The 57422-nt window shown below is 62.8% G+C and carries 50 protein-coding genes, 1 other RNA gene and 2 pseudogenes (1 of these 53 only partly in view); 17 read left to right on the forward strand and 36 right to left on the reverse strand.

What is annotated here, in order from left to right:
- Positions 1-117: 117 nt before the first annotated feature.
- A complete protein-coding gene (locus X727_RS156755) occupies positions 118-414 on the reverse strand; it encodes an AzlD family protein (protein WP_023833901.1) in 297 nt (98 codons plus the stop codon).
- Complete coding sequence (locus X727_RS156750; protein ID WP_023712442.1) at positions 411-1139, reverse strand: AzlC family ABC transporter permease; 729 nt, start codon at positions 1137-1139, stop codon at positions 411-413. Before X727_RS156750 ends, X727_RS156755 begins: the two co-directional genes overlap by 4 nt.
- Positions 1140-1252: 113 nt before the next feature.
- On the opposite strand from X727_RS156750, the gene X727_RS156745 reads away from it, so the two are divergent.
- Positions 1253-2011, forward strand: coding sequence for an SDR family oxidoreductase (locus X727_RS156745; protein WP_023744609.1), 759 nt, complete (start codon positions 1253-1255; stop codon positions 2009-2011).
- Positions 2012-2033: 22 nt separating this feature from the next.
- On the opposite strand, the gene X727_RS156740 is transcribed toward X727_RS156745, so the two are convergent.
- From X727_RS156740 to mraZ, 21 genes and pseudogenes are all read right to left on the reverse strand, one after another.
- Positions 2034-2726: a TIGR02453 family protein gene (locus X727_RS156740; protein WP_023833902.1), complete on the reverse strand. Its 693-nt coding sequence runs from the start codon at positions 2724-2726 to the stop codon at positions 2034-2036.
- A pseudogene (gene ligA, locus X727_RS01000000164465) lies at positions 2726-5025 on the reverse strand (NAD-dependent DNA ligase LigA). The gene X727_RS156740 and the pseudogene ligA overlap by 1 nt, the downstream one beginning before the upstream one ends.
- Positions 5026-5136: 111 nt before the next feature.
- Entirely contained in the window at positions 5137-6810 is a 1674-nt protein-coding gene (gene recN, locus X727_RS156735; protein ID WP_023833903.1) for a DNA repair protein RecN, read from the reverse strand.
- 218 nt (positions 6811-7028) lie between these two features.
- Positions 7029-7898 carry an outer membrane protein assembly factor BamD gene (locus tag X727_RS156730; protein ID WP_023668284.1) on the reverse strand — a complete coding sequence of 290 codons (870 nt, stop codon included), beginning with the start codon at positions 7896-7898 and terminating at the stop codon, positions 7029-7031.
- 263 nt (positions 7899-8161) lie between these two features.
- The gene (gene lpxC, locus X727_RS156725) at positions 8162-9109 is read right to left on the reverse strand and encodes a UDP-3-O-acyl-N-acetylglucosamine deacetylase (protein ID WP_023668283.1); all 948 of its coding nucleotides are present in this window, start codon (positions 9107-9109) and stop codon (positions 8162-8164) included.
- A 271-nt stretch (positions 9110-9380) separates the two neighbouring features.
- The gene (gene ftsZ, locus X727_RS156720; protein WP_023833904.1) at positions 9381-11039 is read right to left on the reverse strand and encodes a cell division protein FtsZ; all 1659 of its coding nucleotides are present in this window, start codon (positions 11037-11039) and stop codon (positions 9381-9383) included.
- 66 nt (positions 11040-11105) lie between these two features.
- The gene (gene ftsA / locus X727_RS156715) at positions 11106-12413 is read right to left on the reverse strand and encodes a cell division protein FtsA (protein WP_023688034.1); all 1308 of its coding nucleotides are present in this window, start codon (positions 12411-12413) and stop codon (positions 11106-11108) included.
- Positions 12410-13351 carry a cell division protein FtsQ/DivIB gene (locus X727_RS156710; protein WP_023725356.1) on the reverse strand — a complete coding sequence of 314 codons (942 nt, stop codon included), beginning with the start codon at positions 13349-13351 and terminating at the stop codon, positions 12410-12412. Before X727_RS156710 ends, ftsA begins: the two co-directional genes overlap by 4 nt.
- Positions 13339-14265, reverse strand: a complete 927-nt coding sequence (locus X727_RS156705) for a D-alanine--D-alanine ligase (protein ID WP_023744604.1) — start codon at positions 14263-14265, stop codon at positions 13339-13341. Before X727_RS156705 ends, X727_RS156710 begins: the two co-directional genes overlap by 13 nt.
- A gap of 303 nt (positions 14266-14568) precedes the next feature.
- Entirely contained in the window at positions 14569-15534 is a 966-nt protein-coding gene (gene murB / locus X727_RS156700; RefSeq protein WP_027050618.1) for a UDP-N-acetylmuramate dehydrogenase, read from the reverse strand.
- On the reverse strand, positions 15531-16937 hold the full coding sequence (gene murC / locus X727_RS156695; protein WP_023668277.1) for a UDP-N-acetylmuramate--L-alanine ligase: 1407 nt from the start codon (positions 16935-16937) through the stop codon (positions 15531-15533). The genes murB and murC overlap by 4 nt, the downstream gene beginning before the upstream one ends.
- Positions 16937-18061, reverse strand: coding sequence for an undecaprenyldiphospho-muramoylpentapeptide beta-N-acetylglucosaminyltransferase (murG, locus tag X727_RS156690; protein WP_023833905.1), 1125 nt, complete (start codon positions 18059-18061; stop codon positions 16937-16939). The genes murC and murG overlap by 1 nt, the downstream gene beginning before the upstream one ends.
- Before the next feature lies 1 nt (position 18062).
- Complete coding sequence (gene ftsW / locus X727_RS156685) at positions 18063-19214, reverse strand: putative lipid II flippase FtsW (RefSeq protein ID WP_023668275.1); 1152 nt, start codon at positions 19212-19214, stop codon at positions 18063-18065.
- Positions 19214-20614 carry a UDP-N-acetylmuramoyl-L-alanine--D-glutamate ligase gene (murD, locus tag X727_RS156680; protein WP_023815572.1) on the reverse strand — a complete coding sequence of 467 codons (1401 nt, stop codon included), beginning with the start codon at positions 20612-20614 and terminating at the stop codon, positions 19214-19216. Before murD ends, ftsW begins: the two co-directional genes overlap by 1 nt.
- Positions 20615-20622: 8 nt before the next feature.
- Positions 20623-21705, reverse strand: coding sequence for a phospho-N-acetylmuramoyl-pentapeptide-transferase (gene mraY / locus X727_RS156675; protein WP_023668273.1), 1083 nt, complete (start codon positions 21703-21705; stop codon positions 20623-20625).
- Between the two features lie 18 nt (positions 21706-21723).
- Positions 21724-23157 (reverse strand): UDP-N-acetylmuramoylalanyl-D-glutamyl-2,6-diaminopimelate--D-alanyl-D-alanine ligase, encoded by a 1434-nt coding sequence (locus X727_RS156670; protein ID WP_023815573.1) that lies wholly within the window; start codon positions 23155-23157, stop codon positions 21724-21726.
- Positions 23154-24608, reverse strand: a complete 1455-nt coding sequence (locus tag X727_RS156665) for a UDP-N-acetylmuramoyl-L-alanyl-D-glutamate--2,6-diaminopimelate ligase (RefSeq protein WP_023815574.1) — start codon at positions 24606-24608, stop codon at positions 23154-23156. The genes X727_RS156670 and X727_RS156665 overlap by 4 nt, the downstream gene beginning before the upstream one ends.
- Positions 24609-24662: 54 nt before the next feature.
- Complete coding sequence (locus X727_RS156660) at positions 24663-26387, reverse strand: penicillin-binding protein 2 (protein WP_023833906.1); 1725 nt, start codon at positions 26385-26387, stop codon at positions 24663-24665.
- A 14-nt stretch (positions 26388-26401) separates the two neighbouring features.
- Positions 26402-26794 carry a hypothetical protein gene (locus tag X727_RS156655; protein WP_023682142.1) on the reverse strand — a complete coding sequence of 131 codons (393 nt, stop codon included), beginning with the start codon at positions 26792-26794 and terminating at the stop codon, positions 26402-26404.
- Between the two features lie 4 nt (positions 26795-26798).
- Complete coding sequence (gene rsmH / locus X727_RS156650; protein ID WP_023714771.1) at positions 26799-27815, reverse strand: 16S rRNA (cytosine(1402)-N(4))-methyltransferase RsmH; 1017 nt, start codon at positions 27813-27815, stop codon at positions 26799-26801.
- Positions 27812-28285, reverse strand: coding sequence for a division/cell wall cluster transcriptional repressor MraZ (gene mraZ / locus X727_RS156645; protein WP_023682144.1), 474 nt, complete (start codon positions 28283-28285; stop codon positions 27812-27814). The genes rsmH and mraZ overlap by 4 nt, the downstream gene beginning before the upstream one ends.
- Before the next feature lie 402 nt (positions 28286-28687).
- Between mraZ and X727_RS156640 the strand changes: the two genes are divergently transcribed.
- The gene (locus X727_RS156640; protein WP_023735971.1) at positions 28688-29803 is read left to right on the forward strand and encodes a cystathionine gamma-lyase; all 1116 of its coding nucleotides are present in this window, start codon (positions 28688-28690) and stop codon (positions 29801-29803) included.
- Between the two features lie 9 nt (positions 29804-29812).
- Here the strand turns inward: X727_RS156640 and X727_RS01000000164470 are convergent, their stop codons facing one another.
- The 7 genes from X727_RS01000000164470 to X727_RS156615 form a co-directional block, all read right to left on the reverse strand.
- The gene (locus X727_RS01000000164470) at positions 29813-29977 is read right to left on the reverse strand and encodes a type II toxin-antitoxin system RelE/ParE family toxin (RefSeq protein WP_245259999.1); all 165 of its coding nucleotides are present in this window, start codon (positions 29975-29977) and stop codon (positions 29813-29815) included.
- 125 nt (positions 29978-30102) lie between these two features.
- A complete protein-coding gene (locus X727_RS156635) occupies positions 30103-30387 on the reverse strand; it encodes a type II toxin-antitoxin system ParD family antitoxin (RefSeq protein ID WP_023735972.1) in 285 nt (94 codons plus the stop codon).
- A 180-nt stretch (positions 30388-30567) separates the two neighbouring features.
- Positions 30568-30965: RNase P RNA component class A (gene rnpB / locus X727_RS1000000165545), an RNA gene on the reverse strand.
- Between the two features lie 50 nt (positions 30966-31015).
- On the reverse strand, positions 31016-31720 hold the full coding sequence (locus X727_RS156630; RefSeq protein WP_023729353.1) for a transglycosylase SLT domain-containing protein: 705 nt from the start codon (positions 31718-31720) through the stop codon (positions 31016-31018).
- Between the two features lie 184 nt (positions 31721-31904).
- On the reverse strand, positions 31905-32672 hold the full coding sequence (locus tag X727_RS156625) for an N-acetylmuramoyl-L-alanine amidase (RefSeq protein WP_023833907.1): 768 nt from the start codon (positions 32670-32672) through the stop codon (positions 31905-31907).
- Positions 32669-33388: a DnaJ family molecular chaperone gene (locus X727_RS156620; protein ID WP_023744594.1), complete on the reverse strand. Its 720-nt coding sequence runs from the start codon at positions 33386-33388 to the stop codon at positions 32669-32671. The genes X727_RS156625 and X727_RS156620 overlap by 4 nt, the downstream gene beginning before the upstream one ends.
- 209 nt (positions 33389-33597) lie before the next feature.
- The gene (locus X727_RS156615) at positions 33598-33795 is read right to left on the reverse strand and encodes a hypothetical protein (protein WP_023668260.1); all 198 of its coding nucleotides are present in this window, start codon (positions 33793-33795) and stop codon (positions 33598-33600) included.
- Between the two features lie 177 nt (positions 33796-33972).
- On the opposite strand from X727_RS156615, the gene X727_RS21530 reads away from it, so the two are divergent.
- The 7 genes and pseudogenes from X727_RS21530 to X727_RS156590 all read left to right on the forward strand — a co-directional run bounded on the left by X727_RS21530 (position 33973) and on the right by X727_RS156590 (position 44243).
- Entirely contained in the window at positions 33973-37932 is a 3960-nt protein-coding gene (locus X727_RS21530; RefSeq protein WP_023833908.1) for a hydantoinase B/oxoprolinase family protein, read from the forward strand.
- Positions 37933-38272: 340 nt separating this feature from the next.
- Positions 38273-38506 (forward strand): hypothetical protein, encoded by a 234-nt coding sequence (locus X727_RS156610; RefSeq protein ID WP_155923539.1) that lies wholly within the window; start codon positions 38273-38275, stop codon positions 38504-38506.
- Positions 38506-39732, forward strand: a complete 1227-nt coding sequence (locus X727_RS156605) for a PIN-like domain-containing protein (RefSeq protein ID WP_023744590.1) — start codon at positions 38506-38508, stop codon at positions 39730-39732. Before X727_RS156610 ends, X727_RS156605 begins: the two co-directional genes overlap by 1 nt.
- Before the next feature lie 133 nt (positions 39733-39865).
- Positions 39866-39958: pseudogene (locus tag X727_RS1000000168905) on the forward strand (ATP-dependent DNA ligase); the annotation flags it as partial.
- 120 nt (positions 39959-40078) lie between these two features.
- Positions 40079-42061: an ATP-binding protein gene (locus tag X727_RS156600; RefSeq protein WP_196814977.1), complete on the forward strand. Its 1983-nt coding sequence runs from the start codon at positions 40079-40081 to the stop codon at positions 42059-42061.
- 122 nt (positions 42062-42183) lie between these two features.
- Positions 42184-43482, forward strand: a complete 1299-nt coding sequence (locus X727_RS156595; RefSeq protein WP_031204051.1) for a DUF3419 family protein — start codon at positions 42184-42186, stop codon at positions 43480-43482.
- Positions 43479-44243: a class I SAM-dependent methyltransferase gene (locus tag X727_RS156590; protein ID WP_023833910.1), complete on the forward strand. Its 765-nt coding sequence runs from the start codon at positions 43479-43481 to the stop codon at positions 44241-44243. The genes X727_RS156595 and X727_RS156590 overlap by 4 nt, the downstream gene beginning before the upstream one ends.
- Positions 44244-44249: 6 nt before the next feature.
- On the opposite strand, the gene X727_RS156585 is transcribed toward X727_RS156590, so the two are convergent.
- Positions 44250-45629: a serine hydrolase gene (locus X727_RS156585; RefSeq protein ID WP_023690860.1), complete on the reverse strand. Its 1380-nt coding sequence runs from the start codon at positions 45627-45629 to the stop codon at positions 44250-44252.
- A gap of 358 nt (positions 45630-45987) precedes the next feature.
- Here X727_RS156585 and X727_RS156580 point away from each other — a divergent pair, with 358 nt between their 5' ends.
- Both X727_RS156580 and X727_RS156575 read left to right on the forward strand, forming a co-directional pair.
- A complete protein-coding gene (locus tag X727_RS156580; protein WP_245274148.1) occupies positions 45988-46710 on the forward strand; it encodes a glycoside hydrolase family 25 protein in 723 nt (240 codons plus the stop codon).
- Positions 46711-46742: 32 nt separating this feature from the next.
- Positions 46743-47972: a lytic murein transglycosylase gene (locus X727_RS156575; protein WP_023682152.1), complete on the forward strand. Its 1230-nt coding sequence runs from the start codon at positions 46743-46745 to the stop codon at positions 47970-47972.
- Between the two features lie 25 nt (positions 47973-47997).
- Here X727_RS156575 and X727_RS156570 read toward each other — a convergent pair whose 3' ends face one another.
- Positions 47998-48897, reverse strand: a complete 900-nt coding sequence (locus X727_RS156570; RefSeq protein ID WP_023682153.1) for a LysR family transcriptional regulator — start codon at positions 48895-48897, stop codon at positions 47998-48000.
- A gap of 131 nt (positions 48898-49028) precedes the next feature.
- Here X727_RS156570 and X727_RS156565 point away from each other — a divergent pair, with 131 nt between their 5' ends.
- On the forward strand, positions 49029-49760 hold the full coding sequence (locus X727_RS156565; RefSeq protein WP_023682154.1) for an SDR family oxidoreductase: 732 nt from the start codon (positions 49029-49031) through the stop codon (positions 49758-49760).
- Here X727_RS156565 and X727_RS156560 read toward each other — a convergent pair.
- Positions 49757-50977 carry an alanine racemase gene (locus X727_RS156560; RefSeq protein WP_023668250.1) on the reverse strand — a complete coding sequence of 407 codons (1221 nt, stop codon included), beginning with the start codon at positions 50975-50977 and terminating at the stop codon, positions 49757-49759. The two genes, X727_RS156565 and X727_RS156560, sit on opposite strands and share 4 nt — an antisense overlap.
- 210 nt (positions 50978-51187) lie before the next feature.
- Between X727_RS156560 and X727_RS156555 the strand changes: the two genes are divergently transcribed.
- Positions 51188-52105, forward strand: a complete 918-nt coding sequence (locus X727_RS156555; RefSeq protein WP_023699616.1) for a DMT family transporter — start codon at positions 51188-51190, stop codon at positions 52103-52105.
- Positions 52106-52553: 448 nt separating this feature from the next.
- Here X727_RS156555 and metF read toward each other — a convergent pair whose 3' ends face one another.
- Together metF and X727_RS156545 are read right to left on the reverse strand one after the other, a co-directional pair.
- A complete protein-coding gene (metF, locus tag X727_RS156550) occupies positions 52554-53471 on the reverse strand; it encodes a methylenetetrahydrofolate reductase [NAD(P)H] (protein ID WP_023833912.1) in 918 nt (305 codons plus the stop codon).
- A complete protein-coding gene (locus tag X727_RS156545; protein WP_023833913.1) occupies positions 53471-54493 on the reverse strand; it encodes a metalloregulator ArsR/SmtB family transcription factor in 1023 nt (340 codons plus the stop codon). The genes metF and X727_RS156545 overlap by 1 nt, the downstream gene beginning before the upstream one ends.
- Before the next feature lie 167 nt (positions 54494-54660).
- On the opposite strand from X727_RS156545, the gene tsaA reads away from it, so the two are divergent.
- Together tsaA and X727_RS156535 are read left to right on the forward strand one after the other, a co-directional pair.
- Complete coding sequence (tsaA, locus tag X727_RS156540) at positions 54661-55167, forward strand: tRNA (N6-threonylcarbamoyladenosine(37)-N6)-methyltransferase TrmO (RefSeq protein WP_023714782.1); 507 nt, start codon at positions 54661-54663, stop codon at positions 55165-55167.
- Complete coding sequence (locus X727_RS156535) at positions 55164-55478, forward strand: DUF2293 domain-containing protein (RefSeq protein WP_023668245.1); 315 nt, start codon at positions 55164-55166, stop codon at positions 55476-55478. The genes tsaA and X727_RS156535 overlap by 4 nt, the downstream gene beginning before the upstream one ends.
- Before the next feature lie 6 nt (positions 55479-55484).
- Here X727_RS156535 and X727_RS156530 read toward each other — a convergent pair whose 3' ends face one another.
- Positions 55485-55991: a hypothetical protein gene (locus X727_RS156530; protein WP_023682159.1), complete on the reverse strand. Its 507-nt coding sequence runs from the start codon at positions 55989-55991 to the stop codon at positions 55485-55487.
- Between the two features lie 152 nt (positions 55992-56143).
- Here X727_RS156530 and X727_RS156525 point away from each other — a divergent pair, with 152 nt between their 5' ends.
- A complete protein-coding gene (locus X727_RS156525) occupies positions 56144-57106 on the forward strand; it encodes a D-amino acid aminotransferase (protein ID WP_023749907.1) in 963 nt (320 codons plus the stop codon).
- Positions 57107-57251: 145 nt separating this feature from the next.
- A protein-coding gene (locus X727_RS156520; protein ID WP_023833914.1) for an SDR family oxidoreductase crosses the window boundary here: on the forward strand, positions 57252-57422 show its 5' portion. It continues 672 nt past the right edge of the window; only the first 171 of its 843 coding nucleotides appear in the window; its start codon is at positions 57252-57254; its stop codon lies off the right edge, out of view.

Consider the following 57422-nt stretch of genomic DNA (forward strand, 5'->3'; position numbering starts at 1 on the left):
AGGAGCGGTCCGCGAAGCGGACGAAAAGCCAATTGCTTGGCTTTTCGAGTGACGAACGCCCGGCAGGGCAATGAGGGGCGGCGCCGACAGTTCGAAACTGTTCCGCGCGCAGGCGCCCTATGGCACAAACTGCCGCGCGAGGACCAGCACCACCGCACCGGCCAGAAACATCGCCATCAGGCCGCCGCGCAGCGAGACCACAGCGGCGACGACCAGCGCCGCCCATTCCGTCGGTCCGGCACTGAGTGCGGCGGGCGCCACCAGCGTCGTCAACACCGCCGCCGGCACGGCGTTCAAGCCAGCCTCGACGCGTGGATGGATGTGGTCGAAGCGCGAGATCACCAGATGGCCGCCGACGCGGGTGAGATAGGTGGCGATCGCGCCGGCAATGATGATCCACAAAGTCGCGCTCATCGTTTTGCCTCCACACCGCTATGGTGCGGCGGCAGGATGACGGCCAGCAGCACGCCGGCAACGGCGCCGATGGAGACGTGCCATGGCGATCCCACAGTTTTGTAGGCAATGATCGACGCCGCGGCGCTGGCGATCACCACCGGCAGCCACAGTGGCCGGTTGCGAAAGCCCATGACCAGCCCGAGGAAATAGATCGGCAGCAGGAAGTCGATGCCGAGCGCATGCGTGTCCGGGATCAGCTTGCCGAACACCGCGCCCAGCGCGCTCTCGATCCCCCAGAACACATAGACGGGCAGGCCAAGCCCCATGTACCAGGCAAAGCCAACGGTCTCGCCGGCTTCGGCCCTGCGCTCGGCCACCGCGAATTGCGGATCGGTGAGCACGAAATAGCCCAGCGCTTGGCTGATAACCGGCCAGTGCGCGATTCGCCGGCCGATGCTGGCGGAGTAAAGCACGTGACGGAAGTTTACCGCGAAGATCGACAGCACGATCAGCCATGGCGCGACATGCTGGCCGAACAATTCGATGCCTACCATCTGGCTGGCGCCGCCGAAGATCAGCGCGCTCATCAAGAAAGCTTCGAGAACGGAAAAGCCGTTGTCGACGGCGATGGCGCCGAACAGCAGCCCAAATGGCGCCGCGGCGACAACCACCGGCATCGACAGCCGCACGCCGTCCCAGAAGTCGCTGGCCACGGAATTTTCGCTTAAGGTCTCTGCCGACATGTCACATTCCCATCTCGCGCTGCTATGTAGGAGCCGGCGTTTGAAAAGTCAGACGAATTCGCTTGAGCCAACAAATCAGCGAAACTGATGTTGTAAAAAAATGAGGGGTTCGGATGATCGCTTATGATTTCACCGGCAGGCACGCGGTCGTCACCGGCGCCGGTGGCGGTATGGGCGAGGCGATCTCGCTGGCGCTGCTCGAGGCCGGCGCCTCGGTCACCGCCATCGACGTCAAGCCGCGTCCGGCGTCGCTTGCCGCCTATGACGACCGGCTCACCTTTGCCCAGGGCGACCTCACCGACGCCGCCTTTGTCGAGCAGACCATCAATGCCGCGGGCCGCGAGCGCGGCGGCATCGATTATCTCGCCAATGTCGCAGGCGTGCTCTGGTTTGGCCGCGACAAGTCGGCCCTCGAGATGGACCTCGATGTCTGGGATGAGGTCTTCAACATCAATCTGAAGTCCTTCGTCCACACCGCGCGGGCGGTGGTTCCGCAGATGCGGGTCGGCGGACGCGGCGGCGCCATGGTGCACTTCTCCACCATCCAGTGGTATCGCGGCGACCCGACCCCGCAGGATGCCTACCAGGCCTCCAAGGCCGGCGTCTGTGCACTGTCGAAGTCGCTCGCCATGCAGCTTGCCGGTGACCGCATCCGCTCCAACTCCATCTGCCCGGGCATGGCGTTGACGCCGCTGCAGGCGCGCTGGGACACCGAGGAGAAACGCGCGGCCGTTGCCAATTATGCGCCGCTCGGCCGCATCGGCACGCCGCAGGACATGGCCAATGCCACGCTCTTCCTGCTTTCCGATGCGGCAAGCTACATCACCGGCATCGAGCTGGCAGTCGACGGTGGGCTTTTGATGCGGATGTAGCCGTGCAGCGCGCGGGGCTGATTTAGCTCCGCGGTGCCGTGCCCTGGATCGCCCTGCCCCAGTCAAGCAGCGGCTTGGCGCGCAAGGCGAAATCGACAAGCTCGTCGACCAGCGTCGGCGCGTGAATTCCAGCCGGATCGATGATGTGCTGGACATAGAAGTGCCGGTTGCGGATGGCGTCGACAAGATCGGGTTCGTTGACCTGCTCGAATCCGCGCGGCGTGCGCTTCAACCGACCCTCGGTTTCGAGTTCGAAGCCGTTTTTCTTCAGCGTTGAAAGCAGTTTTCGGAACTCGGCTGGCCGGGCGATAATCGCCTTGCGCATCGCCAGCAGCAGGGGCAGCTCCGGGTTCCACCAGGCAACGTCGGCAAAGCAGCGGTCGATCCCGACATAGACGAAGAACACGCCCTGCTCCATCTTGGTGCCATCCGGCGACAGCATGGCCGACAAATGCTGGTTGTAGGGCCGCTTGTCCTTGGCGAAGCGCACGTCGCGGTTGATGCGAAACAGTGACTTCTTGCGGTCTCCGCGCAAGCCCAGACCCGCCGCCGCGAAGCGCTCGGTCAGCGTCTCGACCAGATCGCAGAACGGCTCATGCAACTCGCTGTCGTAAAGCGCGCGGTTTTCCTGGAACCATTCGCGGCTCTGGTGGAAGTCGAGCGCCTTGAGGAACGGTATGGCCTTTTGCCCGAACCCTTTGAACGAACCGGCCATCACGCCTTGCCGACCCGTTGCAGCCAGGTGTCCTCGTCGATGACTTCGACGCCGAGTTCGCTGGCCTGCTTCAGTTTGGAGCCGGCGCCCGGCCCGGCCACCAGCAGATCGGTCTTCGCCGACACCGAACCCGCCACCTTGGCGCCGAGCCGTTCGGCCATCGCCTTGGCTTCGGAGCGTGTCATCTTTTCCAGCGTGCCGGTGAAGACGATGGTCTTGCCGGCAACCTCGCTGTCGGTCGACACGGTGACGACATACGGCTTCGGCTTGACCTGTTCGAGCAGTCTGTCGAGCACGTCGTCATTGCGTTCATTGCCGAAGAAATCGCGCAACGCATCGATCACTGTATCGCCAATGCCGTTGATGGAGGGGAAGACGCTGTGCGGATCCTCAGCCGCCGCCGTTTCCTTGCCGACGCGGATCAACTCCTCGATGGTCGAAAACGTCCGGGCAAGCACGGCCGCCGTCGTTTCGCCGATATGGCGGATGCCGAGTGCGAAGATGAAGCGGTCGAGCTCCGGCTCGCGGCGCGAATCGATGGCCGCGAACAGCTTGTCGAGACCTTCATAATTGCGGTCCTCGACACCGCGCACATTCTTGCGCGCCTTGCCCGATGCCGCCTCGCGCAGCCGCGCCTGCTCCTCGCGCCGCTCGGCCAGCGCCCTGGTGACGGCCGGGCGGCGATCCCTGAGGGTGAAGATATCGGCGGCGGTCTTGACCAGTCCCGAATTGAAGAACAGGTCGATATTCTCGGCGCCCAGCCCCTCGATGTCGAGCGCGCCGCGCGACACGAAATGACGCAGCCGCTCCACGGCCTGCGCGGCGCAGATCAGCTCGCCGGTGCAGCGCCGGCGCGAATCCTCCTTGCCGGTCTTCTCGTTGATTTCGCGCGTCGCCGGCGAGCCGCAGACCGGACAAATGTGCGGGAATTCGTAAGGCACCGCATCAGCCGGCCGCTTGTCGACGACCACGCTGACGATCTGCGGAATGACATCGCCCGCCCGTTGTATGACAACCGTGTCACCGATGCGGACATCGATGCCGTCGCGAATCGGCAGGCCGTAGCTGTCGAAGCCCTTGATGTAGTCCTCATTGTGCAGTGTGACGTTTTCGACCACCACGCCGCCAACCGTGACCGGCGCCAGCCGCGCCACCGGCGCCAGCGTACCGGTACGGCCGACCTGGATGTCGATCTTCTGCACCGTCGTCATCGCCTGTTCGGCCGGGAATTTATGCGCAACCGCCCAGCGCGGCTCGCCGGTGACAAAGCCCCAGCGACGCTGCAATTCCAGCTGGTCGACCTTGTAGACGACACCGTCGATGTCGTAGCCGAGCGACGAACGCAGCTCCTCGATCTTGTGGTAGTGCGCGATCAGCTCCTCGACCGACTTCGCCCGCACCATCAATGGGCTGACCTTGAACCCCCACTCGGCGAATTTCTGCACCGAATCATATTGGGTCGGCGCCGGATCCGCTGTCGTGTAGCCCCAGGCATAAGCAAAAAATTTAAGATTGCGGCTGGCGGTGACGATGCCGAACTTGATGTTGGGCATGNCGGCGCCGGATCCGCTGTCGTGTAGCCCCAGGCATAAGCAAAAAATTTAAGATTGCGGCTGGCGGTGACGGACGCATCCTTCTGTCGCAAGGAGCCCGCTGCCGTGTTGCGCGGATTGACATAGTCCTGGCCGCCCACCGCCGCCGAGCGGGCCTTCAGTGCCTCGAATTCCGCATAGGTCATGTAGACTTCGCCGCGGATCTCGATGGTCTCGGGCCAGCCCGATCCTTTCAGCTTGGCGGGGATGTCGGCGATGGTCCTGAGATTGGCGGTGATGTCTTCGCCGACAGCGCCGTCGCCGCGGGTAGCACCCTGCACGAACACACCGCGTTCATAGCGCAGCGACGCCGACAGGCCGTCGATCTTCGGCTCGGCCGTAAACGCGATGTCGAGATCCTTGTCGCGGTCGAAGAAGCGCCGGCCACGCTCGATGAAATCGGTGACGTCCTCGTCGGTATAGGCCTTGGCGAGGCTGAGCATCGGCACCGCATGGCGCACCTTGGCAAAGCCTTCCGCCGGCGCGGCGCCGACCCGCAGCGAGGGCGAATCCTCGCGCACCAGACCGGGAAAGCGCTCCTCGATGGCAAGATTGCGCCGCCGCAGCGCGTCATATTCCGCGTCCGTAATCGTCGGCGCGTCCTCGGCATGATAGCGCCTGTCATGACCGGCGATCTCCTCGGCCAGCCGCTGGAGCTCATCCGCGGCTTCGCTTTCGCTCAACGATTCGACTGGTTTTTCAGACATGCAGCGGTCCCTGGACAGTGGCGCGACACCATAAATCAGGATTTCGGAAAAAGCATTCCTGAACAGCGGGATGGAGCCATATCCTGACTCAGTCCGAAAGCCTTGCGACGACTACGCTGCAGCAATATTCTCGCGTAGCAGCCGTTCGGCGGCTGCGCGCGCCTCTTCGGTGATGGTGGCGCCGGCCAGCATGCGCGCAATCTCTTCCTGGCGCGCCGCCCGGTCCATCTCGGCAATGCCGGTGGCGACCCTGTCGGTGCCACCGGATTTGGAAATCAGGAAATGCGTTGCCGCGCGCGCCGCCACTTGCGGAGCATGCGTGACCGACAGCACCTGCACGCGCTTCGACAGCCTGGCCAGCCTTTGGCCGATCGCATCGGCCACGGCGCCGCCGACGCCGGTGTCGATCTCGTCGAAGACCAATGTCGGCGCCGAGCCACGGTCGGCCAGCGCCACCTTGAGCGCCAGCAGGAAGCGCGACAGCTCGCCGCCGGAAGCGACCTTCATCATCGGGCCGGGCCTGGTACCGGGATTGGTGCGCACCCAGAACTCGACCTGGTCGATGCCCTCTTCCGTGCGGTTTTCGCCATCGCTGGTCAGCCCGACGATGAACTCGGCCCGTTCCAGCTTCAGCGCTGGCAGCTCGGCCATGACAGCCTTGGTCAGCCCGACCGCCGCGGCATGGCGAAGCGAGGACAGCTGGGCTGCGGAGATATCGTAGGCCTCGCGCGCCGCCGCGGCCTGCTTTTCCAGGACATGCAGGCGCCCCTCGCCGGCATCGAGATCGGCAAGGTCGGCCAACATGGTGTCGCGCAGTTGCGCCAGATCGTCGACAGCGACACTGTGCTTGCGTGACGCCGCGCGCAACGAAAACAGCCGCTCTTCCGCCTTCTCCAGCCGCTGCGGGTCGTATTCGGTGGCGCGCAATGCCGCCTCGACGCCCGATTGCGCGGCATCCAGCGACAGCATCGCCTCATCCAGCGACTTCACCACATCCTCGAGCAGTCCCGGCGCTTCGCTGGCCTTGCGCTGCAGGCGCCTCAGCAGGCTGGCCAGTTGCGGCAGCGGCGAGGACGGGCCTGACAGCACATCCTGTGCATCGTGTATTTCCGAGGCGATCTTTTCCGCCCGCATCATCGTTGCACGCAATTCCGCCAGCTGTGTCTCTTCGCCGGGCTGCGGATCGAGCTTTGCCAGTTCCGCCACCGAGGCCCTGAGATAATCGGCCTCGCGCGCCGCTGCCTCGACCTTGGCGCGGTGCCTGGCAAACTCCTGCTCGGCGCCGCGCCAGTAGCGCCACGCCTCGCCGGTCGCGCGGGCGGCGCCGAGATGGCCGCCAAAACTGTCCAGCAATTCGCGATGCGCGCCTGGATCGACCAGGGCGCGCTCGTCATGCTGGCCGTGGATCTCGACCAGCGCGTGGCCTATGTCGCGCATCAGCGTGACGCTGGACGGCTGGTCGTTGACGAAGACACGGGTACGGCCATCCGCGGTCTGCAGCCGGCGCAGGATGATGTCGCCGTCATCCTCGATGGCGTTTTCGGCCAGCAGCGCGCGCACCGGGTGGTTGCGCGGCACATCGAAGACGGCAATGACCTGGCCCTGGGCAGCACCGTGCCGCACCAGCGAGGCGTCGCCGCGGGCGCCAAGCGCCAGCGACAGCGCGTCGAGAAGGATGGATTTGCCGGCGCCGGTTTCACCGGTCAGCACAGAAAGGCCGGGCTGGAAGTCGATATCCAGCTTCTCGATCAGGACGATATCGCGGATCGACAGTCTGGAAAGCATCAGAACCTGGACCTCAAGCAATTCCAGGAAAAGTGCGTAGCGGTTTTCCGTCCGGAATTGCGTAGAACAAAAAGTTAGGACGGTTCAGCGCCTCAATCAAACCACTGAACCGCTGTGAAGCGGCATGCGACCGATGGAGTCGCAGCGCCGCACTATCTTTTTGTTTGAGCGTCGGATCAATCCGAAAAGCGCGTTCCGCCTCAGTCGATGCTCGGGCGTCAGGCGCCGGTGATCAGCTTGCCGGCCTTGGATATCCACGATCCGGCATTCTCGCGCGGCTCAAGCCCGTTGCTCTGCAACAGCTTGTAGGTATCCTTGTACCATTGGCTGTCGGGATAATTGGTGCCGAGCACAGCAGCGGCGGTTTGCGCTTCCGAGGTCAAGCCCATGGCGTAATAGCTTTCGGCCAGACGCGCCAGCGCCTCTTCGACATGGCGGGTGTTGGAATAGTTCTCGACAACGTTGCGGAAGCGCTTGACGGCAGCAATGTATTCGCGCCGCTCGAGATAATAGCGGCCGATCTGCATCTCTTTGCCGGCCAGCTGGTCGTTGGCGAAACGGATCTTTTCCTTGGCGTCGTCGACATATTCCGACGTCGGCCAGCGCGTCACCAGATCCTGCATCGTCTGCACGGTCTGGCGTGCTTCCTTCTGATCCTGGGTGACGTCCTTGATCTGCTTGTAGTAGCTCAGCCCGATAATATACTGGGCGTAAGCCGCGTCGTCGGTCGACGGATAGAGCGTGAGATAGCGCTTGGCCGAGCCGATCGCTTCGTCATAACGGCCGGCGCGATAGTCGGCGAAGGCGCCCATCACCATCGATTTGCGGGCGAATTCCGAATAGGGGTGCTGGCGGTCGACGGCGTCGAACTTCTTGCTCGCCTCATCCAGGCGGCCGGCATTGAGATTGGCAAGGCCTTGATTGTAAAGGACGTCGGCCGGTTCGGTCTGGTCGACATAGGTCGACAGGTCGACGTCTTTCTCGGACGACATGCAGGCCGAGAGGAAGAGCGATGGCACAACCACCGAAAGCGCCAGGAAAACAGCCCGATACGGCGCTTTCGATTGACCAACTCGCTTGAAGAACATGATTGGATTGCGCCCTTTCGGCGTTAGTTCAATGCCTTTCGCATGGCGTTCCCTCAAAACTGATCCCCACTTTTGAGCGACATGCGCCTAACAGACGGCAGCAGCCATAAACCATAACTGCCTTGCCCAGCAACGCTATGTCTAGCCAATCGCACATTTTTGTGGCGGCTTGGTGTTGCCCCGAATGCTACGCACTTTCACTGGCCGGTGATGCTTTCGTGCAACACCGGCCAGCGTTCAGAGAGCCAGAAAATCGTTAAGAATCAGATCACCCAGGGCGCAAAGACAGGGCCGGTGACGGCGCTCATCTCGGCGGTGCGGCCGCGCTCGCGGCGCGTGGTCTCGACGACCTCGAAGGCCGAACGGTCGGACAGAAGCCGCCGCAAAGCAGCCGCATTCATCCGGTGACCGCCGCGATAGGAGCGGAAGCAACCGATGAAACGGGCGCCGGCCAGCGCCAGATCGCCCATCGCGTCCATCGTCTTGTGGCGAGCGAACTCATTGGGGTAGCGCAGGCCGCCCATGTTGATCACCCGGTTGTCGTCGCCGATCACCAGCGAGTTCTCCAGCGAGGAGCCCAGCGCATAGCCGGCCGCCCACAGCCGCTCGACATCCTTCATGAAGCCGAAGGTGCGGGCGCGCGCGATATCCTGGCGAAAGATGTCGGGGTTGATGTCGGAGGCGAATAGCTGGCGGCCGATCGCCGGGCTTTCGAAATCGATCTCGACCTCGAAGCGCGTGCCGCTATAGGGCCTGAACTCGGCCCAGGACGCGCCATTCTCGATGCGGACGGGCTTGACCACCCTGATGTAGCGGCGCTTGACCGCCAGCGTCTCGATGCCGGCCTGGTCGATGGCTTCCACGAACGCCACCGCACTGCCATCGAGGATCGGAACCTCATGACCGTCGATCTCGATGACGATGTTGTCGATGCCGAGCCCGAAAAGCGTCGCCATCAGATGTTCGACGGTGGCGATATGCTCGCCTGCCGGATCGCCGAGCATGGTGCAGAGATCGGTCGCGCCGACTTCAGCAACCAGCGCGCGGAACTCGCGGCTCTCGCTTCCGTTCGAAAGGTGGAAGAGCACGCCGGTGTCGGCGTCCGCAGGGAGGAAATTGACGGTGACCGGTTTGCCGCTGTGAACGCCGGTACCGGTCAGCGTTGCACGCGATTTCAGTGTCGTCTGATAGTCTTGCAAGACAAACCCCATAGCCCAAACGCCTAAGTCCGCTTTAACCCAAAAGGCGCGGCTCTTTTTTATCGGCAGGCAGGGCCACTTCCCCGAATCCCAGCACACCGAAAGTGCTGCGGCAAAGATAATGGTCCGTCAGGGAGACTCCAAATCACGGTTTCTTACTCTGTGTAACCGCGACAGACCTTGAGCGTCACATCGTAACGCCTTGTTATTAAACCCCTTTAAACGTTAACAGGCAGACAATCTCTCGTCTGCCTGTTAACAAGTGTTACATACCGTTAACGGCTCAGTTGGCCTGGCGGCGCAGGAAAGCCGGTATCTCCAGCTGGTCGTCTTCCTGGGTCGACCTGGTCTGCGGCGTCAACCGGCCCTGATCGTCGAGCTGGCCGCGGCGCGGCGCGTAAAGCTGCGGATCCTGGCTGGCAAGGCGGCGCATTTCCGGCGCCGCCTGGCGCAGTTTCGGTTCGCGCGGCTGTGCCGGCTGCAACCGGGCCGGCTCTTCTTCGCGGCGCGTCAGTCCGTTGGTCAGCCGCTTGAGCAGCCCCATCGGCCCGCTGTTTTCATGGTCGGCCGGACGGCCCTTGGCTTCCACCTCGGCCCGCACCACCGGCGGAAAATCCTCCACCCGCGGCATGCGCTGCGGTGCGGCAGCCACCGGCTGCGGCATTTCCCGCAGCGGCGCCGGTTGCATCACCTGCTGCACGACAGGCTGCGGCTGGGCAGGCGGGGCCTGGAAGATCTTGCTCTGCGGGCGGAAATCTTCCGCCTGGGCCATCGGCGCCGGACGAGCCATTGCCGCCGCATTGGCCTCGGCAAGCTGGATCGCCTCGGCCACCGGATCGGCCGCGCGCTGCTCATAGGTCTGCTGCTGGACCGGTGCCGGACGGCCTTCCGCCCCCGAAGCCGCTGGGCGGCTGACCGGCTTCTGCTGCGGCGGCACGGCCCGGATCGAGATCGGCGCCGCGGCAATTTCAGCTGCCGATTTGTCGATGCCGGTGGCGACCACCGAGACGCGGATGACGCCTTCGAGTTCCTCGTCGAAGGTGGCGCCGAGGATGATGTTGGCGTCCTGATCGACTTCCTCGCGGATGCGGGTCGCGGCCTCGTCGACTTCGAACAGGGTCAGGTCGCGGCCGCCGGTGATCGAGATCAGCAGGCCCTTGGCGCCCCTCATCGAGGTCTCGTCGAGCAACGGATTGGCGATCGCCGCCTCGGCGGCGGCCATCGCGCGGCCCTCGCCCGAAGCTTCGCCGGTGCCCATCATCGCCTTGCCCATTTCGCGCATCACCGAACGCACGTCGGCGAAGTCGAGATTGATCAGACCTTCCTTGACCATCAGGTCGGTGATGCAGGCAACACCGGAGTAGAGCACCTGGTCGGCCATGGCGAAGGCGTCGGCAAAGGTGGTCTTGTCATTGGCCAGCCGGAACAGGTTCTGGTTGGGGATGACGATCAGGGTATCGACACATTTCTGCAGCTCCTCGATGCCGAGATCCGCCGTCTTCATGCGGCGCTGGCCTTCGAAATGGAACGGCTTGGTGACGACGCCGACGGTGAGGATACCCCGTTCGCGCGCCGCGCGGGCAACCACGGGAGCCGCACCGGTTCCGGTGCCGCCACCCATACCGGCGGTGACGAAGCACATATGGGTGCTGGAGAGATGATCGATGATCTCATCGATGCACTCTTCCGCCGCCGCACGGCCCACTTCAGGCTGCGAGCCGGCGCCGAGCCCCTCGGTGACATGCGCGCCGAGCTGGATCAGCCGCTCGGCCTTCGACATGGTCAGCGCCTGTGCATCGGTGTTGGCCACGACGAACTCGACACCGCGCAAGCCCGCGGTGATCATGTTGTTGACGGCATTGCCGCCGCCGCCGCCGACACCGAATACGGTGATCCGCGGCTTGAGCTCGGTGATGTCCGGCTTTTGCAGATTGATCGTCATTGTCTCCGTCCTTTGCCTTTCCCGCCGCTTCGCCGCCGCGGCCGCCTATGGGGCTGTCCCCGTCAATTAGAAACTGTCTCTCAACCACTGACTCATGCGATGCAGTTTTCCGCCCGTCCCGGTCATCCTGAGACCGGAAATTCCTTTCGCCGGATGGCTCTCGAAGCTCGCCATCTGCGGATAGATCAGCAGCCCGACCGCCGTCGAGAAAGCCGGCCCCTTGGCAGCTTCCGGCAGGCCCGCCACGCCGAGCGGGCGTCCGATGCGCACATTGCGTCCCAGAATGCGGCGCGCCGCCTCGGGGAGACCCGCAAGCTGGCTGGCGCCGCCGGTCAGCACGACGCGTTTTCCCACGGCATTGCCGTAGCCCGACTTGTTCAGCCGGTCGCGCAACAGTTCCAGCGTCTCGTCGATGCGGGCGCGGATGACGCGCGTCATCACCGAGCGCGGGATCTGCAGCGGCATCTCGCCGTCTTCGCCGATCGGCTGGATCGAGACCAGGTCGCGATCGTCGGCACTGCCAGGCAGCGCCGAACCATGCATCACCTTCAGCCGCTCCGCGGCGTCGAGCGAGGTCGACAGGCCCTTGGCCATATCGAGCGTCACATGATTGCCGCCGATGGCAATGGCATCGGCGTGGACGAATTTGCCTTCCGAAAACACCGAGATGGTCGTCGTGCCGCCGCCCATGTCGATGCAGGCCGCACCCATTTCCAGTTCGTCGTCGACCAGGGCCGCAAGCCCGCTGGCATAGGGCGTCGCCACCATGCGCTCGACCGAAAGATGCGAGCGGTTGATGCAGAGCTCCAGATTGCGCAGCGGCGCGGCATCGCCCGTCAGCACATGCATATCGACGCCGAGCTGGTCGCCGACCATGCCGCGCGGATCGCGCACGCCGCGCTCGGCGTCCAGCGAAAAGCCGACGGGCAGCGAATGGATCACGTCGCGTTCGGCCTTGAGCGCCTGCTTGGCGCCGGCGGCAAGCACGCGCTTGATGTCGGCTTCGTCGGCCTGATGGCCACCGAGATTGATCGTGGCCGAATAGGTTTCGCTCTTCAGCCGGCCCGCCGTCATGTTGACGATCAGCGAATCCACCGTCAGTCCCGCCATGCGTTCGGCGGCGTCGACGGACAGGCGAATGGCGTGCTCCGCACGGTCGAGATCGACGACCACGCCCGACTTCACGCCTTGCGATTTCTGGTGGCCGATGCCGATTACCTGGATGCGGTGCGAGCGGCCGCGCAACAGCTTGCCGTCCTCGCGCGGCTTCAGTTTCGCCACCACGCAGCAAACCTTGCTCGAGCCGACATCCAGCACGGTGAGCGTGCCGGAACGCCGCGAAGAGGCATCGCTGTTGCCGCCAAGCCAGCTCATATCTTCGTCCCCGACTTGCGCTTCAGATTTTGCGGCTTTTCATTGAGCGCGGCCTGGCGCTGCGTCGCCGCTTCCGGCGTCAGCTGCACCACCAGGCGATCGGAGATGCGCATGTCGACGGCGGCGATGTCCCGCGTCAGAAGCCCGTTGTCGTGGTCCATCCGAACCAGGTCGGCGATCGCCTGATCCTCGCCATCCTCGGGCAGCTTGATCGTGATGCCGTTTTCCAGCTTCAGGTCCCAACGCCGTTCGCCGATGCGGATATAGCCTTTGACCCGAGCCGCGAGCTCGGGAAATTTCTTGATCTTGGCCACGAAGTCGGGCGCCTTGGCCGGTGCGCCGGTGCCGATGATCAGCGGCAGCAGCGCCTGCTTGCCGCCGGAGAACGGCGCGATCACCGCGCCGGAGCGTTCGATGACCGAAAGCTCCGCGCCCTGCTGCCAGAGCGCGAAGGGCTCGCGCTCCTCGACACGCACTTCCAGCGTATGTGGATAGACCTTGCGCACCGCCGCCACTTCGACCCAGGGCAAGGTATCAATACGTTCACGCGCGGCCTCGGCATCGAAGCCGATCAGTGACGTCCAGCCGTCGAGCTCGAGCCGGTCCAATATGTCGATCTCCGAAGTCTGGCGGTTGCCGACCACCTTGATCTGGTCGACGGCAAAGCCGGTCCGGGCGGTGATGCTCTGGACGATGTCGTCGGCATGACCGCCGAGAATGGCGCCATAGAGGCTGCTTGATGCAATGAGCGAAGCCGACAGGATGGCCGCGGAAAAGCGCGGCGCGACGAAGTCGCCGCCGCCCAGGCGCGCCAGCACGCGCACCGGCCGGCGCAGCACGCGCGGCAGCACGAAATGGTCGAACGACAACGGCATGCCGAACAGCGCCGGCCCGGCGCCGCCCCTGCCCTTGTCCTGTCCCCATTTCAACGCAGACACGAAGCGTCCTCCACCATCCAACTCAACAATTTGCCAAACGAGTGCCCGGCCTGGGCGGCGATTTCAGGCACCAAAGACGTCGGCGTCATGCCCGGCTGAGTGTTGATCTCGAGCCAGACAATCTCGCCGTTTTCGGAGTGACGGTCGTCATAGCGGAAGTCCGATCGGGAAACGCCCCGGCAGCCGATAGCCAGATGTGCCTTGAGCGCCAGTGTCTGTATTTTTTGGTAAATATTTGATGAAATTTTAGCAGGGATTTCGTGTTTTGATCCGCCGGCGACGTATTTTGAATCATAGTCGTAGAAGGAATGGCCGGTCGGAATGATCTCGCAGACGCCGAGCGCCACGTCGCCCATGACGGCGCAGGTCAGCTCGCGCCCATGGATGTAGCGCTCGACCATGACGGTCTCGCCATATTTCCATTCGGACGAGCCGATGACCTGCGGCGGATGCGACTGCCCTTCATGCACGATGACGACGCCGAAGCTTGAGCCTTCATTGACCGGCTTGACCACGTAGGGCGGCTTCATCGGATGCTTGTTCTGGATGGCAAAGCGGCTGGCAACCTTCGATTCCGCCACCGCGATGCCGGCAGCCTTGGCGACCTTCTTGGCTTGCTCCTTGTTCATGGCGAGCGCCGAGGCGAGCACGCCCGAATGGGTGTAGGGAATGGCCAGATATTCGAGGATGCCCTGGATGGTGCCGTCTTCACCGAACGGGCCGTGCAGTGCGTTGAAGACGACATCGGGCTTGAGTTCGGTGAGCACGGCGCCGACATCGCGCGCAACATCGACGCGCGTAACCTGGTAGCCTTCATTCTCAAGCGCATCCGCACACGCCTTTCCCGAAGACAGAGACACGGGCCGCTCGGACGAGAATCCGCCCAGGAGGACAGCCACATGCTTGTTCTTCATATCCCGTCATCCCTCTCACGGCGGGCCCGCAACCACGCATTCAGCGACCAGATTGAGTCCGAGTCTCCCGGCAGGTTGCCCCCCCAGACGGAAAACGCGGTCGACGCGTCGAACGACTCAAATCAGGAAACGCTTTAAGGCAGAGAATCAGAGAGTTGATTCGCTGGCAAGTGCTTATGATTCCGACAGATTCACTTTCCGCGAAAACGGCCGGAAAAAGCGTGTTGTGAGTCTTTGGAGCAACGGTGGCGCTGTTGTTTCAGACCGTTTGAAGTTCAAGCATCACATGAACTTCAGCTTGCGCTAAAGAAGCTGTCCGAGGAATTCCTGCACGGCATGGCCGGGGCGGAAATTGCCGAGCCGCTTGATTTCCCACTGCAGGCGGATGCCTGAATTTTCAAGCACGCGGGCGCGCACCGTCTCGCCGAGATATTCGAGGTCGTATCCGGTCGCTGTTCCGGTGTTGATCATGAAGTTGCAGTGCATCGGCGACATCTGCGCGCCGCCGATCATCAGCCCGCGGCAGCCGGCCTTGTCGATTTCCTTCCAGGCCGAGGTGCCTTCCGGATTCTTGAAGGTCGAGCCGCCGGTCTTCTCGCGGATCGGCTGCACCGTCTCGCGATGCGTCTGGACGGCGTCCATGGCCGCCTTGATCGCCTCCTGGTCTTCCAGAACACCTTCGAAAACGGCGGAGGTGAAGATCAGCCCGGCAGGTGCGGCCGAGTGACGATAGGCATAGCCCATGTCTTCATTGCTGAGGGTGTGGAGATTGCCCTTGCGGTCGAGCGCCCGAACCTCGACGACACGTTCCCGCGTCTCGACGCCATTGGCGCCGGCATTCATCCTCAGCGCCCCGCCGATGGCGCCGGGAATGCCGTGATAGAAATGAAAGCCGCCAATACCGGCCTCATAAGCGACGGCCGCGACGCGCTTGTCGGGCGTCGCAGCACCGGCCTTGATGACGGTCGGCGAAACCACCTCGGCTTCGCCAAAGCCCTTGGCCGAAAGCCGGATGACGAAACCCGGAATGCCGCCGTCGCGCACCAGGAGGTTGGAGCCGACACCGACGATGGTGAGCGGGATGTCCTCCGGCACGGCGCGCAGGAAGGCAGCCAGATCCTCCTCGTCGGCCGGCTGGAACAGGGCGTCCGCCAGACCGCCGGCGCGGAACCATGTGATCTTGTCCATCTCGGCATTGGGCGTGATGCGGCCGCGCAGGCCGGCAAGCCGGTCGCCAAGTTTGTCGAGCAGGTCCTGGCCGCGCATCATGAGACGGTACCGCCGAGTTCCCCAGGCAGCGCATAGGCCCATTGGGTGATGTTGCCGGCGCCCAGGAAGATGACGAAGTCGCCCGGTTTCGCCAACGCGCGGATGACGGGCGAAATCGCGGCAGGGGTTTCGACGTAGCGCGCATCGCGATGGCCCCCGGAGCGGATGCGCGACACCAGCGCCTCCGAGGTCACGCCGTCGATCGGCTCCTCGCCCGCCGCATAGACCGGCGCCACCATCACGGTGTCGGCATCGTTGAAACAGACCGAAAATTCGTCGAACAGATCATGCAGCCGGGTGAAGCGGTGCGGCTGCGCAATGGCGATGACGCGGCCCTTGGTGGCGCTGCGCGCCGCTTTCAGCACCGCCGTGATCTCGACCGGGTGGTGGCCGTAATCGTCGAAGATGTCGACGCCGTTCCACGAGCCGGTGTGGGTGAAGCGCCGCTTGACGCCGGCAAAGGACGACAGCCCTTTTTTGATCGCTTCGGCCGACAGGCCGAGTTCATGCGCGACCGCGATTGCGGCGGTGGCGTTGGAGACGTTGTGGCGGCCGGGCATCGGCAGCCGCAGATCAGATATCGTCGTCTGGCCGCCGGTCTTGCGGTCGCGGATCACCACGTCGAATGCCGAGACGGCACCGGCCATGCGGTGGTTGGTGAAACGCACATCGGCCTGCGCGTTCTCGCCATAGGTGATGACGCGGCGGTCCTCGATACGGCTGACCAGCGCCTGTACTTCCGGATGGTCGGTGCACATCACGCCAAAACCGTAGAACGGCACGTTCTCGACGAATTGCCGGAACGCCTCGCGCACCTTGTCGAAACTGCCATAATGGTCCAGATGCTCGGGATCGATGTTTGTGACGACGGCGATCTCGGCCGGCAGCTTGAGGAAGGTGCCGTCGCTTTCGTCGGCTTCGACCACCATCCACTCGCCATCGCCCATACGGGCATTGGTGCCATAGGCATTGATGATGCCGCCATTGATCACCGTCGGGTCGAGCCCGCCGGCATCGAGCAGCGTCGCCACCATCGACGTGGTTGTGGTCTTGCCATGCGTGCCACCGATCGCGACCGCCTGGCGGAAGCGCATCAGTTCGGCCAGCATCTCGGCCCGGCGCACGATCGGCAGCAGTTTTTCGCGCGCGGCCTTCAGCTCGGGATTGGATTTCTTGATCGCGGTGGAGACGACAACCACTTCGGCCGCGCCGATATTCTCGGCCTTGTGGCCGACAAAGCATTCGATGCCCTTGTCGCGCAGCCGCTGGACATTGGCGCTGTCGGCCTGGTCCGAACCCTGCACCTTGTAGCCGAGATTGTGCAGAACCTCGGCGATGCCGCTCATGCCGATGCCGCCAATGCCGATGAAATGCACAAGGCCGATGGTCTGCGGCATCTTCATCAATGCGTCCCTTTCCTGAAATCCGAAACGGTTTTTCTGGACGCAATAGCCTCTGTGAGATCAGCGAGCAACCGTGCCGCGTTGGGCCGGCCAGCCGACTTCGCTCCGGCAGCCATGGCCGTCAGCCGCTCGGGAGAGTCCATCAGCCCGCCAATGAGAGCCGCGATGCGCTCCGGCGACAGTGACGATTGCGGATGCACCTCGCCGCCGCCCGCCGCGGCAAGGGCGGCTGCGTTCGCCGCCTGATCGTGATCCAGCGCATAGGGATAAGGCACCAGCAGCGCCGGCCGGCCGATGACGGCGATCTCCGAAACCGTCGAGGCGCCGGAGCGCGAGATCACCAGATGCGCCGCGCCCATGCGCTGTGCCATATCGGTGAAGAAGGGCGAGACCTCGACATGGACGCCGAGTGCCGCATAGCCAGCCTTCACCCGCGCCACGTCGTCGGCGCGGGCCTGCTGGGTGATCACCAGCCGCTTGCGCTGCGCCTCCGGCAGAAGTGCGATCGCCGTCGGCATGGCGTCGGAAAAGAACTGCGCGCCCTGGCTGCCGCCGAACACCAGGAGCCTGAACGGATCCGCCCCTTGGGATGCGGTGTAGGGCGTCTTGGCCGCCTCCAGGATTGGCGGCCTGACCGGATTGCCTGTCGTCACCGTCTTGGCGCCTGTGGCACTTTCATCTTGCGGCAGGAAGCCGCCGGCAATGGCATCGACGCGCCCGGACAGCGCCCGGTTGGCGCGGCCCATCACTGCGTTCTGCTCATGGATCAGCGTCGGCAGCTTGCGACGCGTCGCGGCATAGAGCGGTGGCAAGGTCGGATAACCGCCAAAGCCGACGACCGCATCAGGCTTGATCCTGGCGATGACGGCGGAGGCCTGGCGCACGCCGCGCCAGATCTTCCAGAACGCGCCAAGCAGCGCGACAGGGTTTTTCGAGCCCATCGTCGCCGACTGGATCGGATGGATGGCGGCGGCCGGGAAATGGCCGGCAAAGCGCTCGGCGCGGTCGTCCGTCGCCAGATGCACGCCCCAGCCGCGCTCGATCAGCTCATGCGCCAGCGCCTCGGCCGGAAACAGATGTCCGCCTGTTCCGCCAGCAGCGAGAAGGATGACACCCCGCGCCATATCACTCCGCCGGCAGGGCGCGCTGCGACAGGGCAAAGCCCATCTGCTTGCGCTTTTCCGGTCGCTTGCGCGTCAGCGCCAGCACCATGCCCATCGAGATGGCAATGGCGATCTGCGAGGAGCCGCCATAGGAGATGAAAGGCAGCGTCATGCCCTTGGCCGGCATCAGCTGCAGGTTGACGCACATGTTGATGACCGACTGCAGGCCGAACACGGTGACCAGACCGCCGACGGCATAGCGGGTGAAATCATCATGTTCCTTCAATGCCGTGCTCAAGCCGCGCAGCACGATGAAGGCGAAGATCGACATGATGAAGAAGCACATGATCAACCCGAACTCTTCGCCGGCGACCGAAAACACGAAATCGGCATGCGCGTCGGGAATGACCCGCTTGACCGTGCCCTCGCCCGGCCCGACGCCGAACCAGTGGCCGTTGATCAGCGCCTCGCGGCCCATGTCGACCTGGAACGTGTCGCCTTCGCCGGTCAGGAATTTGTCAATGCGGGCGGCAACGTGCGGGAACACAGTGTAGGCGGCAAACAGGCCGCCGGCGCCGGTGGCGCCAAGCGCGATGATCCATAGCCAGGGCAGGCCGGCCATGAAGAACATGACGCCCCAGGTGCCGGTCACCAGCATGGTCTGGCCGAGATCGGGCTGCGCCACCAGAAGCGAGATGACCAGGATCAGCAGCAGCATGGCAAACAAATTGCCCGGGATGTCGGGCTGGCGCTTGTGTTCGGCGAACAGCCAGGCGCAGACGATGACGAAGGCGGGTTTCAGGAATTCCGACGGCTGGATCGACATGCCGACAAACGACACCCAGCGCCGTGCGCCTTTCACTTCGACGCCGATATAGAGCACGGCCACCATCAGCACCAGCATGATGCCCAGGATGATCAGCGCCATGCGCCGGATCTGCCGCGATTCCAGGAAGGACACTGCCAGCATCACGCCGAGCGCCGGCACGGTGAAGATGATCTGCCTGGTGGCAAAGTGGAAACTGTCGAGGCCGATGCGTTCGGCCACCGCCGGGCTTGCCGCAAAGGACAAGACAATGCCAAGCCCCATCAGCGACAGGAACGCCGCCAGGAACCAGCGATCGATCGTCCACCACCAGGTTGCAACCGGGCTTTTGTCGAGACGGCTTTGCATTATCGTGCCCCTCCGATGGGTTTGACACCCTCGATAGCATTCGCAGCTTGCCTGAAGGCTTCGCCGCGAACTTCGAAATTCTTGAACTGGTCGAAACTGGCGCAGGCCGGCGACAGCAGCACCACCGCCTCGCCGCTGTCATCCTTGGCCGCGTCTTTCGCGGCATGGTCGACCGCGGCGGCCAGGGTGCCCGAGATTTCATAGGGCACGGCTTCGCCGAGCGTCGCCGAGAACGCGGGCGCCGCCTCGCCGATCAGATAGGCCTTGGCGATGCGTGGGAAAAAACCGCGCAGCGGCTCGATGCCGCCTTCCTTGGGCAGTCCGCCGGCGATCCAGTAAATGCGCGAAAAACTCGACAGCGCGGGTGCCGCCGCATCGGCATTGGTCGCCTTGGAATCGTTGACGAACAGCACGTGGTCCTTGCGTCCGACCTGCTCCATGCGATGCGCGAGGCCTGGAAAGCTCTCCAGTCCCGCCTGGATCTCGCCCAGGCTCAAGCCGACCCTGAGGCAGGCGGCAACAGCGGCAAGCGCGTTCTGCGCATTGTGCTGGCCGCGCAACGAACCGATGCCTTCGAGGAAGGCGACGCGGCTGTAGCGGCCATGGACGGCTTCCATCAGATCGGAACCGTCTGCGAAATAACCGTCGGTCAGCGGCAGCCGCTTGGAGATGCGGATCACCTCCCGGCCCGCCCTCTCCAGCCGGTCAGCGATCTGCGCGCACCAGGAATCGTCAACGCCGACGATCGCCGTCTCGCTGCCGGCAACCAGCCGCTCCTTGATCGAAGCGTAATGCTGCATGGTGCCGTGGCGGTCGAGATGGTCGGGCGTCAGGTTGAGCAGGATGCCGGCCGTCGGGTTGATCGAGGGCGCGAGATCGATCTGGTAGGACGAACACTCGACGACATAGTCCCGGTCAGCCTGCGGTGGATCGAGCGTCATGATGGCCCGGCCGATATTGCCGCCCATCTGCGTGTCGCGCCCTGCCGATTTGAGGATATGCGCGGTCAGCGCCGTGGTCGTCGACTTGCCGTTGGTGCCGGTGATAGCGATGAACGGCGCATCAGGCTCGCGCGCAATCCGCTCGCGGCAGAACAATTCGATATCGCCGATCACCTCGACGCCGGAGCCACGCGCCAACTCCACCGTCCAGTGCGGCTTGGGATGCGTCAGCGGCACGCCGGGCGAGAGCACGAAGGCCGAGAATTTCGACCAGTCGGCGCCGCGCAGATCGGCGGTCGCAATGCCTTGGTCAGCAGCCTTGGCGACGCTATCGGGATTGTCGTCCCAGGCAAGCACGTCGGCGCCGCCCTCGATCAGCGCGCGCGCCGTGGCGATCCCCGAGCCACCGAGCCCGAAGAGCGAAACGCGTTTGCCCGAAAAGGATGCGGCGGGGATCAAGCGGGTTCCTATCTCAGCTTGAGGGTCGACAGGCCGACCAGCGCCAGGATGACGGCGATGATCCAGAAGCGGATCACCACCTGGCTTTCGGTCCAGCCGAGCTTTTCGAAATGATGATGGATCGGCGCCATCAGGAACACGCGCTTGCCGGTCATCTTGAAGTAGCCGACCTGAATGATGACCGACAGGATTTCCACGACAAACAATCCGCCGACAATGACCAGCACGATCTCGTGCTTGGTGGCGACCGCGACCGTACCGATCAGGCCACCCATGGCCAGCGAACCGGTGTCGCCCATGAAGATCGCCGCCGGTGGCGCGTTGAACCAGAGGAAGCCGAGGCCGGCGCCGATGACGGCGCCAAGCACGACAGCCAGCTCGCCGGTGCCGGGCACGAAATGGATCTGCAGATATTCGGCGAACACCGCATTGCCGGAGAGGTAGGCGATGACGCCAAAGGATGCCGCCGCAATCATGATCGGCACGATCGCCAGCCCGTCGAGGCCATCGGTCAAATTCACCGCATTGCCGGCGCCGACAATGACGAAGCAGGAGAACGGCACGAAGAACCAGCCGAGATTGATGATGAATTCCTTGGCGAAGGGGAAGGTCAGCGACGACGAGAACGGCGCCTGGCCATTATGCATGATCGCCCAGGCGGCGATGCCGGCGATGACGAATTCCAGCGCCAGCCGCGCCTTGCCGGAAAAGCCGAGATGCGACTGCTTGGTTACCTTGAGATAGTCGTCGTAAAAGCCGATCGAACCGAAGCCCAGCGTCACCAAGAGCACCACCCAGACATAGATCGAGGAGAGGTTCGCCCATAGAAGCGACGAGCCGACGATGCCGCACAGGATCATCAGCCCGCCCATCGTCGGCGTGCCGGCCTTCTTGAAATGCGTCTGCGGGCCATCGGCGCGGATCGGCTGGCCCTTGCCTTGCCGCAGCCTAAGCGAATTGATGATGGTCGGCCCGAAGATGAAGACGATCAGCGCCGAGGTGATCAGCGCACCGCCGGTGCGGAAAGTTATGTAGCGGAAGACATTGAAGACCGAGACCTTGTCCGCAAAATCGACGAGCAATGTAAACATACGATTCCGTTCCCCGGACTAGTTCTGTTTCGTGCCTGCGGCTTCCGCCGGATATTTGCCGAGCAAGGCCTCGACCAGCTTTGAAAAGCCGATGCCTTTCGACGATTTGATCATCACCACGTCGCCGGCCTTCAGCGTCGACAACAGCAGCGGCTTCAATTCCTCGGCGCCGGCGCGGTATTCCGTTTTGATCTCGTCGGGCAGGATGTCTGCCAGCGCCTGCATTTCCGGACCGCCGAGAAAGACCGTGTTTGTGCCGGTGCCGACGATCAACTCGGCAAGGGCTGCATGGAGCTTGGCCGAATGGTCGCCGAGCTCGAGCATGTCGCCGAGCACGGCGATGCGCCGGCCCTCGCCCGTGACAGGCGTCGCGTTGAGCAGCGCCATGGCAGCAGCCATCGAGGCCGGATTGGCGTTGTAGCTCTCGTCGATCAGTGTGATCGGTCCCTTGGGGTGGCGAAGCATATGGCGCTTCCCACGGCCACGCTCGGCCGACAGATCGGCCAGTGCCAAGGCCACCTTGCCGATATCGGCTTCAACCAAATGCGCGGCGCCGAGCACCGCCAGGACGTTCTGTACCATGTGGCGGCCGGGCGCGCCGATGCGCGCCGTCACATCCTGCCCGCCGATCCTGGCGGTGATGTCGGAATGATCGGCATGCAGCTCGCATTTGGTCAGCTTGTAGGTCGACCGTGCATTCTCGCCGAAGCCAAAGACATGTTCGACGCCGGCGGCTCGCGCCATCTTGTCGAGCAGCTTCCATCGCGCATCGTCGCGGTTGAGCAAGGCCGCACCGCCGGGCTCGATGCCTTCAAAAATCTCGGCCTTGGCCTTGGCGATCTCTTCGAGGTTTTTGAAGAAGCCGAGATGGGCGGCGGCGATCAGCGTGACGATGGCGACCTGCGGGCGGACCATCTTGACCAGTGGCCGGATTTCGCCGGGATGGTTCATGCCGATCTCGAACACGGCGTAATCGCAATCGTCGGGCATGCGCGCCAGTGTCAGCGGCACGCCCCAATGGTTGTTGAACGACTGCGCCGACGCGTGCACCTTGCCAACGGCCGACAGCACATGACGCAGCGCCTCCTTGGTGGTGGTCTTGCCGGCCGATCCGGTCACCGCGATGATTTTTGCGTTGGAACGGGCGCGGGCGGCAACACCGAGTTTCTCCAGTGCTGCCAGCACATCCTGCACGACGATCATCGGCGCCGTCAGCCGCCCAAGCGACGGCAATTTGCCTTCGGCGACGACCAGAACGCCGGCGCCGGCCTTGATCGCCGCGGTCGCGAAGTCATGGCCGTCCATCGCCTCGCCCTTGATGGCGAAGAAGGCGTCGCCCGGCTGCAGGCTGCGGCTGTCGATCGAGATCCCCGAAATTCCCTCCGGCATCGGCCCAAGCGGCCGACCGCCCATGGCGTCGACCAGCGCCTCGGAAGTCCAGAGCACGCTCATGCGGCCCGCTCCCGCAGCGCCGAGCGGACTTCTTCGTGGTCGGAGAACGGAAACGTCTCGGCGCCGATGGTCTGGCCCTCTTCATGGCCCTTGCCGGCAACGATCAGCGTATCGCCCGCTTTGAGCATGGCGACCGCTTCGTGGATCGCCTTGCGGCGGTCGCCGATTTCAATGGCGCCGGGTGCGGCTGCCAGGATCGCGGCACGAATCGTTTCCGGCACTTCCGAGCGCGGATTGTCGTCGGTGACGATGACGACATCGGCGAGCCGCGTGGCGATTCCGCCCATGATCGGCCGCTTGCCCCGGTCGCGGTCGCCACCGCAGCCGAACACGACGATGACGCGGCCGGTGGTGAACGGGCGCACGGCGGCCAGCACATTTTCCAGCGCATCCGGCTTGTGGGCATAGTCGACATAGACGGGCGCGCCATTGGCGGTGGCGCCGACAAGGTCGAGCCGTCCCGGTGCCCCCTGAAGTTTCTCTAATGCCATCAAAGCTTTGGCGACCGGCGTTCCAGTGGAAATGGCCAGCCCGGCCGAAACCAGGGCATTGGCGATCTGGAAGTCGCCGGCGAGCGGCAGGTCGATCTCGTAGAGCACGCCGTCGGCTTCGACCTCGGCGCGCTGGCGGTGGCGCTCGTGCTCGACCCGCTTCAGGCGCAGGAAATCGCCATGGCGGCCGACCGTCAGCACCTTGAGCCCGGCGGCCTGCGCAGCCTGGATGGTCGGCGCCGACCACGGATCGTCGGCAAAGATGACCGCCGGCGCGCCTTTCGGCAGCAGCGTGTCGAACAGGCGCAATTTCGCGCGATGGTAATCCTCGACCGTCGGATGATAGTCCATATGGTCGCGGCCGAGATTGGTGAAGCCGCCCGCGGCGAGCTTGACGCCATCGAGGCGGCGCTGGTCGAGACCGTGGCTGGAGGCTTCCATCGAGGCGTGTGTGACGCCGGCCTCCGCCAATTCCTTGAGCAACTGGTGCAAAGCCACTGGATCGGGTGTGGTCAACGAACCGTAGTCGTTGCGGCCCGGCGCCACCACGCCGGTGGTGCCGATGGACGCGGCGGCAAAGCCGGCCTGCTCCCAGATCTGCCGGATGAAGGCGGCGACCGAGGTCTTGCCTGCGGTGCCGGTAACCGCGACCATGGTCTCCGGCTGGCTGCCGAAGAAACGTGCCGCGCTCAGCGCCAGCGCCAGGCGTGCGTCGTCGACACTGAGCACCGGGACGGACAGACCGGAAACGGCGCTGGCCTTGCCAACGACAACCGCCGCTGCGCCGCGCTTTGCCGCATCGGCGGCATAGGCCGAACCATCCGCCTTGCTGCCGGCGAGCGCGAAAAAGACCACGCCGGTCTTGACCGAGCGGGAATCCGACGAAATCCCGGTTACCTCCACATCGCGGGAAGATGTTCCCTCGACAGGCAGGATACCGGCTAAATCTCTCAGGTGCATCGAACCCCGTTTATCTCAACAAAATGGCGCGCAGTTGCCGGCGCGCCCTAAGAATCACTGATAGGAAACCAGCGTTGCGCCATTTTCATGGCTGAAATCTGGCTTCACGCCAAGCATGGCGGCTGCCCGCCTGATGATGTTTCCGGCCATGACACCCGCATTGTTGGCGGCGACGTCGGTCATTCCGGGCTTTTCCGGGTGCGGAGCGTCAGCGATCGTAAACACCAGATACTGCGGATCGTCCATCGGGAAGGCGGCGACGAAGGTGTTGAAATTCAGTTCCTTCGAGTAGCGGCCATTGATCACCTTCTCGGCGGTTCCGGTCTTGCCGCCAACGCGGTAGCCGGGGGCCCTGGCGTTTCTGGCCGAGCCTTTCTCGGCATTGAGCGTGTAGAGGTAGCGCATGCCCTCCACAGTCTTTTCGCTGACCACTCTCTTGGCCACCGCCATGGCATCCTGCTCGCTGCGGACCAGGAAAGTCGGCGGGATCAAATAGCCCTGCATCAGCGCCGCGCAGCCGACGGCCGCCTGCAGCGGCGTCGTCGACACGCCATGGCCGAAGGCGATGGTGAAGGAGTTGACCTGCTTCCAGACCTTCGGTTCGGTCGGGCGGGCGACTTCAGGCAGTTCGGTCTGCATCCTGTCCAGAAGGCCAAGGCGATGCAGGAATTCGCGGTGCCCCTCGATGCCGACCATTTCGGCCTCACGGGCCGATCCGATATTGGAGGAGTAAAGGAACACCTCCGGCAATGACAGCACGCGGTTCTTGCCGTGGAAATCGTGGATGGCCTGATGGCCGACCCGGATTGGGTGCGAGGCGTCGAAACGGCTGTTCATGTTCGCCTTGCCGGAATCGAGCGCCATGGCCGAGGTGAAGCTCTTGAAGGTCGAGCCCATCTCGTAGAGGCCGGCCGACATGCGGTTCAGCCGATCCTTGTCCTGCGCATTGAAGGGATTGTTCGGATCGAAATCCGGCACCGAGGCCATCGCCACCACTTCGCCGGTCTTGATGTTGAGCACGACGGCGCCGGCGCCCATGGCCCGATAGCGCTCGAGGCCGGCGGCAATCTCGTCGCGCACCACATGCTGGACGCGCAGGTCGATCGACAGCTGAACCGGCTTCAGATCCTTGGCGATCGCAAGGCCTGAGGCCTGCAGGTCGCTCAGGCCCTGCTCGTCAATGTATTTCTCCATGCCGGAGATGCCCTGATTGTCGATGTTGGTGAGGCCGACAATGTAGGACGAGGTCACGCCGGCAGGATAGAAGCGGCGCTTTTCGGTGCGAAAGCCGATTCCGGGAATGCCGAGCTGCATGATGTCGGCCTGCTGCTTGGGCGTCAGCTGCCGCTGCAGCCAGACGAAGCCGGCGCCGCTTTTCAGCTTGTGATAGGTCTGCTCGGGGTCGATATCTGGCAGAATGGTCGACAGCTTTTCGATCGCCTCGTCGGCATCGACGATGCGGCGCGGCTCGGCAAACAGCGATGCCGTCTTGATGTCGGTCGCCAGCACCTCGCCGTTGCGGTCGACGATGTCGGGACGCGACGCCGTCACCCGGCTTTGCGGCCCATTCGACATGTCGGGGGACTGGAAACCGAGATAGACCAGCCGCCCGGCGATGGTCGAATAAATGCCGAAGAACACCGCCATCGTCATCACGATGCGGGTCTTGGCCTTGCCGCCGGTCGCCTTGCGCGCGCCTTCGACCACGATGGAGCCGTCCTCGCCGGTCCGTGCGTGGCGCTTCAGCAATTTGCCGACCGACGGAAGTTTGGCGCGCATTGGAAATCCAGCGATCATTGGACGATGGCTCCGGTCACCACGGGATCCTTGTCGGCTGGTCCTTTGCCGGAATTGTCGGCCATGCCGCCAAGCCGCTGCGACGACAGGTCCTCGATGTTGAGCGGTTTTGCCGGCAGGTCGTCGAGCCCGACGATCTGCCGCGCATTGACCGGCTCGAGTGCGAGCTGCGATTTGTAGATTTCAGCCAGCTTCTGCAGGCGCGACGGCTGGGTCAGCAGGCTCCAGTCGGCCTTGAGCAGGTCGATCGTGTCCTCCTCATAGCGGATCTGCGCCTCGATCTTCTGCACCGAAGCCAGCTGTTCCTCGGCCTCGCGCTTGGCCTTGTAGGTCAGGGCCGCGGCCGAGACCATGACGGCGATCAGGACTATGTCGCTGGTTCGAAACACGTATTCACCTCTCTCGCGGCGCCTGGATGCCGGGAAGCTTTGGAAGGCCGAAAATGGTGAGATCACCGGCGCGCGCCGGCGCCTCGGTGCGGATGGCGGTACGCAGCCTAGCCGAGCGCGCCCGCGGATTGGCAGCGACCTCGGCATCACCTGCCGTCACGCCGCCACCAGCCTTGCGGAAGGTCGCAGTGCGCGCGTGCGCCTCGGGCAAATGACGTGAGCCGGTGGCGACGTCGGCGCGGTCGGCGATGAAGCGCTTGACGATGCGGTCTTCCAGCGAATGGAACGTCACCACCGCAAGCCGCCCGCCGGGCTTCAATACCCGCTCGGACGCCATTAGGGCTTTGGCCAATTCGCCCAGCTCGTCATTGACGAAAATGCGCAGCGCCTGGAAGACGCGGGTGGCCGGATGAATCTTGTCCTTCGGCGCGCGGCCGATATGCGTTTCGATGGCGTCGGCGAGATCGAGCGTGCGCTCGAACGGACGTTTTTCGCGGCGTGACTCGATCATGCGGGCAATGCGCCCGGCATTCCGCTCTTCGCCGAGGAAGCCGAAGATGCGGGCAAGGTCGCCTATCTTGAACGAATTGACGACGTCGGCAGCACTCAAACCCGCCTGCGCCATGCGCATGTCGAGCGGCCCGTCCGTGCGGAACGAAAAGCCGCGCTCGGGCTGGTCGACCTGCATGGAGGAAATGCCGATGTCGAGGACAACGCCGTCGGCGCTTTCGACCTGTTCGTCCAGCGTCGAGAACGGCGCCTGCACCAGCCTCAGCCTGCCGCCGGATTGCTGTTCCAGGCCGCGCCCGGCGGCAATCGCATCGGGATCGCGATCGATCGCCACCACCGAGGCGCCGCTCGCCAGGATCGCCTTGGTGTAGCCGCCGGCGCCAAACGTGCCGTCGACGATCACATCGCCGGCTTTGGGTGAGAGCGCCTCCAGCACTTCGGCGAGGAGGACCGGAATGTGGCGGACCGGTCCGCCAACGGCGCTAAGATCATCGCCGTGATCCGCCATCATTCCGGCCGCTCCCCAGCCTTGGCCTCGTGAGCCTTCGTCCCCTGCCGAAGCTGCAAAAGCCGAGCGCGCGCCTGCGCCCCATAGGCGGCCAGCCGTCCAGGCTCCCAAACTTGAAAGAAATTGCCACGGCCGACAAAGGCCACTTCGCTCGTGATGCCCGTATGCTCGCGAATGAAATCGCTCATCGTGATGCGGCCATCCTGATCGAGCTTCAGGAACGTCCCGTCGCCATGGCAGAAGAACGACATATCGTCCGCCGTCTGCAAAAAAGGGTCTTCCAGCGCGATGCGCTGCTCGTAGCGGTCGAGCAGATCGAGCCCGCCGACATCCATCGCAGGCACGTCCAGGCCGCGCAGCGCATAGAGTTCCGAATAGCCGCGCTTCTGCACGACCGCGCGGAAATGCGCCGGAACGGAGACCCGCCCCTTCGCATCGATCCTGTTCACCGCGCTTGACAGAAACCGGTCCATGACACGCTGCAGCCGCTTCCGCCGCCGCACCCCTCTCCATGTTTTCGTCCGCGCCGAAGCGCGTCCCCTGCCGAAAATCCGCTTCGCTCCCAGCGGCAAAACGCCGCAAACGCACAGCCGCCGCGGCTGCCCGATTGGCGTACGCTTTACCCTGACGCGGAACGAAGGCTTTGGTATCGAAATGGGATATCATGGGGCACTATGGGCGTCAACGGGAACAGGCTTCACAAACGCGCGCGCCACAACCGGTGAGAGCAGCTCTGACAACACTCCCGTCTTTATCTCCCATTAAGCCTAACGAACCGTTTAGAGCGGGCTGGCCCAAGCGGAAGCGGCTTGCCGCGCATCACTGCCGCGAATAGCGTCGTCAGTCTTTTCGCTGAGCAACAAGGTCAGAAATCCATGTCCGAAACAGCCAGGTCCCGCGCGGCCTCCCTTGCCCATCTGCGTCGCGACGGACTTGTCAAAGGCGACCCCATCCCATTGCCGCTGACCATGGCCGCTATTTTCCACAACCCGGGCGACGGCGCCGGCTACAGTCAGTACGGCCGTTACAGCAACGCCACCTGGGATGCGGTCGAGCACATGCTGGCGCATCTGGAAGACGCGCCATGCGTCGGCTTCCCCTCAGGAATGGCGGCAATCTCGGCGGTGTTTTTCGGCCTGTTGAAATCCGGCGACCGCGTGCTTTTGCCTTCGGACGGCTACCATGCCACACGCGCGCTGGCCGAACGTTTCCTCAAGCCCTTCGGCGTCGCCTATGATCTGCGGCCGACAGCTACATTCCTCGACGGCGGCTTCGACGGCTACCGCCTTGTCTACGTTGAAACCCCGTCAAATCCGCGATTGGACATTTGCGACATCACAGCCGTCACCGAGGCCGCGCACCAAGCGGGCGCGATCGTCGTCGTCGACAACACCACGATGACGCCGTTCGGCCAGCGTCCGCTCGATCTCGGCGCCGACATCATCGTTGCTGCCGACACCAAGGCGGCCAACGGGCATTCCGACGTGCTGTTCGGCCATGTCGCCAGCCGCAATCCAGATATCATCGCGGCCGTCACCGGCTGGCGCGAGACCGCGGGCGGCATACCCGGCCCGTTCGAGGCTTGGCTGGTGCATCGCGGCCTGGAGACGCTGGACGTACGCTTCGACCGCATGTGTTCTTCTGCCGAGGTGATCGTGAAGCGCCTGAAAGACCATCGCGCCGTTAGCGGCTTGCGCTACCCCGGGCTGGAGGGCGACCCGTCGCACAACCTCGCCCGGGCGCAGATGGAGCGCTTCGGCTTCCTCGTGTCCTTCGAACTCCTCTCCCAGGAAAAGGCCGAGGATTTCATCAACAACTGCACGCTGATGCAGGCGGCAACGTCGTTCGGGGGTGTCCACACCTCCGCCGAGCGGCGGGCCAAGCGAGGAGATTCGGTTCCGCCCGGCTTCGTGCGCCTGTCGGTGGGCTGCGAGCCGGTGGAAGAACTCTGGCAGGCGATCGAGGCATCGCTGGACAAGATCGGCGTCTGAACTGGTGGATTAGGTCACCAAGTCGTCGGCGCCAATATCGCGCCTGCCGTGCAAAACGCGGACGATCTCGATCGCGTCTTCGCCCATGCGATACAGAGTGACATATTCGCCGACGATCAGATGACGAATGCCGGGCGCGATATCATCGCGCGGCGCACCTGAGAACGGGTGCAAGGTGAGCAGTGTCTAGCGCCTCTCCAAAGCGTCCACAAGGCGCATGGCTCCCTTTGGGCTATGTTCCGCAATGTAGTCACCGATGCCTTCGACATCTGATATCGCCTGAGGAAGCAGCCGATATTTCACTCTTCCGAGCCTGCAGCTTCCGACATCCTCTGATATTTGGCTCGCAGCCGGTCCATGAAGGGCTGGCCGTCCACCGCCGGTCCGCTGTCGATCCCCTCCTGAATCAGCCTGCGCAATTCCTCGACCGTGTAGCCGAGAAGATCGCGGCGGTCTTTCCATTGCCGCAGCGCATCACGGATGACTTCGCTGGCCGAGGCATATTCGCCGGCGGCCACGACATCGTCGACCGCCGCCGCCAGTTCCGGCGAAAGCGTGATGCTGCGTTTGTCGACGTGACCTATGATGCGCTCCTGATCAAACCATGACAATCATGGTACGATTAAATCGTACCAGCTTCAAGGATGCGTTTGTCTCGACCCCAGCATGCGTACTTGATTCAATCGCTCAAGCACCTGAATCGCCAGCTGCGCCCGAAGGCGCAGACTGCTGATCCAAAGGATTAATCGCGATATGGGGGAGAAATTGCCAGCTGGCCTGTAAGCCGGGTTTTGTATGGCCCTCGCCCCTTTCGGGGCGAGAACGTGGCGGCCATTCATCTTGGGCGCATGTTGCCATGCGCCTCACGCAACCTACCCGGACGGTGAGCCGGAAACAGCCCTCGAAGGTTTCCCCTCGCACCGTCCCTATTCGGTCTTGCTCCCGGTGGGGTTTACCGTGCCGCTCCTGTTGCCAGTCGCGCGGTGGGCTCTTACCCCACCCTTTCACCCTTGCCCCGATAAATCGTGGCGGTTTGCTTTCTGTGGCACTTTCCCTGGGGTCGCCCCCGCCGGCCATTAACCGGCACCGTGTCTCCATGGAGCCCGGACTTTCCTCACCCGCAGCCTTTCGGCTTTGCGGGTGCGGCCGCCCGGCCAGCTGGCAGAGCGTATAAAGGGGTTCACGTTCCAAAACGCAAATGAAAAAGCAGACTTATGCCGGCGATCCCAATGCCGCCAACTGCACCTTGACCTTGCCGCAATAGGCCGCCGACACCGGGTTCATCCGCGTCGCGGCATGGCCGGCATTGTATTTCAGGATCGTGCCGCAGGTGGTGCCGCCGCCGAGATTGCGCGCCATGGCAAGGTACTTCATGCCGTATTTGATGTTGGTGTCGGGATCGAACAGACCCTTGGCCGAGCCGCTATACCCCATCATCCGCGCCGTTGCCGGCTTGATCTGCATCAGGCCGATTTCACCCGCGCTGCCGACGATGTTCGGCCGGTAGTTGCTCTCGATCTTGATGACCGCCTGGGCCAGCGACACCGGCACGCCTTCGGCCGCAGCATAGCGGGCAATGATTGCCGAATACTGGCCGCCAAGCGCGGCTGCCGCAGTCGACTCCGCAGCGGTGCTTGGGCGGATCGATGCGGTCGTCGTCAGGTCGACGCTCTTCCTGTTGCGCTTAAAATGCCTCTTGGCCGTGGCTTTTCTGGCCTTCACCACGGCTGCTTTGCGCACTTTCGCGGTGGTTGCCCTTTTTGCTTTCGGGTTTGCCTTCGTCATGGTGGCCTTGGCGGGTGCGGCGATGAAGCCCTGGTCTGCCCTCTGGCTCACTGGTGCGGCATCGGCCGTGCTGAAGGCAAAAGTCATTACTCCGGCAGCAATAGCTGCCGTTACAACGGTCAATTTCTGCATGTGGTCCTGTTCTGTTTGGCCGCGCGAAGATCTTCACGCAGCAACGCCTAATCAATATCGGAGCATCCGGGGGGCTGGAGGTCCGATAACTTGCACGAACTGCCTTTGAGGGCGGAATTTGTGTCGAACAAGGCGAGGCAATTCACTTTCAGTGACAGGCTGTAACTTTGATATCAGGAAAAGATTATTTAGACGCAACTGACCTAAGGGAAGTCAGCAGGCTTTGCAGCGTGCTAGACGTAGAGCCGTCGGCGACGCCATCCACCAGGCGTGGTCGGAAATGCCGCTGAAAAGCTTCGACGACGATTTCGGTCTGGCGGTCGAAGACACCTGATATCTCGACGCCATAGCCATAGAGCGCCAGCATCGACTGCAGTGCCTCGACCTCGGCGCCGGTATCGCCGGCTTTCAGCACCGCGCCGCGCCGGACCGGCGCCGCAGGCACGAGATGGCCGACCCCGGCCGCAAACAGCGCCTTCCAGGGGAATTTCTCGCCCGGGTCGATCTTGCGCCCCGGCGCGATGTCGGAATGGGCAAGCACCCTTTGCGCCGTAATGGAATGGCGTTCGATGACACCAAGGCAAAGACCGATCACCGCTTCCACCTGCCGCTTGGGAAAGGCCGAATAGCCGAGCGAATGGCCGGGATTGACGATTTCGATGCCGACCGAACAGGAGTTGATGTCGCGACGACCGAACCAGGAACTTGCACCGGCGTGCCAGGCGCGGTCGCTTTCGCGCACCATCTGGATGATGCGACCGTTCTCATGGACGAGGTAGTGGGACGAGACTTCGCTTGCGGGGTCGCACAGCCAGGCTTCCGCGGCAGCACCCGTCGCCATGCCGGTATAGTGCAGCACGATCATGTCGGGCCTGAGCGTTTCGCGCCGCGGGCCGAAATTCGGCGATACCCTGACCTCCGCGCTTGGCTCGTCGGGCGGGAAGCCGCTCATGCGTGCCTGAGGCCCCGCTCGATCATTTCATAGGCCGCGTTGATCGCCGCGACCCTGGTCGTTGCAATCTTGATGAATTCCTGCGGCAGGCCGCGCGCGATCAGCCGGTCCGGATGATTGTCGGAGACCAGCTTGCGGTATCGCTTCCTGACCTCCTCGAACGGTTTCCCGCGCTCAATGCCGAGCACGATATAGGGATCGCCGGCGCCGAGATTGACGTGCCTGGCCAGGATGGCCTCGTAGTGCACCTCGTCGATGCGGAAAATCTCGGCAATACGGTGCAGGAAAATCCCTTCGCGCTCATGCACCAGCCCGTCCGCCTTGGCGATATGGAACAGACCGTCGAGTATGTCTTCCAGCATGACGCAGTTCGAATGGCCCGAGCCGCACATCTGCGCCATACTCTCGGCATAGGTCTCGAACCCGGCGACGTCGCGCTTGGCCAGATCGTAAAGCCGCGCCACATTGCGGGTCTGTTCTCGCGGCACCTCGAATATTTCCTGGAACGCGCGAACCTCGTCCTGGGTGACGATGCCATCGGCCTTGGCCATCTTGGCTGACAGCGCAATCATCGCCACAGAGAAGGCGACGCGCCGGCGCAGATCGGCGTCACCGGAGAAAACCGTGCGCACGGCCTCGACCACATCGGCGACGCCGGACGTGGCTGAAGATGAAACGCGGTTGATGAAGTCGCCGAGGCGATCCCAAATCGACATGAGCGCTTATTAGGGCCGCCGGCCATCGCTATCAAGCCAAGACAGCGCCGCAGAGGGGATCGAATTCACGCAAGCAACCGACGCGCCAGATCCCAAACCGTAGGAAAGAGCCGGTTGAAGACCCTTGAGCCCCGAATCGACCTAAACGCAGGAAGGCCGGCGCGAAGCCGGCCTCCTCTCTCGTCACGTCAAAGTGACCGAGACTGCTGCTACTGCGCGGGGGCAGGAGCAGGTGTTGCCGGAGCCGGTTCTGCAGGCTTCGGTGCATCCGGCGTCGCCGGCTTCATGGGCTCGGCGGCTGGCGGATTGGTGCTCTGGGTGGTGGTGTTATCCGTACCGCTGTCGCTGCAGGCGGCAACGCCGAACAGGGCCAGGGCGGAAACGGAAGCAAGAATGAGCTTTTTCATGACATCTCTCCTTCAACACACGCTCACATTGCGGTGAACGGTCGAAGGCAAAATGCATCAAACGGCCATGAGTTTCGTAACGTTGCGTTTCCTGATGTAACATCCGCGCACTACCGATTGCGGGCCGGGCGATGCCGAACTAACAGTCTGGACCCAAATGCAATGCCGGAGTTCTGCGTGGACAAGAAATGGGATTTTTGGATCGACCGCGGCGGCACCTTCACCGACGTGATCGGACGTGATCCGCAAGGCGGTTTGCATCCCAGGAAATTCCTGTCGGAAAATCCCGAAGCCTATCCCGACGCGGCCATAGCCGGCATCCGCGAGCTTCTGGGGCTGAAATCCGGCACCGCTATTCCTCCGGGCCTGGTCGGTGACGTCAAGATGGGTACCACCGTTGCCACGAATGCGCTGCTGGAGCGCAAGGGCGACCGTGTGCTTTTGCTCATCACCAAGGGCTTTCGCGATGCGCTGAAGATCGCCTATCAAGCGCGGCCAGACATCTTCGCCAAGGAGATCATTCTTCCCGAACAGCTTTATGAGCGGGTCATCGAGATCGACGAGCGTGTGCGCGCCAATGGCGAGGTCGAGCGCTTGCTCGACATCGCCGCCTGCCGGCCCGCCATCGAACAGGCGAAGGCCGACGGCATCAATGCGGTGGCCATCGTCTTCATGCATGCCTGGAAATATCCCGACCACGAGAAGGCGGTGGCGAAAGTCTGCCGCAAGATCGGGTTCAGCCAAGTCTCGGTCAGCCATGAAGTCTCGCCACTGATCAAACTGGTCGGCCGCGGCGACACCACCGTGGTCGATGCCTATCTGTCGCCGATCCTGTCGCGCTATGTGCAAAGAGTAGCGGGAGAACTGGGCGCGACGCCAATCTCCCCACTTCTGGAGGGTGAGGAGCGGTCGGCCAAAGGCCGAGAAAAAGCCAACGATTTGGCTTTTTCAGCGACGAACGCCCGGAGCCATAGCGAAGGGCAGTCCGCAAAGCGGCCAGAGGGGGTCCTCTCGGAAGGCACCGCCAATGCGCTGAGCCCGGTCGATCCAACCCCACCCGGCGGCTCCGCCGCCACCCTCCCCTCGAGGGGGAGGGAAAACCCTCGCCTGATGTTCATGATGTCGTCGGGCGGGCTTACCGCCGCCGACATGTTTCAGGGCAAGGACGCGCTGCTGTCCGGCCCGGCCGGCGGTGTCGTCGGCATGGTCGAGACGGCGAAACTCGCCGGATTCGAGAAAGTCATCGGTTTCGACATGGGCGGCACCTCGACCGACGTCGCCCATTATGACGGCGATTATGAGCGCGCCTTCGACACCGAGGTCGCCGGCGTGCGCATCCGTGCGCCGATGATGCGCATCCATACCGTCGCTGCCGGCGGCGGCTCGATCCTGCACTACGAAGCCGGCCGTTTCCGCGCCGGCCCGGATTCCGCCGGCGCCAATCCCGGCCCCGCCGCCTACCGGCGCGGCGGCCCGCTGGCCGTCACCGACGCCAATGTCATGCTGGGCAAGCTGCAGCCCGATTTCTTCCCGGCAATTTTCGGCCCAGACCAGGACCAGCCGCTGGACGTCGCCGCCGTGCATAAAAAATTCGCTGCGCTCGCCGCCGAAATCGGCGATGGCCGCACGCCGGAAGCCGTCGCCGAAGGGTTCGTTACCATCGCGGTGGAAAACATGGCCAATGCTATCAAGAAGATCTCCGTGCAGCGCGGCTACGATGTCACCGAATATCTCTTGAACTGTTTTGGCGGCGCCGGCGGCCAGCATGCCTGCCTGGTTGCCGACGCGCTCGGCATGGAGGCGGTACTGATCCACCCCTTCTCCGGTCTGCTCTCAGCCTATGGTATCGGCCTGTCGTCGGTTTTCGCGTCGCGCCAGCAGGCGCTCCTGAAGCCGCTTGCCGAAGAATCCAGGACCCAGATCGGCAGCCTCATCGGCACGTTGAAAAAAGCCGTCATCGCCGAATTGGCAGCGCAAGGCATCGCCGAGGACAAGATTGCGGCAAAGCCGGTGCTGCACATCCGCTATGACGGCACCGACACCACGCTGCCGGTGAATTTCGAAGGCGACTCGATCTTCCAGGCCAGGCGCGATTTCGAAATCGCCCACAAGGCGCAGTTCGGGTTCGTCTATGATGACAAGCCGATGATCGTCGAGACCGTTGGCGTGGAAGGCGCCGAGATCGTCGAGACCACGGCCGAAGCCGTTGCGCCCGCCGGACCGGCAATGGTTGAAGCGGGTGCGTCGGGAACGCGGCGCATCTACACCGAGGGCCGCTGGCATGAGGCCGGCATCCATCGCCGCGAAAACCTGCGCCCATCCAATCTGGTCCCAGGCCCCGCTTTGATCATCGAGCCGAACCAGACCATCGTCGTGGAGCCGGGCTGGCAGGCCGAAATCACCAACCTCAATCACGTCGTCATTCGCCGCACGGAACGGAAAGTTCGCACGGCTGCCCTCGGTACCGAAGCCGATCCGGTGATGCTGGAGGTCTTCAACAACCTCTTCATGTCGATCGCCGAGCAGATGGGCGTCACGCTGCAGAACACCGCCTATTCCGTCAACATCAAGGAAAGGCTGGACTTTTCCTGCGCCGTCTTCGACCGTCATGGAGCGCTGGTCGCCAACGCGCCGCACATGCCGGTGCATCTCGGCTCCATGGACCGCTCGGTCGAAACCATCATCCGGCTGAACTCCGGCGACATCCATCCCGGCGACGTCTTTGCGCTGAACGCCCCCTACAATGGCGGCACGCATTTGCCTGATATCACCGTGGTGACGCCGGTGTTTTCCCTCCCCCTTGAGGGGAGGGTGGCCGCGCAGCGGCCGGGTGGGGTCCTCTCAGAAGGCACCACAAGAGCGTCGAGCACTGCCGCAACGACCCCCTCCGGCGGCTCCGCCGCCACCTCCCCCTCAAGGGGGGAGGAAGTAATCTTCTACGTAGCCTCGCGCGGCCACCATGCCGATATTGGCGGCACGGCACCGGGCTCGATGACGCCGCTTGCCACCACGGTCGACGAGGAAGGCGTGCTGTTCGACAATTTCCGCGTTGTCGATCGTGGAAAATTCCGCGAGACGGAGTTGCACACGCTGCTCACCGACCACGCCTATCCTGCCCGCAACCCACACCAGAACATCGCCGACCTCAAGGCGCAGATCGCCGCGAATGAAAAGGGCGTGGCGGAATTGCGCAAGATGGTCGCCCATTTCGGCCTCGACGTCGTCGAAGCCTATATGGGCCATGTCCAGGACAACGCCGCCGAAAGCGTGCGCCGCGTGCTGGAGCGGCTGCCAGATAGTTCCGAGTACGAATACCCGACCGACACTGGCCAGGTGATCAAGGTGAAGATTACCGTCGATCGGCAAAAGCGCGAGGCGACCGTGGACTTCACCGGAACGTCGAAGGTCGAGAAGAACAATTTCAATGCGCCCGAGCCCGTCGCCCGCGCAGCCGTGCTCTATGCCTTCCGTGTCATGGTCGAGGACATGATCCCGATGAATGCCGGCTGCCTGCGGCCGATCAACATCATCATCCCCGACGGCTCGATGCTGAAGCCCGCCTACCCCGCCGCCGTAGTCGCCGGCAATGTCGAGACCTCGCAGCATGTCACAAACGCCCTGTTCGGCGCCATGGGAGCCATGGCCAATGCGCAAGGCACGATGAACAACCTGACCTTCGGCAACAAGCAGTACCAGTATTACGAGACCATCTGCTCCGGCTCGCCGGCAGGCCGGATGAACTCCGGCCGCGGCTTTGCCGGCACATCCGGCGTCCACACCCACATGACCAATTCGCGCCTCACCGATCCGGAAGTGCTGGAACTGCGCTTTCCCGTCATGCTCGAGGATTTCCACATCCGCGAAGGTTCCGGCGGCAAAGGCAAATGGAGCGCCGGCGACGGCACCAGGCGCACCATCCGCTTCCTCGAAAAGATGGAATGCGCCATCCTGTCCTCGCACCGCAACCGCCCGCCGCAAGGCCTCGATGGCGGCGGTGACGGCGAGGTCGGCTCGACCAAGGTCCGCCGCCAGGACGGCAGCGTCGAGACGCTGAAGGCCTGCGACCAGACCGTGCTCGACGCCGGCGACGCCGTCATCCTGACGACGCCGACGCCGGGCGGGTTTGGCAAGCAATGACGGAGTCTTGCTAGGTGCCGATCAACGGACAATCTGGGCGCGCGAGAATTGCGTTTTGAGGATAAGTACCCATGACCGGGTGACGAACATTCCTGAGGTACTCGGCCGGCGATCTGAGCTTCAACCCGAACTTTTCGGACTCGTTGATGGGATGGCCGATCGGCTGTATCCGCCTTTGCAACCAGTAATGGGGTGGTTAGCCTGGCTGCAGCGGATGCGTGGCGAACTCTTAAAGCTGCCCATTTTGCCGACAGATTTAAGTCACATTAAACGGCCTTTCAATGGGACTCGACTCATCGACCTGCCGGCGTGATAGTCCGCTTGGGTTGAGGGTTTGGCCATGACAGCAGACGTAGAGATGCTAGGTCCTACTATGGACCGCTATTTGACCGAAAACAAAGCTGCTGCGTGCATCTCGATCAAGGCTTCTATCGCCATGCTGAGGGATCGAACTGGCACCATTCTCTCCGACGTTGATCTGGAACAGTTCATCGGGACGATCGCAACAACACTCGGCAAAGCCATCCTGTTCGACCACCATGGCGACAAGGCCTTCAGACTTGGTGCAGGCTGATGCGCAAGACTTTTCACGGATTCTACGAGCCTACGGCGGCAGAGTTTGAAAAAATCTGGTCAGAAGGGCTGCTCGTTCCCGACACCAATGTGTTGTTGCATCTTTTCAGATTCATGCCGAAACAACGGGCGGAGGTCCTGGCTGCATTCCAATCGTTTGGTCAAAGGCTTTGGCTGCCGCATCAGGTAGGTCAGGAGTTTCAGTTGAACTGGCGCTCGGCCGACAGTTCCAACAGAGGCGAGTATCGAAAACTGAAGGACAAGCTCGCGACGAAAAAAGGGGAAGTCGAATCTCTCGTGAGCGCTTTCAGTCGATACGATCCGTGGCCCGCTGGTTCTGGGATGAAGAATATCGGTGGGTTCTTCGATCACCTCGCGAAAGAGGTTGACGATGCCGTCGGCGAGCTCCCCGACGCCCAAGGCGTGTTTGCTGCTGTGACAGATCTATTTGAAGGAAAGGTCGCCGATCAGCCCAAAGATATAGAGGGTCGCGCTAAGGAGGGAACTCGGCGTGCAGCTGCCGAGATACCTCCCGGCTACATGGACAAGCGACCGGGCGACTATCTCATTTGGGCCGAGATGAAGCAAAAGGCCAAATCGACCAATGCACCGATCCTCTTCATCACAGACGACGCCAAGGAGGATTGGTGGCTTATCCAGTCCGGAAAGACAGTAGGTCCGCGCCCTGAGTTAAGGCAGGAATTTTTCGCAGAAACTGGACAGCTGTTTTACTCTTATGCGCCAGCGCGATTCCTGGCGCTGGTTGCAGACCGCACGAAAAATATCGTCTCGCCCGAGACGGTGAAGGAGATGCGGCGAGCTGAACTCGACGCCGTCGCTTCGTCGTGGGCGCATGCTGCGAACTCGCTGAAAAACCGCTCTGTTGAGTGCACAGCAGAACCTGAGCGTTTTATACGGCTGTTGATGAGGTACTGCAATTTTGTGGGAATGCGGGACAGCATCGGGAATGGCTCAGACCGGGCGGAAGGTATTCGACTGGAAATGGAGAAACTGAGGGTTGAACTTTTTTCGCTTCTTAAAGCCGAGACGTTGGAAGAAAGAGTTGGCGTATTTAATGAGTTTGTCGGCTTGGGTGTCAGAGCTCTTCCAGGTCGATGGGGTCATGAAGGGGACGCAGCGCGGTCCAGACTTCAAATGCTTTACGACAAGGCCCATCTCTCGGCCATATCGGATGGTTCACCGTCTGCTTGGGGACCTGGAGATTGAAGCGTTTGGAGGCATAATCCACCATAGCCACAAACATCCCGCCGGTAAAAGGGGCGGGTGATGGCCTTGCGTAGAGCAGCATAGTCCGACAAGCCTGCGTCATTCAGGACAACGATCTCGCCGTCGATAATTGCGCCAGCATGACCTCTATTTCGTCGCATTCGATCTGCTGCACCTTAACGGCCATGACTTGCGGGGTATGGACCTCGACGACCGCCGCGGGCTCAGTTCATTCAATGGAACGGGACAGGCCCGGCGCAGCGGCCTATAGCTGGTAAGCCGGGCTAGACGCTGTGGTGTCACGAGGTCTAGCGGGGATGAATACCAGGGATGCATGGAGGGTGACGTGCTAGAAGAAACCGAAGAGCTTCTTTTCCAGTCAAACTTGGTGCGCCGGGTCAAGAACCTCGCGCTCGGTCCGACGACGCCTTCAAACGCCCTGGTCCCTCTTTACGAGGCAATTTATAATTCAATTCACGCCGTTCAAGATCGCTTCCTACAGGAGTGGGTGAGAGGCGGCCGGATCGGCGTCTCAATTTTCATGGATAATGGCGCTCCAAGCGTTGAAATCAGAGACAACGGAATCGGCCTAGACAACGATAATTTCACGTCTTTTCGGACCTACGATAGCGATCACAAAGCTAAGCGTGGTGGCAAAGGAGTTGGCCGGCTCTCCTGGCTTAAAGTTTTCGATTCCGCCGAGGTCACGAGCGTCTTTGCGCTGGCCGGAGAACTGTATGTTCGGCACTTCTACATTTTGCTGGACAACCTTAGACCGATTCAACAGCACACAGTGAAGCCGGCTCCAGATGGCCAGATCGGCACGGTCGTTAAGCTCATTCGAATGAAACCGGAATATGCGCGACATATGCCGTCACGCACCGATACCATTTTACGGAAAATTGCGGCTCACTTCCTACCCTACCTTGTTTCAAAGGCGAAACCGTCCATAACGATCGAGACCGCGACTGAGAGCTACGATCTAGGCGAGTTTTTGGGTTCCCAAGGAGTAGAACTGGGAGAGCTCGACTTCCCAGTTTCTGAGACCGAGGAGCTGCATCTTGAACACAATCTTCTTCGGCAGGGCGTCCTCGAAGGCAAGGTAAGTCATACGCTGTATCTTGCGGCCCATGATCGAGTGGTAGCATCCTTCGACATCGGCTTGGCGCTCGGCCTAGCGACATATATCGAACGCGACGGACAGCGTTATGCCTATGCAGGCGTTGTGAGTGGAAGCCTTCTGGATGAGGCTGTGAATTCGGAAAGGACAGCATTCGACCTGGATGCGGAAACCATCGAATTGACAAAGAGGGGGGCACTTGCTGAGATCAAAATTATCTTAGGCCCGCAACTCGACAGGGTCATAGACAAGCAAACAGATCTCTTGCGAAATGTGGTCAAAAAATATCCTCGCTTTTCATATCTGCTGAGCAATCCCAGGGATTTCGTGGCCGATAAAATCCCGCGCAATTTTCGCACTTCCGAACAAATCTACCAGCATCTGGCATTGTACGATTTTCGGGAGAACCGCGACATTGAACGTAAGGTCGAGGTGCTCTCGAAAGAGAAAGTCTCTGATGAAGATCCGGTCCAAAGCGGTGTTCAAGCTATTGTGAGCCGGTTGACAGCCCAAGAATTCTCAGTGCTTGCGGACTATACGGTACGAAGAAAGGTGGTGTTGGACCTGTTGGAAAGAAGGCTGGGCTACCGGCCTGACGGCACAATGAAACAGCATGCGGAGGAGGCTCTGCATAGCTTCGTCGTTCCTATGAGGGTTACGAATAGCGAAATCCATATCGACAAGCACAACCTTTGGATCATCGATGACAAACTTACGTACTATGAGCATTGGGCCTCGGACAAAAAGCTGAAAACCCTTTTGGCCGAGAGCGATTCAGGCAGTCGGCCGGACGTTCTCCTGTTCGGAGGCAGAACTGCCTATCACCGCCCAGGAACTGACCAACCGGTCGTCATCATTGAATTTAAAAAGCCGGTTCGAAACGACTACAATGATGACGAGAATCCATTCACTCAGATCTACGGCTATATCGAGGAGCTTCGCGCTGGCAAAGTCCTGGACCGGTCTGGCGGCCTTATCCAAGAGATTTCGGAAACCACACCGTTCTTTTGCTACATCATCGCGGACCTAACACCCAATCTCCGAAAATGGTTGAGGATGGCCCAGATCAACGTCCCGCTACCCGGAGGCGGCGGGTTCTACGGCTATAACGATGACTATAAGGCATTCATTCAAGCGCTGAGCTACCGCTACGTGCTGAAAGACGCACGAATGAGAAACGAGGCGTTCTTCAAGCAACTCGGTATTTGAAAGCTGATCGCGGCCGCCGGCCGAGAGTAGCTTTCTGATGCCAAATGAAGTTGCGCGGAGGTGCCAAACGATTTTGCGCGCTACAGCCTGAACTCGCGTCAACAGGCTGTCACCCGCCTGTCATGCCCCTGAGTTACCCGCTTGCGGCAAAGCAAATGGGGAATCACTTTGCCATGACGGACGTCTCCTCGGATCTCGTTTTTCGCCGCGGCAAGGAAGTTGGAAAGGCCGTCTACCAGAACCGCCCGCTGTCGAAGGCCGGCCTTTCCGAACGGCTGTTTGCGCTTCTGTTTTCCGGTCTCGTCTATCCGCAGATCTGGGAAGACCCTGAAGTCGACATGGAGGCCATGCAGCTTGGCCAGGGCCACCGCGTCGTCACCATAGCGTCGGGCGGCTGCAACATCCTCGCCTACCTCACCCGCTCGCCTGAACGCGTCGATGCGGTCGACCTCAACGCCGCCCACATCGCCTTGAACCGGATGAAGCTGGAGGCGGTGCGGCATCTGCCCTCGCAGGGCGATCTGTTCCGTTTCTTCGGCGCCGCCGACACCAACCACAATTCGCAAGCCTATGACCGCTTCATCGCGCCGCATCTCGACCCGGTCAGCCGCCACTATTGGGAGCGTCGCAGCTGGCGCGGCCGCCGGCGCATCACCGTCTTCGACCGCAATTTCTACCAGACCGGCCTGCTCGGCCTGTTCATCGCCATGGGCCACCGCATCGCCAAATTCTTCGGCGTCGATCCCGCCGGTCTCATGGCGTCGAAGAGCCTCGCCGACCAGCGCCGCTTCTTCAACGAAGAGCTGGCGCCGGTCTTCGACAAGAAGCTGTTGCGCTGGGCTACCTCGCGCAAGGCCTCGCTGTTCGGCCTTGGCATTCCGCCGGCGCAGTACGATTCGCTGATCACCTCGGGCGATGGTTCGATGGCCAGCGTGCTGAAGGCCCGGCTGGAAAAGCTCGCTTGCGATTTTCCGCTGAAGAACAACTACTTCGCTTGGCAAGCCTTCGCCCGTCGCTATCCCAATCCGGGTGAGGCCGCCCTGCCCGCCTATCTAGAAGAGGCCAACTACAAGGCGATCCGCAACAATGTCGATAGCGTCGGCATCCACCACGCCAATCTGATCGAATTTCTGGCCGGCAAGGACGCAAGCACCGTCGACCGTTTCGTCCTGCTCGACGCGCAGGACTGGATGACGGACGACCAGCTCAATGCCCTTTGGTCGGAGATCACCCGCACCGCCTCGGTCGGCGCCCGAGTCATCTTCCGTACCGCCGCCGAGCCCAGCCTGCTGCCGGGCCGCGTCTCGATCTCGCTGCTCGACCAGTGGACCTACGAGGACGAGGCCTCGCGCGACTGTTCGGCCCGCGACCGCTCGGCCATCTATGGCGGCTTCCACCTCTATGTGAAGCGCGCGGCATGAGCGCGAGCGAGCCGCCGGCCGACCATGCCGAACTGATGGACGGCGTCTACCGCTGGCAGCGCCACATCTACGACCTGACCCGCAAATATTACCTGCTCGGCCGCGACCAGATGATATCCCGGCTGGATGTGCCGGCGAATGGCAGAGTGCTCGAACTTGGCTGCGGCACCGGCCGCAACATCGCGCTTGCCGCCCGCCGCTATCCCGACGCCCGCCTCTACGGCCTCGACATCTCGGCTGAGATGCTGGAGACCGCCGGCAAGGCGATCGGCCGCGACGGCCTGTCCGGCCGCGTCGTGCTGGCGCGCGGCGACGCCACCGATTTCGACGCCAAGACGCTGTTCGGCATCGAGCGCTTCGACCGCATCTTCGTGTCCTATTCGCTGTCGATGATCCCCGGCTGGGAAAAGACGGTTTCAGCAGCCCTTGCGGCACTCGCACCCGGCGGCTCGCTGCATGTCGTCGATTTCGGCCAGCAGGAAGGCTTGCCCAACTGGTTCCGGACATTGCTGCGCGGCTGGCTCAAGAAATTCCATGTCACGCCACGTGAATCATTGCGCGAAGTCTTGGAATCGGAATCTCGGCGAACCGGCGCAAGCTTCTGTTTCCGCGCGCTTTATCGCGGCTATGCCTGGCTGGCGGTCGTCAAGATCGCGCACTCTTACCTCCCCCTCGATGGGGGAGGCCGCGCCGAAGGCGCGGGTGGCCAGGCACCCCGCCCCGGCGCTACGCGCCGACCCTCCCCATCAAGGGGAGGGTAAAGGGAGCTAGCGCAGTGCCTTCATCAGCGCGCCGACCATCACCTGCGGCCGGTAGCCGAGCTTGGCCGGCGTCAACCCCAGCCGCACCACCACCAGTTGCTCCGACGGGATGATGGCGACCGTCTGGCCGTCATGGCCCTCCATCCAGTAGGTATCGTTGGGCAGGCCGGCGGCGACGCCGGCGCCGGGATTTCCTTCGTCCCCCGGGGCTTCGATCCAAAGTTGCCCCTTGCCGTAGACTTTCGAGGCCGGTGCCGGTTCGCGCATCCAGTCGACGAAACCGGCCGGCAGGATCTGGTTGCCGTTCCAGACGCCGCCCTGCAGCAGGAATTGGCCGAACCGCGCCCAGTCATGCCCCGTGGCATAGAGGTAGGATGAGCCGACAAAGGTACCCTCCTCGTCGGTTTCGAGCACCGCGCTTTGCATGCCGAGCGGCCCGAACAGCGCTGCCCTTGGCCACATCAGCGCCTTGTCCTTGTCGCCGATAGCATCCTGCCACAGCCGCGACAGCATCACCGCCGTGCCGCTCGAATAGGAAAAGACCTTGCCGACGTCGCCGGTCAGCGGCTTGGCCTCGGCGAAGCCCGCCATATCCGGTTCGAGGTAGAGCATGCGCGTCACATCGGCAACGTCGCCATAATCCTCGTTGAACTCGAGTCCGCTCGACATCGCCATCATATCGGCAAGGCTGATGGCGGCGCGGCCGTCCGCCTTCCATGAGCCGAACAGGCCCTGATTGGTCACCGCCATCTTGCCGTCCTTGACCAGCGTGCCGACGAGCGCGGCGTTGACTGTCTTGGTCATCGACCAGCCCAGCAGCGGCGTTTTCGCCGAAAAGCCGTCGCCATAACGCTCCGCAACAATGCGGCCATTTTTGACCACCACCACGGCGCGCATGCCGATGCCGGTCATCGCCGCACCGTCGAGGATCTTGTTGATTTCGGGATTTTGCGAGGCATCGACTCGATCTCCCTCGGGCCACAGATCGCCCTTGGTGGCCGCCGACGCCTCGGCAGGGATTGACGTGCGCCGTGCCTTGCCGACGTCGCCATCAGGAACCGAGGCGCAACCCAGGCCGGCGCGCGCAACAGCAACGCTCTTGCCGAGGAAGCCAAGCAGCCCGGCCGAGACGGTCCCCCTGTTCTTGTCGACCGACACCTTCATCAGCCTGAGAAGCGGATGGCCGGGCGCCTGCACGTCGATGGCAAGCACCTCATTGGGATCACGGCCGGCGATAAAAACATTCGAGCAGACAATCTTGGCGGAATAGCCGGAACCGACGCGGATCAGTTCGGGCGGCGCGACGTAGAGCCAGGTAAACAGGGCGGCTATGGCCAACACGACCAGGCCGAGCAGCCATTTGATGATCTTCACGGCGATCCGCATCTTTCCGTCCCTGCTTTTCCGCTGCCCGTGGCTTGCGGCCCGATTTATGTCATCGATTTGCCGCCATTGCTTCCGCAAAATCGGTGTTCTTGTCGAGCGCCGTCAACCTGTTATCAACCATGATCGGCGATCACTGGTGCATGTCGCCCAAAAGTGCGCAGCGGTTTTGGAACAACGACATGCACGAAAATAGCGTATCAGGCGATGCTGTGGGGCGATCGCCTGAGGGGCACCTGCAACGACAACCCAACAGCGACCGGCTGATTCCGGCTCGGGAAATGCGATGCGCCGTTTCGCGGCCCTCATCACGTTGACGCTGCTGGCCGCCTGCTCGACCGCCGGCGATCTCGTGCCCTCGATGTCGCCATCCAGCAGCCCGACGGTTGCCGTGCGCGCACCGCGTTTCGAAGACTCCAAGCCGCATGAATGGGATAGCGGCGCGCCTTGGAACTATGCCGTTCACGGCACCGACGTCTCCAAATACCAGACCTCGGTCGACTGGCCGACGGCCAAGGCCAGCGGCATCTCCTTCGCCTTCATCAAGGCGACCGAGGGCGGCGACCGTTTCGACGAGTATTTCAACGAGCATTGGTCGCGCACCAAGGCCAATGGCATTCCGCGCGCGGCCTACCATTTCTTCTATTTCTGCACGCCTGCCGCCACCCAGGCGCGCTGGTTCATCCAGAACGTGCCCGTCGACCGCTCGGCCATGCCGCCGGTGCTCGACATGGAGTGGAACCCGCAATCGCCGACCTGCCGGCTGCGCCCGGATTCAGCGACGGTGCGGGCCGAAATGACCACCTTTCTCGAGATGATCGAGCGGCACTATGGCAAGAAGCCGATCATCTACACCTCGGTCGACTTCTTCGACGATAACGACCTTGCGACCTTCCGCGGCTATCCCTACTGGCTGCGCTCGGTGGCCGGCCACCCCCGCCAGAGGTACGGCAGCCACCCTTTCACCTTCTGGCAATACACCGGAACCGGTATCGTGCCCGGCATGAACGGCAAGTCCGATATCAACGTCTTCAACGGCACTGAGGCAGCCTGGAAAAAGTGGCTGCGGCAGAACACCCGTTGACACCGGCTCTACCGCCTGCTTTTCGACGTCCCATGCGCACCTACCTGCAGCCACTGGGATATTTACGCCGGAAACAGTCGAAGAGCCGCCTGCGCTCCGGGCTGCTCGCGGCCCTGCTGCTCGGCGCTACGGCGATGCCGGCGGCGGCGCAGGAATGCGGCGGCGACTTCGAAACCTGGAAGCAAGGCGTGGCGGCGGAAGCCAAGGCAGCCGGTGTCGGCGCTGTCGGCCTTAACGCGCTGGAGGCCGCCACCATCGACGACAAGGTGCTCGCGCGTGACCGCGCCCAGGGCGTCTTCGCCCAGACCTTCATTCAGTTCTCCAACCGCATGATCTCGGCCTACCGGCTGAAGCAGGGCGCGGCCAATCTGAAGAAATACGCCGAAATCTTTGCGCGCGCCGACCAGCAGTTCGGTGTCCAGGCGCCGATCATCACCGCCTTCTGGGGGCTGGAGACCGATTTCGGCGCCGTACAGGGCGATTTCCACACGCTGAGCGCCTTGGTGACGCTGTCGCATGACTGCCGCCGCCCGCAGCTGTTTCGGCCGCAACTGCTGCCGCTGTTGACGCTGATCGATCGCGGCGTCGTTCCGGCCGACGTCACCGGCGCCTGGGCCGGCGAGATCGGCCAGACGCAGATCCTGCCTTCCGACTATCTCGCGCGCGGCGTCGACGGCGACGGCGACGGCATCGTCGACCTCAGGCGCAGCGTACCCGACGTGATCATGACCACGGCCAACAAGGTGCTGTCGCGCGGCTGGAAACGCGACCAGCCGTGGATCGAGGAAGTGCGCGTGCCCGAGGACATGCCCTGGGAGCAGACCGGCCGCACCAACAAGCTGCCGCTGTCTCAATGGGCCGCGTGGGGCGTCACCAATCCCGATGGCACGCCGCTGATCGACAATGGCCTGAAGGCCGGCCTGGCGCTGCCGATGGGCCGCAAAGGTCCGGCCTTCCTCGCCTACGACAATTTCGACGTCTATCTCGAATGGAACCAGTCCTTCACCTACGCGCTGACCGCCGCCAACTTCGCCAGCCGGCTGGCCGGGGCAAAGCAGTTCGACCCGCGCAATCCCGAAACCGGGCTCAATGGCGACCAGATGAAGGAATTGCAGACCAAGCTCGAAGCCAGGGGCTATGACGTCGGCACCGTCGACGGCATTCTGGGCACCAACACCCGCGAAGCCATCCGCAAGGAACAGATGCGGCTCGGCATGCCGGTCGACGGCTGGCCGACGCCGGAGCTTTTGGGGAAACTGTGAGTAGAATCTGCCCAAGCTGGGTTCCTTATTCCCTACTCCTTGCCCGGACGAAGTCGATAAATGCCCGCAAAGCCGGGGGGACGTGCCTCGAACTCGGGTGATACAGGAAGAAGCCTGGAAAGCTGGGCGACCAGGGCTCTAGAAATCTCATCAGCCTGCCCGCATTGATCCAGGACTGGACCTGATAGTCGATCATGTAGGCAACGCCTGCTCCACCCAGCGCCGCGTTCAGCATCAGCTCGGTGTCGTTAACAGTCAGGCTGCCCTCGACGGCGATTTCCAGAGACCGTTTGCCGCGCGCGAACTCCCATCGATAGAGGTTGCCGCCACCAGGCCACTGGAATGTTATGCATTGGTGCTGATGCAACTCCTGCGGATGGCGCGGTATGGCCCGATTTTCGAGATAGACGGGAGCGGCCACCGCCGCCATCTGCAAATCCCCGCTCAGTTTCACTGCCACCATGTCCTTCTCCAGCCGCTCGCCAAGCCTGATTCCGGCATCGAACCGTCCTCGAACAATGTCGGTCAGCGTATCGTCGACGATGACGGTCAGCGCGATATCAGGATAGGCGCGTTGGAAGTCGCCAAGGATCGGGCCGATGAACCGCACCGCGGCAACACGCGGCACGTTTATTCGTAGCGAACCCGCCGGCCGATCACGCGCGGCTTGAATGTCCGCTACGGCGCCCTCCAGCTCTTCGAACGCAACGGCAAGGCGCGCAAACAGCGTCTCGCCGGCACCAGTGGGTGAAACACTACGCGTCGTGCGATTCAGCAACCTGATGCCGATGCGAGCCTCCAGTTGCCGAATCGACTGGCTGAGCGCCGGCGGGGAAACACGCAGCCGGGCGGCGGCGCGGACGAAACTACGCTCTTCCACGATTGCGGCGAATGCCTTGAGCTCGGCGAATTCAGAACCGCGCATTGTGTATCCCTAGATTAACAAGCTAGTCAGATAATAGGCCATTATCTGATCAGTTGCATGGCCCTATTTCTCGACTAGCGGACCCGTCAGATGAAACCGGCACGGGCCTGAATGATTGAAGGAAACGTATCATGCCCAAGTCCTTGCAAGGCAAAACCGCACTCGTCACCGGCAGTTCGCGCGGCATTGGGCGAGCCATCGCCGAAGGACTCGCCTCCAAGGGCGCTGCCGTCGTCGTCAACTATGTCGGCAACCACGAAGCCGCTGACGAGGTCGTGGCCGCCATCGCCGGCAGGAGAGGAAAGGCGATCGCCGTCCAGGCCGACATATCAAGCGTCTCGGATATTCATCGCCTGTTTGACGAGGCTGAGAGTGAGTTCGGCGCGATCGACATCGTGGTTGCCAATGTCGGCGTCGCCGTCATCAAGCCTCTGACGGAGGCAACCGAAGCCGATTTCGACCATGTCTTCGGCACCAATGCCAAGGGCACCTTCTTCGTGCTTCAGGAAGCAGCGCGCCGTGTGCGAAACGGTGGCCGCATCATCGCGGTCTCCACCGGCGGCACCAAGATGTTCTTCACGCAAACGGCGCTCTATCTCGGCAGCAAGGGCGCCGTCGAACAATTCGTCCGTGTGCTCTCGCGTGAACTCGGACCGCGCGGCATCACCGTGAATGCGCTGTCGCCTGGCTTCACCGACACGGACCTGCTTCCCGAGCGCGATCGCGCCGTGGCGGCCGGCATGTCTCCATTTGGCAGGATCGGCGCGCCCCGCGACGTTGCCGATGTCGCGGTCTTCCTGGCCAGCGACGAGGCCCGCTGGCTGACCGGCGAGAATATCCAGGCCGGTGGAGGCGTCGCCTAATCCGCCATTGTCTCCAGGCTGGCGAATCCCTGCGGCGCATCGCCTTCATCGAAGGGTGTCGTCACCTCGACGAAGGTATCGGGATAAAAGCCGTTGAAGCGGGTTCTCAGCGACAGCGAATAGGCACCGATATGGCCGATCTCGATCCAGTCGCCGGTGTCGACGGTTTCCGGCAGCCAGAACGGCCGCGACAGGATGTCGACGGAATCGCAGGTCGCGCCGCAGACCTTGAACGGCACGATGTTCTTCTCCTCGCCATTGCGCGAGCGGATCGCCGGATCGGGGATGAAGCGGGCCGGCAGTGTGATCTTGCCGGTCCAAGAATCCGACAGCGACGCCCAGATGCCGTCATTGATGTAGAGCCGCTTGCCCTTGCGCAGCAGCACCCGCACGATCAGCGAGAGGCAGCGCGCCACGATCACCCGGCCGGGCTCGGCCACCAACGGGATCTGGTCGAACTGGTATTCCCTGAGGTCGCCCGACAGCCGCGACATGATCTGGCCGAGCGACGGCATCTCGATCTGCTTGCGATTGGGGTCATGGCCGTACTCGGCGGGAAAGCCGCCGCCGACATCGAGCCCCGCAATGTCGAAGGTCAGCCGGTTGCGCACCCAATCGGCGGAGGCCAGCGCCCGTTCATAGGTGTCGGGATCCTCGATCTGGCTGCCGACATGGAAGCACAGGCCGACCTTGTAGCCGGTGCGGTTGAGCCGCTCGGCGAGTTCCACCGCATAGGCCGGCCCGGCGCCGAATTTCTTCGACAGTTCATAGGCCGCCGAACCCTTGGTCTGGATTCGCACGAACACGCTGATGGAGCCCGGATCGATGTCAAGCGCCCGCACCACCCGCGTCAGCTTGGTGATCTCGTCCTCATGGTCGAGCGAAATGACGCGGATGGCGTATTTTTCCAGCGCAAGCTTGATGTCCGACTGCGCCTTGACCGGATGCATGTAGAGCATCTCGGCGTCGGGTGAGACGGCGCGCACTGCGGCGAACTCGCCGGGCGAGGCCACATCGAAGGCGGTGACGCCGGCTTCGACCAGCGCCTTCAGCACGATCTGCTCGCCATTGGTCTTGACTGCGTAGGCTGTCTTGCCGGGAAACATGCCCATGAACTGTTTGGCATCCGCCTTCAGCACCTGCGGGCGAAAGCAGTAGACCGGATCGTCCGGCCGAAGCGCCAGCGCCGCCTCGCGGGCATTCTCGAATCGCTGCATGGACGAATCCCCTGACTTCTCGGCTGCGCACAATTAATCCAAGCTAGCGGCCAAAGAAAACAATTCTGTGTCTGGCGGGCACTGACCCAGCGGCGCACCCTCTGGCAGCATTGTTGCCAGCAATCAGGTTTCGGGTGGCTCTTGTCGCCGGACCCGATATGCCTTCTGCCTGAGTGGCTGGCATTGATGCCGCGGGGAAGGACGTTCACGATGGCAATAGCCACGACAGCCGTGCAGCGCGGACCGATGACGCTGAGGGACTGGGGACAGCTTCTGCTGCTCGGCGCCATCTGGGGCGGCTCGTTCTTCTTTGCCCGCATCGCCGTTGCCGAAATGCACCCGCTGGTGCTGGTGCTGTTTCGCGTTGCCATTGCGGCCATTGCACTGCAGCTCTATCTCGGCATTCGCGGTCCGTCCTTCCGCCTCGCCTTCCCGCATGCCGGCCTGTTTTTCCTTTTGGCGCTCGCCAACAATGTCGTCCCGTTCTCGCTGATCTTTGCCGGCCAGACCGCGCTTGGCGCCGGCGTCGCCTCGGTGCTCAATGCGACGACGCCGTTCTGGACGCTGATCCTCGCCAACGCGCTGACAGCGGACGAAAAGCTCTCCTGGAACAAGCTTGCCGGCATCGGGCTCGGCATCGCCGGCACCGCTGTCATGATCGGCCCCGGCCTGCTGGCCGGGCTCGGCGGCCCGGTCTGGGCGAAATTCGCGCTGATCGGCGCCTCGCTGTCATACGCCGTCGCGCTGATGATTGCCCGCCGCTTCAAGGGCGTGCCCTCGCCGGTCATCGCCACCGGACAATTGACGGCGTCGACCATCATCATGATCCCGGTGGTGCTGCTCACCTATGGCCCGGCCGGCCTGTTCTCGGCCTCGCCGCCGGTCTGGACGGCGGTGCTGGCGCTGGCGCTGCTCTCCACCGCCTTCGCCTACATCCTCTATTTCAACCTCGTCGCCTCGGCCGGCGCCACCAACGCCTCGCTGGTCACGCTCATCGTCCCGGCCAGCGCCATCCTGCTCGGCCTCCTGTTCCTCGGCGAGCGGCTCGCTCTGTTCGAGTTCTGCGGCATGGCACTGATCGCGCTTGGCCTGTTGACGATCGACGGGCGGTTGTTTGGTCGGCGCTAATGCCTGTCGACCAAAAGTGCGCAGCGGTTTTGGGACAACGACGCGCTTTAGGTCTGGTAGCGCTGCCATGCCTCGCTTTCGCCACGGCCGCGTCACAATTTATTCACAGGCTGCCAGCGGCTTTTGCCGAAGAGTTTCAATGCCTAACGACAGGTGGCAGGTCGCAAATTCCACAATCGCGTCGCATTGCAGCATATTTTCCGCTTGCCTGTGGCACAAATGCCCCTAGACTCCACCCATAGCTCTTGAAGAGGAGACTATGACATGGGACTTACGAGGCCAATCAACGCATTGATGATCTGTGCTGCATTTGCCTTCATTGGCGCCCTTATCATAGGTGTTCTTCCGTAACCGCCGGAGCGGAAGAACAGCAGCAATAGCCCACAAATTCGAAAGGCCGGTGTTTCGCCCGGCCTTTTGCATTTCAGATTTCATACCACGATGAAGCTCAGGCGGCGGCGGATCCAGCTGCCTCTGTTTCGTGGGAGCGGATGCCGATCATATGGCAGATGGCAAACACCAGGTCGGCCCGGTTCATGGTGTAGAAATGGAAGTCGCTGACGCCGCGCTCGACGAGATCGAGCACCTGCTCGGCCGCCACGGCAGACGCCACGAGCGCATGCGTCTGCGGATCGTTGTGCAGCCCTTCGAACCGCTCGGCCAGCCATGCCGGCACCAGCGCGCCGCAGCGTGCGGAGAAATTGGCGACCTGGGTGAAATTGTGCACCGGCAGGATGCCGGGCACGAGCGGGATGTAGATGCCGGCGCGGCGCGCCTTCTCGACGTAACGCTCGTAGAGATCGTTGTCGAAGAAGAACTGGGTGATCGCCCGCGTCGCGCCATTGTCGGCCTTGCGCTTCAGCATGTCGAAGTCGGTGGCAAAGTCCGGACTTTCCGGATGCTTTTCGGGATAGGCCGAGACCGAGATGTCGAAATCGCCGGCGTCCTTCAGCGCTCCGACAAGTTCGGCGCCATTGGCATAGCCATCGGGATGCGGCCGGTAGGCCGTACCGACACCCGCCGCCGGATCGCCGCGCAACGCAACGAAGCGCTTCACGCCCATATCGGCGAATTCGCGGACGACGGCATCGACCTCATGGCGGGCGGCGTCGACGCAGGTCATGTGCGCCGCCGGCGTCAGCGCCGTCTCGTTCAGGATGCGCTTGACCGTGCGCGCCGTGCGCTCCCGCGTCGAGCCGCCGGCGCCATAGGTCACCGAGACGAATCTCGGCTTCAGCGGCTCCAGCCTGGTGACGGTGTCCCAGAGCCTGGCTTCCATCTCGTCGGTCTTCGGCGGGAAGAACTCGAAGGAGACGCGGACCTTGTCGCCAATGTCGGGACGGCGGGAAAAGCGGAACTGGTTCATCAGGCGATTTCCCCCATAGGGTACGCTTTGGTGGGTTGGGTGTCATTTGAAGGCTCGGCGATCAGCATGCGGCGGTCGCGGCCGAGCCACAGCTTGACGGTGAGCCTGGCTTCGTTGCCGCCGCGCGGCTCGAATTCCTGGGCATCCTCGAGATCGAGCCCGGCATCGGCAAACCATTCGGAGATCTGGCGGTCGGAAAAGCCCAGCCTGACATGCGCATGCAGGTCGCGCAGGAATTCCAGTGCATGCGGCGCGAAATCGACGATCACCAGCCGGCCCGACGGGCGCAGCAGCCTTGCCGCCTCGCGGATGGCGCGGGCGGGATCGTCCAGATAGTGCAGCACCTGATGGATGGTGACGAGGTCGAAGGCGTCGCGCTCGACCGGCGGCGCGAAAATGTCGCCTTGGCGGACCTGGGCATTGGCGATGCCTGCCTTGTCGAGATTGGCCCGCGCCACCGTCAGCATTTCGCGCGACATGTCGATGCCGACACCGCGCCGGTAGAGCGGCGAAAATATCTCCAGCAGCCGCCCGGTACCGGTGCCGAGGTCTAGCATCGACTGGAATGGCCGCTTGCCGACCAGCTTGAGGAGTGCGGCTTCCACCGCGCGGTCCGGCACATGCAGCGAGCGGATGTGATCCCAGCTGGCGGCGTTCTCGGAGAAATACTCGGCGGCACGGTCCTGGCGCTTGCGCTTGACCGATGCCAACCGCTCGAGATCGCGCTCGACCTGTGGATCGGCGCCGCGAATGCCAGAGACCAGCCCCATGACGAAGTCGCGCGCGGAATCCGTATCCGACAGCCGGAAGAAGGCCCACGAGCCCTCCTGGTAGCGGCCGATCAACCCGGCCTCCAGCAGCAGCTTCAAATGCCGCGACACCCGCGGTTGCGACTGGCTGAGGATCTCGGTGAGGTCGGACACGGTGAGATCGCCGCGCGACAGCAGCGCCAGGATGCGGAGCCGGCTCGATTCGGCCGCAGCCTTCAACGTATCAACCATCGTATCGAGCGAAACATGCATCGGCGCGTTCTCGTTGAAAAAGATATAAACATATGTTTATGTCAGCTTTGACGACATGGCAAGGCCTATGTCGCTTCCTGACAAGAAAATGCCGCACACATGATCCCCGCCTGAGAGAACCGCTTTTCCCTGACGATCGGCTGGAAACTTGTGCTAGGGCGAAAGCCATGTTCGAGAAGCGCGACGGCGAAAAGCTCCTGCAGACTGACCCGGCTGACATGCCGGCGGATGGCCATATCGTGTTCATCGGCCGCATCGCCTCGCCATGGAAATCCAGGCAAACCTGCCCAAAGAACATGCGCGCGGCGCGCGAGGCCGGACAGGCGGCCACGGTTCTCATCGACCCTGCCTATCGCGACGGCCTGCTTGCGCTGGAGCGGGCCAGCCACATCGTCATCCTGTCCTGGCTGCATCACGCGCCGCGGGCATTGATTGTCCAGAGACCCCGCCATGCGGCTGAGCCGAAAGGCGTTTTCTCGCTGCGCTCCCCTGCCCGGCCGAACCCAGTCGGGCTGCATATCGCCGGCCTGATCGCCGTCGACATCGACCACGGCCGCATCGCCATCGACGCCATCGATGTGCTCGACGGCACCCCGGTGATCGACATCAAGCCCTATTTCGCCTCGACCGACGCCTTTCCCGAGGCGACCATTGCCGGGCGTGACGAAAAATGAGCGCGCCCACCGGCCGCCGCCGCGCCATCGCCAAGGCGCTGACCGCACTGCTGCCCCTGGCACCCTATGCCGATATGGAGAAAATCCGCACCGAGGCCGGCGCCGTGCACATGAAGACGCTGCCGCCGGGCATCGCGGTCTGGCTGGCGACGATCGCCCATATCAGGCACGGCCATACCGACTATGAAAAGCTGCTGGCCGAGGGCTATGACCGCGACTCGGCGCGGTTCTTCGTCATCGAGCAAACAAACATGGTGCTGACCCGTTGGCGCGCCACGCGCCTGCTCGATGCAGAGGACGAAGAGGAATAACTTCAGCTACCGTCGCTTCAATACGGCAACCGCATTGTAGGGCTGGCCGTCGGCCTGGCCAACCCAGGTCCAGGACAGGTTCCCTTTGAAAAATCGGACGGTGATGCCGCCACCGTCGATGCACTTGTCCTGGCCGTAGCTGATGTTTTCCCGGTATTCCGCCGAACTGTCGTCGCGAGAAATCTGGGTCAACGATCCGCCGCAGCCGAGCGACGGATAGTCGATCGACGCGGCGCCATCGCCGATTGTCATTGCGATCGCCCAATCGGCGCCGGCAGCACCGGCCGGACTTTGATGACCGCTGCCGGTCCAGACGCCGTTGAGCCCCGCCGCGTTGACCACGCAAGGCACGTTCTGAAAGATCGGCGTCAGCTCGCTGCCCGTCTTCTCGCAACGATAGGTCTGGCCGTTCTGGCACAGCGCCTCGCCCTCGCGAGCGCATTGCGCGAAGGCATGGCCAGTGACGAAGACGAGGAAAATTGCAAAGCTGATGGTCCGAAAAGATCTGCCCATTTTGCCCCTCCCGGCCGGATATTTTCAAGCCGGACCATAGGGCATATCGAATGTGCTACCTAGGACAAACAGCGATGGTTGGGTGGCCCTATGCCGCCTGCAGGGGACCACTAGCTTGAATCTGCCGCATCAAGCCGAAGGGACCAATCGCCATGAACCGAAGCGCAGCAGCCGGTAGCATTGTGCCATTGCCGGCTTTGTCGGATCGCCATATCGATCCGCATTCCTATCCCGACGGCATCGCCTTTCTCGATGGTCAGTATCTGCCGATGTCGCAAGCCAAGATCTCGGTGCTGGATTGGGGCTTCCTGCATTCCGACGCCACCTACGACACCGTGCATGTCTGGGACGGGAGCTTCTTCCGACTCGACCTGCATCTCGACCGCTTCTTCGCCGGCTTGCAAGAACTGCGCATGACGATCCCGTCCGACCGCGATGGTGTGGCCGAGATTCTGCACAATTGCGTGGCGCTGTCGGGCCATCGCGCCGCCTATGTCGAAATGCTGTGCACACGCGGCGCCTCGCCGACCTTCAGCCGCGATCCGCGCCAGGCGGTCAACCGCTTCATGGCCTTCGCAGTTCCCTTCGGCTCGGTCGCCAATGCCGAGCAGTTGCGGCGCGGCCTGCATGTCGCCATTAGCGACAAGGTGCGCATTCCGCCGGTCTCGATCGATCCGGCGATCAAGAACTACCACTGGCTCGACCTCGTGCGCGGCCTCTACGACGCTTATGACCGTGGGGCCGAAACCGCATTGATTCTCGACTTCAACGGCAATGTCGCCGAAGGCCCCGGCTTCAACGTGTTCTGCGTCAAGGACGGCAGGCTGTCGACGCCAGCCGCCGGCGTGCTGCCCGGCATCACCAGGCGCACCGTCTTCGACCTCTGCGCCGAGGCAGCGCTTCCCACCACGGCCGTCGACGTCAGCGTTGCCGCGCTGAAGGCTGCCGACGAAGTCTTCATCACTTCCACCGCCGGCGGCATCATGCCGGTGACAGTGATCGACGGCGCTGCTGTCGCCGACGGCAAGATAGGCGGGATCACAAAGCGCTTGATGGCGCTCTACTGGCAAAAGCATGACGACCCGGCCTGGTCGAGCCCGGTGCGCTATCCCTGACCGGCGAAGGTCCTGCTCCACACGATGACGTGACCAAAAAGATTCCCCCTCGCCTCTGGAAAATCGCTCGACGCACCGTATATCGCGGAAGCGGAGAAGCCTCCGCTTCCCAGTTCACGGCCCGCATGGGCAAGGATTCCACGTCATGACAAGCAAGGTTTGGTTCATCACCGGATCGTCGAAAGGTTTTGGCCGAGTCTGGGCCGAGGCCGCACTCGCTCGCGGCGACCGTGTCGCCGCAACCGCGCGCGATGCCGGCACGCTCGCCGATCTCGTCGCGAAATACGGCGATAATGTCGCCGCGATCAAGCTCGAC

Origin of the sequence: Mesorhizobium sp. L103C105A0, from assembly GCF_000502215.1 — a bacterium.
Taxonomy (GTDB): domain Bacteria; phylum Pseudomonadota; class Alphaproteobacteria; order Rhizobiales; family Rhizobiaceae; genus Mesorhizobium.

Bases quoted from the DNA above. Each gene is read 5' to 3' on its own strand.
- X727_RS156610 (WP_155923539.1), top strand. From the start codon at position 38,273: ATGACAGCAGACGTAGAGATGCTAGGTCCTACTATGGACCGCTATTTG.
- X727_RS156605 (WP_023744590.1), top strand. From the start codon at position 38,506: ATGCGCAAGACTTTTCACGGATTCTACGAGCCTACGGCGGCAGAGTTT.
- X727_RS156530 (WP_023682159.1), bottom strand. From the start codon at position 55,991: ATGGGCAGATCTTTTCGGACCATCAGCTTTGCAATTTTCCTCGTCTTC.
- ftsZ (WP_023833904.1), bottom strand. From the start codon at position 11,039: ATGACGATCAATCTGCAAAAGCCGGACATCACCGAGCTCAAGCCGCGG.
- mraY (WP_023668273.1), bottom strand. From the start codon at position 21,705: ATGTTTACATTGCTCGTCGATTTTGCGGACAAGGTCTCGGTCTTCAAT.
- X727_RS156660 (WP_023833906.1), bottom strand. From the start codon at position 26,387: ATGCGCGCCAAACTTCCGTCGGTCGGCAAATTGCTGAAGCGCCACGCA.
- mraZ (WP_023682144.1), bottom strand. From the start codon at position 28,285: ATGGACCGGTTTCTGTCAAGCGCGGTGAACAGGATCGATGCGAAGGGG.
- X727_RS156560 (WP_023668250.1), bottom strand. From the start codon at position 50,977: ATGCAGCGATTCGAGAATGCCCGCGAGGCGGCGCTGGCGCTTCGGCCG.
- X727_RS156730 (WP_023668284.1), bottom strand. From the start codon at position 7,898: ATGTTCTTCAAGCGAGTTGGTCAATCGAAAGCGCCGTATCGGGCTGTT.
- X727_RS156755 (WP_023833901.1), bottom strand. From the start codon at position 414: ATGAGCGCGACTTTGTGGATCATCATTGCCGGCGCGATCGCCACCTAT.
- murC (WP_023668277.1), bottom strand. From the start codon at position 16,937: ATGAAGATGCCGCAGACCATCGGCCTTGTGCATTTCATCGGCATTGGC.
- X727_RS156630 (WP_023729353.1), bottom strand. From the start codon at position 31,720: ATGCAGAAATTGACCGTTGTAACGGCAGCTATTGCTGCCGGAGTAATG.
- X727_RS156565 (WP_023682154.1), top strand. From the start codon at position 49,029: ATGCCCAAGTCCTTGCAAGGCAAAACCGCACTCGTCACCGGCAGTTCG.
- rsmH (WP_023714771.1), bottom strand. From the start codon at position 27,815: ATGATGGCGGATCACGGCGATGATCTTAGCGCCGTTGGCGGACCGGTC.
- X727_RS156570 (WP_023682153.1), bottom strand. From the start codon at position 48,897: ATGCGCGGTTCTGAATTCGCCGAGCTCAAGGCATTCGCCGCAATCGTG.
- X727_RS156545 (WP_023833913.1), bottom strand. From the start codon at position 54,493: ATGCATGTTTCGCTCGATACGATGGTTGATACGTTGAAGGCTGCGGCC.
- X727_RS156585 (WP_023690860.1), bottom strand. From the start codon at position 45,629: ATGCGGATCGCCGTGAAGATCATCAAATGGCTGCTCGGCCTGGTCGTG.
- X727_RS156625 (WP_023833907.1), bottom strand. From the start codon at position 32,672: ATGAGCGGCTTCCCGCCCGACGAGCCAAGCGCGGAGGTCAGGGTATCG.
- X727_RS156740 (WP_023833902.1), bottom strand. From the start codon at position 2,726: ATGGCCGGTTCGTTCAAAGGGTTCGGGCAAAAGGCCATACCGTTCCTC.
- X727_RS156620 (WP_023744594.1), bottom strand. From the start codon at position 33,388: ATGTCGATTTGGGATCGCCTCGGCGACTTCATCAACCGCGTTTCATCT.
- X727_RS156590 (WP_023833910.1), top strand. From the start codon at position 43,479: ATGAGCGCGAGCGAGCCGCCGGCCGACCATGCCGAACTGATGGACGGC.
- X727_RS156525 (WP_023749907.1), top strand. From the start codon at position 56,144: ATGAACCGAAGCGCAGCAGCCGGTAGCATTGTGCCATTGCCGGCTTTG.
- X727_RS156705 (WP_023744604.1), bottom strand. From the start codon at position 14,265: ATGAAGAACAAGCATGTGGCTGTCCTCCTGGGCGGATTCTCGTCCGAG.
- X727_RS156750 (WP_023712442.1), bottom strand. From the start codon at position 1,139: ATGTCGGCAGAGACCTTAAGCGAAAATTCCGTGGCCAGCGACTTCTGG.
- X727_RS156535 (WP_023668245.1), top strand. From the start codon at position 55,164: ATGAGCGCGCCCACCGGCCGCCGCCGCGCCATCGCCAAGGCGCTGACC.
- ftsA (WP_023688034.1), bottom strand. From the start codon at position 12,413: ATGAGCTGGCTTGGCGGCAACAGCGATGCCTCTTCGCGGCGTTCCGGC.
- metF (WP_023833912.1), bottom strand. From the start codon at position 53,471: ATGAACCAGTTCCGCTTTTCCCGCCGTCCCGACATTGGCGACAAGGTC.
- X727_RS156555 (WP_023699616.1), top strand. From the start codon at position 51,188: ATGGCAATAGCCACGACAGCCGTGCAGCGCGGACCGATGACGCTGAGG.
- X727_RS156665 (WP_023815574.1), bottom strand. From the start codon at position 24,608: ATGCACCTGAGAGATTTAGCCGGTATCCTGCCTGTCGAGGGAACATCT.
- X727_RS156745 (WP_023744609.1), top strand. From the start codon at position 1,253: ATGATCGCTTATGATTTCACCGGCAGGCACGCGGTCGTCACCGGCGCC.
- tsaA (WP_023714782.1), top strand. From the start codon at position 54,661: ATGTTCGAGAAGCGCGACGGCGAAAAGCTCCTGCAGACTGACCCGGCT.
- X727_RS156595 (WP_031204051.1), top strand. From the start codon at position 42,184: ATGCCCCTGAGTTACCCGCTTGCGGCAAAGCAAATGGGGAATCACTTT.
- lpxC (WP_023668283.1), bottom strand. From the start codon at position 9,109: ATGGGGTTTGTCTTGCAAGACTATCAGACGACACTGAAATCGCGTGCA.
- X727_RS156670 (WP_023815573.1), bottom strand. From the start codon at position 23,157: ATGAGCGTGCTCTGGACTTCCGAGGCGCTGGTCGACGCCATGGGCGGT.
- murB (WP_027050618.1), bottom strand. From the start codon at position 15,534: ATGATGCGCGGCCAGGACCTGCTCGACAAACTTGGCGACCGGCTTGCC.
- ftsW (WP_023668275.1), bottom strand. From the start codon at position 19,214: ATGCAAAGCCGTCTCGACAAAAGCCCGGTTGCAACCTGGTGGTGGACG.
- X727_RS156580 (WP_245274148.1), top strand. From the start codon at position 45,988: ATGTCGCCATCCAGCAGCCCGACGGTTGCCGTGCGCGCACCGCGTTTC.
- murG (WP_023833905.1), bottom strand. From the start codon at position 18,061: ATGGCGCGGGGTGTCATCCTTCTCGCTGCTGGCGGAACAGGCGGACAT.
- X727_RS156640 (WP_023735971.1), top strand. From the start codon at position 28,688: ATGTCCGAAACAGCCAGGTCCCGCGCGGCCTCCCTTGCCCATCTGCGT.
- recN (WP_023833903.1), bottom strand. From the start codon at position 6,810: ATGCTTTCCAGACTGTCGATCCGCGATATCGTCCTGATCGAGAAGCTG.
- X727_RS156575 (WP_023682152.1), top strand. From the start codon at position 46,743: ATGCGCACCTACCTGCAGCCACTGGGATATTTACGCCGGAAACAGTCG.
- X727_RS156615 (WP_023668260.1), bottom strand. From the start codon at position 33,795: ATGAAAAAGCTCATTCTTGCTTCCGTTTCCGCCCTGGCCCTGTTCGGC.